Raw genomic sequence first — 57671 nt, 5'->3', positions numbered from 1 at the left:
CGGCCGACCCGGTCGCGAGGACACGGTACGGCCACGGGCGCGGTGAGGTGGCTGCTTCCTCGTCGCGTACGAGTACGAAGCCTCCCGTCTCCGGCCCGAAGGCCGCAGAGGCCGCGAAGGCGGGGCCGGTGCTCTCCGGGCCGTCCGGGTTCAGCGCCTCCCTGACCCTGCCGACGAGTGCATCGAAGGTCGGGGCGTCCGCGAAGCACGCGGTGACGGTCGTGGAGTCCGCGTCGGCAGACCGGCAGACCACCTCGATGGTCTCCTCTGCGGTGAACCGATGGAGCACGGCCATGAAGGCGGCGAGTGCCTGCGGATCGATGCCAGGGGTATCCCGGGCCGATGTGGCCGGACGTGTGTGGGGGGCGGTGGTGGCGGCGAGATCCGGCGCGGTCATCGGAGTCCTCTCACGAGCGTGTGCGAATCGACGCGCAGCGCGGCGGCGACCCCGTTCCCCACATCGAGCGGGTGTCCGAGATCCTGAAGAGCGAGCCCGAAGGCGCTCAGGACGGTGACCACGTCGAACGCGTCCACATGGCCGCAGTGCCCGATACGCACCACCCGACCGGCCAACGGACCCGCCGACTCGGCGATCTGTACGCCGTATGCCTCCAGCAGATGGCCGACGAGCGAGCGGGCGTCGATACCCTCCGGCAGCTGCACCGCGGTGACGGCACTGCCGTGGTCGTCGTCGGGGGAGAAGAGGTCCAGGCCCATGCCCAGCACGCCCGCTCTGGCCATACGCCCGAGGCGGACGTGCCGCGCGACGACCTCGTCGACACCCTCCTCGTGCAGTCCGCGGAGCGCGACGTCCAACTGGCTGATCAGTGAGATGGCCGGCGTCCAGGGCGTGCCCGGAATGTCGGAGCGCATGGCGTCACGGGCCTTGTCCCAGTCGAAGTAGTACCTGGGCAGGGCAGCGCGCCGGTGCAGGAGCCACGCGTCCGGGCTCAGGCTCACGAAGGCCAGCCCCGGCGGTGTCATCAGCGCCTTCTGGCAGCCGGCGACCACGACGTCCAGCCCCCACTCGTCGGTGCGCAGTTCGCAGGCGCCCACTCCGGAGGCCGAGTCGACGATGCTCACGATGCCGCGGGTCGCCTCGCCGAAGGCCCGCATGTCGTTCACCACGCCGGTGGAGGTCTCGCAGTGAACGGCGACGGCTGCCACCAGGTCCGGTGTGTCGGCGACGACTCGCGCGACGTGTGCCATGTCGACCGGGCGCCCCCACTCTCCCGCGACCTCCACGACGTCAAGGCCGAACGTCCGGACCAGCTCGACCCAACGACCCGCGAAGGCACCGTTGTTGACCACCAGTACCCGGTCGTTCGGCGAGAACAGGTTCTGCACCGTGCCCTCGAAGGCACCGGTCATGCTCGATGTGAACAGAAGGACCTCGTTGCGGGTGCGCAGCACCTCTCTCAGGCCGTCGATCACCCTCATGAAGACGGCGGAGTAGCGCTCCGTCCGCTCGTCCTCGATGGGGAGGGTCGCGACCGCGGCGACCTCGGGTGGCAGCGGCGTCGGACCAGGAACCGCGAGCCGGTACTTCCTCATGGGTTTCCTCTCGCTCAGAAAATGACCCGCGCAGCCGGGCCGTTGCGCGCGTCCCGTGACTTCCGCAGGTCACGAGCGATATTGATCCGCCGGAGCCACCTGTCGGCGCCGTCGTAGCGGGCCGTGTAGGGCTTACGCCCGTGCACCGCCTTGTAGTTGTCGACGAACAGCACGTCGCCCGGGCTCAGGACGACACCGATGAGCCGGTCGTCGATGTCCTTGACCAGTTCCTCGAAGGCCTGAACCGCGGCCGGGGCGATTCCGCCGAGGTCCATGAAGTACGGATCGAGGCGGCCGTACGGGGACCGTGGGTCGCCGAACAGCACCGCTGTCGGTTCCGGCGCCGTGGCCATCCGCTCGATCCGGGCGAGGCTGCGTTCGATCAGTTCGGCGGGCGCGTCCAGCCGGCCCCCGCCGTCCCGGTTCCTGGGCAGGTGGGACTCGTCGGGCCTTATCACATAGTGGGCTTCAGCCAGGGCGCCGGCCGAAGCCGGGTCCAGGGTGAGGTCGTCGAAGTGCGCGAGTGTCGTCTCGGCCCCGTCCGGGTTGCGCAGGCACATCAGGCCGACGTAGTCGGCGCGGTACGGGTGGAAGGCGTCCTCGGTGTGCCACCACAGCGCGGCCGCCGTGGAGGAGTTGATCTGCTCGTGCTCGTGGCCCTCGATCGGGATCACATCGTGCACCAGCCGTCCGTCCTGCTGGGTGGCCCAGGCGATGGGATCGCCGAGCAGGGAGCCGCACAGGAGCAGATGAAGGTCCTCCCGCAGGGCGGCGCCGGGGCCGGCGGCGTCCCAGGCGGACGGGGTCGGACCGATGCGGTCGTCCCGCACGCGGAAACCGGAGAAAAGCACACAGCCGGAGGGCTCGTGAAGCCTGAACCGGTTCACCTGCTCTCTGATGCTCCGTGGCAACTCCTGTGCGCAGAGGGTGAGTTCGTCGAGGAGGGCAGGGTCATCGACCGATGTGAACCTCCTCGTGAGCTCGTCCACCAGACTCTCCGTCCGACGACGGTCCTCGTCGGACACCTCGATGACGAACATCGCGGTACCTCCTTCCGGTATCTGCGGGGTGTCTTCAGGACCCCGGTGACGTGATCTTCCTGGCGAGTTCCGCGACCGTGGGGACCTCGAAGAAGTCGGCGAAGGAGATCTCGACGCCGAATTCCTCCTGGACGTGCGTGATCACCTCCACGGCGAGCATCGAATAGCCGCCGAGCTCGAAGAAGTCGTCGTCCGGGACGATGTCGTCGTTGTGGAAGATTTCCCGCCACTGGGCCAGGAGCCGCTCCTCCACGCGGAGGCCGTCGTCCTGCCCGCCGTCCGGTCGCGCGGGCAGGCGGAACGGTGCTCCGGGGTCCTGGAGGATTTCGCCCAGCCGCTCCTGGAACGCGTTCACCATCGACCGTGCCGTGTCCTCGTCGAACAGACCGGTCCGATAGGTCAGCGAGAGCGCGTAGTGATCACCGCGGTCCACCACGATCCAGTTGAGGTCGAGCTTGGCCATGCCGGTGGACAGGCCGGTGGACAGGTCCTCGAAGCCGTCGATCGACAGGCCGGGCGACTTCCGGGGCAGCAGCGTGTCGTCACCCATGGCGAACCAGACCTGGAAGTACGGGCTGCGCCCCGGAATGCGCTTGGGCCGCAGCTCCTCCACCAGCTTGTCGAACGGCAGCTCCTGGTGCGCGATCGCGTCGAGGCAGGTCGCGCGCACCCGCGCCAGGGCCTGACGGCGGGTCATGCCGTCATCGATCTTGACGCGTAGGGCGACCGAGTTGATGAAGCAACCGATCAGCGACTCGGTTCCCGGCAGTGTCCGGTTGGCCAGCGGTGTGCCGGCACAGAGGTCGTCCTGGCCGGTGCTGTGGTGCAGGTGGGCGATGAGAGCGGTGAACAGCAGCATGAACGGGGTCACGTTCTCGCACCGCGCGACCTCGATCACCCGATCGCGCAGGGCGGGGGCCAAGGGAAGGACGATCCTCGCGCCGGCGTAGTCCTGCACCGGCGGCGCGGGCCGGTCCGTGGGCAGGGGAAGCGGCTCCGGCGGGTCGGCCAGTTGGGTGCGCCAGTAGCCGAGCAGCCGGTCCAGGGTGGTACCGGTCAGATGGGAGCGTTGCCAGAGCGCGTACTCCCGGTAGGTGAGCGGGAGCGGCTGGGGCACGGGGTCCTCGCCGTGGCGGAACGCCTCGTACCCGGCCACCAGTTCATCGAGGAACACCTCCTTCGAGATTCCGTCCCAGACGATGTGATGCATGGTGAGCACCATCAGGTGCTCGTCCTCGGCGAGCGGGAACAGCCAGACCTTCGCCAAAGGAGCCTCGGACGGGTCGAGCGGCACCATGATGGCCTCGTCGCGCAGGGCGAGGGCCGCGTCGAGGCGCCGGGAGGGATCCACACCGGCGAGATCGCAGAACTCCATGCGTGGTTCGGCCGACTTGTCGACGATCTGGACGGGCTGCGGGCCGGCCATGGCGAAACGGGTACGCAACACCTCGTGGCGCTCCGCGATCCGCGACAGCGCGGAACCGAGCGCCGCCCTGTCGAGCGGGCCGTGCAGCCGGCACTGCCATGCCTCGTTGTAGAGCGGGATCCCGGGCTGGAATCTGCTCAGCATCCAAAGGCCCCGTTGCGACAGGCTCAGCGGCCCGGCGCCCCCCTGCCCGGTCTGCGCGACGGTCTGCAGTTCGAACGACCGCAGTTCCTCACGCCAGTGCTTCCACAGCGCTTCGTCGTCGGTGCCGTGCGGGGCGGTCTCCCGCAGCAGGCCGTCGATTCTCGCCGCGAACGCGGCCACTGTGGGCTCCGCCAGCAGATCGTTGGGGTGGAGTGCGACGCCGAATCTGCGGCGGGCCTTCGCCACGATACGTACCGCCTGGAGGGAGTTGCCCCCCAGTGCGAAGAAGTCGTCCCGGGCGCCGATGAGTTCGCGCTTGAGCACTTCTGCCCAGAGCCCGGTGAGTGCGGCCTCTGTGCCGGTCCGGGGCTCGGCGTAGGGCGTGGCCGGTCGCGGTCTGTGCGCGGTCACGGGAGGGAGCCCGGCACGGTCCACCTTCCCGTGCGCGGTCAGCGGCATCGCGTCGAGCACCACGTAGACGCTCGGGACCAGTTGTGAGGGAAGGACGGAGGAGAGATGTGCGCGCAGCTCTCCCTCGTCGGGCGGGCCGGTCTCTCCTGCGGTCAGATACGCGACCAGGTGCCGGTCCTCCGGTTCGTCGGCCGAGGCCGACACCAGTGCCTGGCGTATCCCGGGATATCGCTGCAGGGCGGCCTCGACCTCCGCGGGCTCGATCCGGACCCCGCGGATTTTGATCTGGTTGTCGCGGCGGCCGAGGAACTCGACCGTTCCGTCGGGCAGGACGCGGCCCAGGTCTCCGGTGCGGTACAGGCGCTCTCCCGCGGCACCGAACGGGTCCGGCACGAACGCCCGGGCCGTCTGGGCCGGATCACCGAGGTAGCCGCGCGCCAGGCAGGCGCCACCCACATGGATCTCGCCCTTCGCGCCGGGGGCCACGGGGTGCCCGCGCACGTCCAGCAGATGCATACGGGCACCGGTGATGGCCCGGCCGATCGGCAGCAGTCCGTCCGGGTCCGGGCGTTCCTTGCCGGTGTGGTGGTAACTCGCGGTGGCGGTCGCCTCAGTGGGACCGTAGACGTTGATGAGCGGTATGCCGGTCCTGCGCCAGGCGAGCACATGTTCCGCGCGGGCGCGGTCACCTCCGACGACCACGAAACGGATACGGGCCGGGAGGACGTCGCCGGTGGCGTTCAGCTCGTCCATGAGCTGGTGCCAGTACGCCGTGGTGATCTCGAATCCGGTGATCCGCCGCTCTTCCAGGACACCCAGGAAGTGCCTGACGTCCGGCAGTGCCCGCCGGTAGCCCGCGAGGACGAGAGTCGCCCCGCACAACAGCGACGGGAACATCTCCTCCAGTGCGGCGGAGAAGCCGATCGAGGCCAGTTGCAGGAAGCGGTCCCCGGGTGCGAGACCGAACTCCTGCGCGGCGGCCGAGGCCAGATTGAGCAGGCCCCGGTGTGTGACCAGCACGCCCTTGGGCGAACCCGTCGAGCCCGAGGTGTAGTAGACGCAGGCCACTCCGTCGGGCGGTACATCGGCCGAGAGCCGCCCCTCGGGTCCCTCTTCGGCACCCGGACCTTCCACGTCCAGAGGAACCAGGCGGGCCGCGGTCCCGGAGAGCAGGCCTGTCAGCTCGGTCTGCACCAGGGCGACGGCGGCGCCGGAATCCGTGAGCAGACCGGCCAGTCGTGCGGGCGGATAACCGGGGTCCAGCGGAACGAAGGCCGCCCCCGCCTTGAGCACTCCGAGGATCGCCACCACCAAGGAGACCGACGGCTCGGCGCAGATGGCGACCGGAGCCTCCGGTCCGACTCCCAGGCCGGCCAGGCGGCGGGCGAGGCCGTCTGCGCGCTCGTCCAGCTCCCGATAGGTCAGCCGCCCGTCCACCGATTCGACGGCGACGGAATCCGGGTATTCAAGAACCCGTTTCTCGAAGGCGCCGTGCACGCTTTGCACACTTTCCCGTGCATTCGGCATCCGGGATTCCGATTGGTTCTGCTGCACAGTCTGCATTCCCTCGTTCCATCCCCGCTCGATCGGATAGACCGGACACATGGCCGAGATAATTTGCTTCCCGAAGGCTACAGCAGGCGTTCTGGGCGGCCAATCGGCAAAACGACGGGATTTCCCTCAACATATCGATGACACGGCATCAACCTTCCGCCGAGCAGGCCTGCTCGGCACACTGTCGCCATGACTGCCGCCGGCCGCATAGGCTGCACCGCGAAACCCAGCAGTGGAGCGAGGAAGCCAGCACACAGAGCCAAGTCGAGGGAGAAAACGTGGAAGGCAATGACGGCGCCGAATATTTCCTTTCGTGTTACCTGACCCCGCCGGGTGAGATGTCGATTCTCTCCGCCCGCCACGACCACTGCGTCGCGCTATGGAAAAGCGGCGACCGCCGTGTCGAACTGGTCCGTATGTGGGAGGTGGAAAGAATCAGCGGCCAGAAACACCACTCCTGGCCGCTGTACACACCCGAAAGAGCCACGGATTTCCTCGATGCGCTGCTCGCCCCGGAAGGGCTGAGCCTGAGCGACGTAAAGGCGGTCTGGGGGACTCCGGGACTACCCCGGCATACGGAGATCAACCTGCCCCCAGGGGCCGGGGAGTTCCCGGTGCACAGCCTTGCGCACCTCTTCGGCGGGCTGCTGTCGGACACCGAGATCTTCCGGAACGAGACCGTTCTCGCCATGGCGGTGGACGGGGCACCCGACACCGTCCTCGACGACCGAAGCCCGGCCCACTGGTACGCCGGCTGCCTGTCCCGCCGCGGAGAGATGGCCTTCACCCCCGTCGAGTCCCCGGGCCCGCTCTACACCGCTGCTTCGACCAGGTTCGGGCTCGAACCCGGTTCTCTGATGGCGCTGGCCACCGCCTGCCGCACGACCATCACCTTCGACATCGAGGCGGCGACCGCCTCGACGCGCTTGCACGGCGGCCGGGTCACTCCGTGGAAGGCGGCGTTCGGCCTCGTGGACGCGCTGGTCCGAGAGGCCCGTGAACAGCTCGCCGGCCGCCCCTTGGACAGCGCCTTCACCCGCGAGGAGAACCTGCGCAGCGCGGTCATGAAGCAGGTGCAGAAGGCCTGCGACCTCGTCGCGATCCGCAATGTCGAACTCCTCTGCTCACTGGGCGAGATACGCACCGAGGACGCGTACCTGTCGCTGAGCGGCGGCTTCGCGCTCAACTGCCCCACCAACACGCTTCTGCTGGACCGTTTCGGCTTCCGCGGCCTGCTGACCCCGCCCTGCGCGAACGACTCCGGGCAGGCACTCGGCCTCGGTCTGCTCGGCCTCCATGGCTCCGGCGTCCTCGACGGCGCAGACCTCCTGATCGATTCCCCGTACCAGGGCATGCCGTTGCGTGATGTGGACGAGGCGCTGGAGGAGTTCGCACCCTGGGTCGCGGAGGTCACCGAATTCGCACCGGACACGTTCGTGGCAGACATCAGCGACGGCGTGCTGGCCTGGGTGGACGGCCCGGCCGAGATCGGCCCCCGCGCGCTCGGTAACCGAAGCCTGCTCGGCGACCCGCGTTCGGCGAAGGTCAAGGACCTGCTGAACCAGTACAAACAGCGCCAGTGGTGGCGTCCCGTCGCGCCGGTCGTCCTTGCCGAGCAGGCCGGCACCTTCTTCGCACAGGAACGGCTCTCGCCGTTCATGCTGGAGGCCGTCCGGGTGCGGCCGGAGGTGGCCGACCAGGTGCCCGCCATCGTCCACCTGGACGGCACCGCCCGGCACCAGACGGTCACCCGGGCAGTGAACCCCCTCCTGCACCGGGCCATCGGCGCGTTCCACGCGGCCACGGGCGTGCCGATCCTCTGCAACACCTCGCTCAACGACAAGGGCGAGCCGAACGTCAACACCGCGGCCGAAGCCCTGACCTTCTGTGTCAACAAGGGCATCACGCTCCTCTACCTGGCAGGCCGCCGGGTGTCGCTCCGCAGTGAACCCGTGCCCGCCGCCGAACCGCCCGGCCTGCCGCGCAGGCGAGCCGTGCACCACTTCGCCGGCCAGGAGGCCGACCGCGACGTGCTCTGGCGGACATGGCTGGAGCGCGGCTACACCGAGGCGGGGATCTTCCTGCTGTCGTGGTCGCCCGACCTCCGCGCGAGCATCGGTGTCTCGCCGCCGTCGACGGTCAACAAGCTGGCCGACTACTACATGGCGAACGACGAGAGTTTCGCCGCGCTCGCCGCCACGTTTCGGCGCGACAGCGGGCCGGGTGCCTTCTTCGTCAAGGACGCCGACGACCTGCCCGAGCCGGTCATCGTCGAGTGAGCCCGACGGCGCTCAGCCGCCGAACGCCGCCTCCCCCCATGCCCCCCTTGCCCGGCGAATACCCGCACAGAGAGGTCGCCCCATGAACGAGTCCCCGGAGCGGTACCAGGTCGTCGTCAACGACGAGGAGCAGTACTCCGTCTGGCCGGTGGCACGCCCTCTCCCGGCCGGCTGGACGGGCACCGGGTTCGAGGGCCCGCAGGGCGAATGCCTGGACCACATCACCGAGGTCTGGACAGACATGCGGCCGCGCAGTCTGCGCCAGTACGCGCAGGGCAACGGATGACGGCCGACGGACCGGCTCGTGTACGACTGTTCCCGGGTGACGCCGGACATCTCGTCGCGGAGGTCCGCCAAGCCTGGCCGGCCGCGGAGATCCAGGTGTCCGGATACGACGACGGCTTCGACGTGGCCCTGGTGTGGGACGCCGACGGGGCGGAGACGGCATGCTTCGCGGCCCGCCAGAACCGCCTCCGGTGGCTCCACACCAGGGCGTCGGGTGTACCCGCACAGCTCGCGTCCGCACTGCGCGACCGGGACACGCTGGTGACCAACGGCGCCGGAACACACGGCCTCGCCGTCGCCGAGCACGTGGCGAGCTTGATCCTCGCCCACTACAGGAGGCTGTCCGACCTGCTTGACGCGCAGCGTGAGAGCCGCTGGCAGCCACCGCCGGCGCAGGAGGTACGGGGGAAGACCGTCGGTGTCATCGGCCTCGGAGATCTCGGCCGGTCCACCGCCAGGCTGCTCACCGCGCTGGGAGCCGTCGTCGTAGGGCTGCGCCGTGGCCACGGTGATGTGCCCGAGGTGCACCGCACCTACCGGGCGGACGGGCTGGCCGAGTTCCTCGGACAGCTGGACGCCCTGGTGATCGCCGCACCCCTGACCGTACAGACCCGGTCAATGATCGGGGAGCGCGAACTCGCCCTGCTGCCACGTGGCGCCTATCTGGTCAACGTGGGCCGGGGCCCGATCGTGCGGGAGGAGGCGCTCGTCAGCGCACTGGAGTCGGGCCACCTCGCGGGAGCGGCACTGGACGTGTTCGCCGCGGAGCCCCTGCCCGCCTCGTCACTCCTGTGGTCGCTTCCTGGAGTCGTCGTCACCCCCCACTGCGCCGACAGTACGGAACAGACCGATCAGCGCTGTCTCGACCTGCTGCTGGAGCAGATCCGGCGGTACAGATCGGGCCGCCGCCCCCACAACGCCGTAGACCTCGCACGAGGCTACTGACCACCGGTAGAAGGAGATGCAGTCGCGATGACCCTGCCGACCATGGAAGCGGAGCCGGCGAAGCTGTCGCGGGCCCTCGCGGACGCGGCCAGGACCTTGGCGGCGTCGGGCGGAACGGCGGACTCCCTGCCGGTGCGCCCCGACGCCGCACTTCCCCTGGACACGTGCTCGCGACTCGCGCGGCTGACCCGGCCCCCCGCACCGGGCGCGGGTTACCGGATCGTCAAGGGCCTCTTCTCCGCATTCGGTGACCAGGGGCCGACCGCCACCCACTGGAAGGACACCGACCGCGAGCGAACGGCGGCCTTCGATCTCGCCATGGTGCTGGTGGCCGCCCTGCACGGAGAGGTGTTCGGCTGGGAGAACCAGCAGGACGGCCACCTCGTGCACAACATCCTGCCCAGCCCGCGGTACGAGCACATGCAGGTCGGCGGGAGCAGCACCGTGCCGCTCTCCTGGCACACCGAGGACGCCTTCCATCCGGACCGTGCCGACTTCCTGCTGCTGGCCTGCGTCCGTAACCAGGACGGTATCGGCAGCCGCATCGCCACGGTCGGTTCGCTCGACCTCGGGCCCGACCGGATCGCCCAGCTGTCCGGACCCCGTCTGGTCATTCACCCGGATGACAGCTATCAGGACGACAGCCACGTGGATGACAACCGCCGGACGTCGGGCGGGATGGCGACCCTCTGGTACAGGTCCGGCCGGATGTGCCTGCGCTACGACCCCACGTATACCCGTCTGCTCACCGACGACCCCGCCTTCCTGGACGCCTACGAAGAGTTGGGCCGCCAACTGGAGGAGAGAAGCCGCATGGTGGCCCTGGAGCCGGGAGACCTGCTGATCGTCGACAACGATGTTGCCGTCCACGGCCGGGGTGCGTTCCGGGCCCGGTACGACGGGTCCGACCGGTGGCTCAAGCGGGTGCTGATCCGCAGCGGCCGGGACCGGCCCCCGTCCGAACGCCACGAGCAGGGCTTCGGACAGCGGCAGACCGGATGGACGCTGCCCGCGTCCGGAGAGCGAGGGTGACCCGATGAGAACTCAACTGCCCGTCTCGGAACCGCTGGCAGGCGGGTACCACTTCTACGCGTTCCCGCTGGCGATCATGGGCACCGACGAACGTGCGAAGGACTGGATACTCAGCAACTACATTCACCTCGCCCACGATCCGGACCCCGAGACGTCGGTGCCGTTCTGCTTCTACCTGTACGACTACGCCATCAGCCCCTGGCTGGACGTGGTCCGCAACACCCGGGACTGGCTCCGCGCGATGGGGACCGACCCGGTGGAATTCTGCCGGGCGGCCGTCCACGCCGGCTACTACGTCTATCTGAACCTCGACGACTACTTCATTCCGAGCCGCCCCGGTCACCAGGTCCGCCACGGTTCGCACGACCTTCTCATCTGCGGTGCGGACGACGAGCGTTCCGTCTTCACCTCCTTCGGCTACACCAAGAACGACGTCATGCGTCGAGCCGAACTCACCTTCGATGAGCTCAGGCAGGGCTACCTGAGCCTGGACACCGTCCCGAACGACTGCCCGCAGGTCTACCTCTACCGCCCGGACAAGGACGCCGACTACACGTTCAATTTTTCGTTGGTGCGGCGCTCCTTCGAGGACTATCTCGACGCGGCGAACGTGTCCGAGCAGTTCGACATGTTCCGGGTCCCCTGGGAACGTTCCTACGGCATCGCCTGTTACCCGCCGTTGCAGCGCTATCTCACGGACTACACCGAGGGAAATACCGAGGGCGACATCCGATACCTCCACATCCTGTGGGAACACAAGCGGCTGATGACACTTCGTACGGAACGCATGGCGGAACTGCTCGGCGGCGACTTCGCCGCACTCGCCGACGAGGCCCGCGGCCTGGAGAAGCAGGCGTTCCGGCTCCGCAACAAGATGTTCTTCCGGGAGGCCGCGGGCAGAGCGTCCGAGTTCGGCGGTGCGGAGATCGAACAGCTCGATCACATGCGGAGCACGGAACAACGCCTGCTCGAACAGGCGGTGGCACGACTGAGGGCCGCCGTGCGGTGACCAGGGATCAGCCGACGTGCGGCGAGACCCGGTCGGCGTACTTGTAGGCGGCGAGGGCGGCTTCGGTACGTGTGCGCAGATTCAGTTTGGTGAGGATGCGGTAGACGTGGCTGCGTACGGTCGTCTCCTGTATCCCCAGCTGCCGGGCGATCACCGTGTTGGTGACGCCCTGGCCCATCGCCTCGAATATCTCCATCTCGCGTCCGGTCAGCACCGTCTCCACGAGGGTGAGGGAGGTCGGCTCGCGATCCATCCTGGTCGCCATCCACTCCACCACGGACTTCGCGACGGTCGACGACAGGAAGGTCCGGCCGGCCGCGGCCTCGAGCACGGCCGTCCGGAGGTCCTGTTGACTGGTGTTCCGGTCGACGAAGCCGCGTACCCGCTTCGTCGACACGGCACGGCTCAGCGTCGTCCAGTCCGAGACGTCCAGGACCACCACCGCCGGCAGCTGGTGCCAGAAGCCCCTGTCCGACGGGGTGTTCCCCGAGGCCGAGACGTCCTCGCGCAGCCACTCACCGCTCATCAGGAGCAGATCCGGTTCGGCCACGGGCAGCGAGGCCGTGATCTCCCACCTGGAGGCGAGATCGGCGACCACGTCGATCCGCGGGTCCGGCCGCAGCAGTGACCGGAGTCCGGCCCTCAGCAGCGGGTCCCGCTCCAGCACGACTACCCGGACCAGTTCGCCGCCGGCACCCGCCTCCACGGACGGCGGCTCCGCTCCTCGCGCGGACACCGTGGCCCGGGTCACGGTGTCGCACCCATCTTCTCAAGGGTCTTGGAGAGCCTGTTCAGACCGGCACGGAAGTCCCCGGTCGCACCGCCGAATCCGAGCCGCGCCCGGTCCGGGTGGTCGAAGCACGACCCGGGAACCAGGAGGACCGACGCGTCCCTGCCCAGCTCACGGCAGAGCTCGTCGGTGTCGGGTACGTGTGCGAACCGGGGGAACACCGTGCAGCCGCCGGCCGGCGGGGCCCAGTCGACCAGGTCCGCGTGCCCGGCCGTCCAATCCCCGAGGACGCCGAGGTTCACCCGGGCCTGCTGGAGCCGCGCCTCCACCAGGAAATCGGCCTGCTCGATCGCGTGTTGCGCGAAGAACTGGGTGAGAGGCGACAGGCAGATGGAAAGCACGTCGCGCAACGGCAGGAATTCAGCCAGTAGTTCGGGGGCGGCCAGGCACCACCCCACGCGGGTGCCGGGAAGGCCGTACGCCTTGGACATGGTTCCGGTCGAAAGGCAGCGTTCGTAGCGGAGCGAGGGTTCCGGCAGCGGCTTCGACCCGTAGGTCAGCTCGGTGAGCGCGCCGTCCCACAAGAGGTAAGCGCCGCTCTCCGCCACGATGTCGAGGAACTCGTCGTACTGAGGGAGCGTCAGGCTTGCACCGGTGGGGTTGTGCGGAAAGTTGACCGCGATCATCCGGGTGTTCCTGTTGACCAGTCGGCGCAGTGCGTCGAGATCGGGAACGAAGTGGTCCTCCTCCCTCAGTCGCCACGGCACGGTCCGGCACCCCATCGAGGCAGCGACCGAACTGAGCGAGTGGTAGCCGGGGCTGACCACCACGATCTCGTCCCCGGGTTCCAGGAGTGTGCTCACGGCCAGGAAGATCGCCTCGCTCGAACCATGCGTGGTGAACACCCGGTCGACGTCTCCGCCGGTGAATCTGCCGGCCAGCGCGGCGCGCAGCCCCGGACTTCCGTAGGTCTCGCTGTCGTCGAAGGCCAGCCGGTTCACGTTCTCCTGGGGGATGTCCAGCAGCCTCATGAACTCGCCGACCGACCAGCACTGCACGCCGCTGTTGCCGAGGTCGATCGTGGTCGCGAAGTAGAACTCGCGCATCCAGTCCTCGAGCGGTGCCCGTCCCACTCTCATGTGACACTCCTTCCGTAGGTGGACCTTGCGGAGATGCCTAGCTCCCGGTCGCCTCGTAGCGCCGCAGTCCCATCCGCCACACCGTCAGGGCCAGCGCGACCGACACCAGGGCGATGAGCGGAGTCAGCATCACCATGCCCGTGTCACCGAACAGCAGGTACGTGACAGGGAAGTAGGCGGTGAACGCGAATGGCACCATCCAGGTCAGCATGGCGCGCAGTGCCGGATGGTAGAGATCCAGCGGATAGCCGGAGAACATCGACAGTTCGGTCACGGCCCGCATCGTCGAGAAGCTCCTTGTCGTCCAGAAGGCCAGCGAGGCAAGCAGCAGCTTTACCGCGAAATGGATCAGTGCGCCGCACACCACCAGCACCGCCCCCACGGCGAGTGCTTCCCAGGTCGGAACGGCGAAGTCCAGCTGGCTGCTCGCGTATGCCACCAGCACCAGTCCGACGAGCAGTTCACCGAACGCGTCGGGCCACACCAGCCGTTCGGACAGGACCATCAGAAGCGGGCTCACCGGGCGGATCATGTACCGGTAGAACTCGCCGCCACGGATCTCGAACGCGCTGACGAGCCAGATGTTGTCCGAGAACATCTTGTCCAGCCCGCGCGGCAGCATCGCGAAGCCGAGCAGGAACAGCACCTGCGCGAAGCCCCAGCCGCCGATCGTGGGAACGAGCGAGAAGAGGGCGCCGACCAGCGCCGCCTGGACGCCGAACATCACCAGGAAGCCGAAAGCCCCCAGAACGAAGTCGCCGCGGTATTCCGCCAGCCGGTGCAGCGACACCCCGCACATGAACCAGGTCAGCCGCAGAATCTTCAACACCCTCATCCGCCCAGAACCTCGATCCTGCGCAGGGCCGTACGCCACACCAGGGCGCTCACCAGAACCATCACCACGGCCCACACTCCCTGTCGCAGCATGATCAGGGCTGCCTCCCCCAGTCCGTCGTAACGCTCCAGGAGCAACTGGACCGGTCCGTAGACCATGCTCTGGAAGGGCAGGAAGGAGGCGACCGCCTCGATCGGCCGGGGCAGCAGGTCCAGCGGGACGAGCGCGCCGGAGAGAAAGACGATGAGGCTGTTGACCACCATTCCGACCCCCCAGGTGTTGGTGGTGATCAGCGCGGACATGCCGACCAGGAGCTGTATGGAGAAGGCGATGACGACGGACGGAATCGCCGCCAGTACGAACAGGGCGAGACCCAGAGGCGACGGAGCGCTCATCGGGAACAGCAGCGCGAAGACCGCTGTCAGAGGAAGCCCGACCAGCACGAGGTTGGTGAGAGCCGTCGGCAGCGCCATGAAGACCCGGGAGACCGGATAGCTCACCGGCCGCACCAGCGACACGGCGATGTCGCCGCCCACGATCTCCTGCGAGGTGTCCTCGCCCGCCTTGCTGTTGTGCATCAGGGTGAGCAGTTGGGCGGCCAGCAGGTAGGTGGTGATGCCGGCGACGGTGAATCCGCCCAGTGCGTCATCGGGTTGCTGGGTGATCACCGCGCGCCACAGGAAGACCACCACCGCCGTACTCACGGAGGTCGTCAGCAGGGAGACGAGGAGATCGGCGCGGTACTGCATGGAGGCCTGGAGGCTGCTCGTGGCGAAGGGGATGTATCGGCGCAGCGTTCCACTCGTCATACCCGCCTCCGAAGGTAGATCTCCTGGATCACCGACTGCAGATCGGGCTCCGGCGCGTAGCAGTCGGTGACCTCGAACCGTTCCAGCAGGCAGGCCAGTACCTCGCGGGAGGTCAGCTCGTCGGCCGGGTAGTCGATACGGATACGGAGGTCCTCGGTCACGGTGGCCTTGGCCTTGGGCAGCATCGCGTCGACCTCGCGGGCGGTCTCCTGAAGCGTCTGCGCACCGTTGTGGCTGAAGAGCACGGAGCGCCGGTCGGCGGTGGCCAGCAGTCCGGAGATGGTGCCCTGGTGGATGACCCGGCCCTGGTCCACCACCAGGACCTGGTCGCAGATGGAGTTGATGTCTCCGATGTCGTGGCTGGTGAGCAGCACGGTGGTGCCCAGTTCGGTGTTGGCCCGGTTCACCAGGGCCCGCACCGCGTCCTTCACCACGATGTCGAGACCTATGGTCGGCTCGTCCCAGAAGATCACCTTCGGGTCGTGCAGAAGTGAGGCCGCGACCTCGGCGCGCATGCGCTGACCGAGGCTCAGCATGCGGACCGGTGTGCCGCCGAGAGCGTCGATGTCCAGCATCTCCCGGTAGATCTTCATGTTCCGTTCGAAGACCGGGTCCGGAATCTCGTAGATCCTCTGAAGAATCTTGAACGAATCCGCCACCGATAGGTCCCACCACAGCTGGGAACGCTGTCCGAATACAACGCCCATCGCCTGTGCGGCGGTACGCCGGTCGCGGTACGGCTCTATTCCGTTGACGAGGCATCGCCCGGAGGAGGGGGTCATGATCCCGGTGAGCAGTTTGATTGTGGTGGACTTTCCGGCGCCATTGGCGCCGATATACGCGGTCTTCGATCCCGCCGGAATCCGAAACGAAACGCCATCCACGGCGCGCAGTGTTTCGTATTCTCGGCTGAACAGATTGGACAGTGCTCCGCGCAGTCCCGACTTACGATGGTATTTGCGAAACTCCATGGACAAGTCGTCGGCTATGATCACGGGCTGAACCGTAGCAGAGGACACTGCCGCTGAAAACCTTTGCGGAACTGCTCGCAATCCCGTCCGGGAGTGGGTTCCAGGTGGTCGCCGGAGGTGCGGTGAAAGCCACCCCGCAGGGCTGTACCGCATCGGCCGAATCCTCTGGACGTCGAGGGGAATGAGCGTCCGGAGAGGTGGCGGGCGCTCGCAGATTTTCAATATCTCCGCAGGTGGGCAAGGGTGATTCGAGTCTTGCGGGACATGGCGGGGCAAGTCCGGAAGATATCATTCCGCCATTGCGTCAGGTCCGCACCGCCGTAAGTCATTGCTGTGCGGCCGCAGGCCGTGGCTGTGTCGGCGCCCGGCATTTCCGTGTGTGGCCGGGGGATCCGAGGAAAAGCTGCCAGGCAACTTCCTGCCAGGTGGCTTTAGAGGGTTTACTCCGGTCGTGGTCCGCATCGAAGGGCTCCAAGGGGGGTGGGGTACGGCTACCTGCAAGAACTTTCAGCGGGGTGTTGCAGTCGGAGATCTCTGCGACCTACGATCGCGGCGGTGAACGAGGTGTCAAGCCCAGAACCGGGCAATCCCGGCATCGGTGGCAAGCCAGGCTGGCTGGCGACGCCAAATAAATTCGGTGCCTTCGTAGAAATGTCGCGTGAGGATTCAGAGCCGGAGGGTAAAACAATGCTGCAGACCGCCGAAAGACCTATCCGCCTGGATGCACTGGCAATTGCCGCGTACGAGCATCTTCTGGAATATGGCAGGCGTGATGATCGTCATCTCTGCCGGCGATTCGGCGTCGAGCCCGAACGAGTGAACGCGATATACCGCTTGCTCACCGAACTGTGCGTCGTCGAGGAGGATCCGGGCCGGCCCGATTCCTGGCGTGCTGTGGAACCCCGGCTGGCCATGGCGAAACTAGTTGCCCCGCTGGAGGACGAAGCGCGCCGCAGCGCGATTGTGGCAGAGCAACTACGCACGCAGTTGCAGTCGTTGATACCGGTCCATCAGACCGTCACCGGGTCGCGTTCCCATCAGCACATCGACATCATCGACGATCCTGCGAAATTGGCGACCGTATTCTCCGAGAAACTCGCGACCTGCCGCGGAAGCGTGTACGTCCTGCACCCCGACGACCAACAGCCCTGGCCTTTCCGGGACACCGCCGCGACGCTGCTCACCGAGGCCATGGCGCGCGGGGTGCGACTGCGCGGCACTCTCCAGCACAACGCCCGCTCTTACGCGCCCACGCTGGTGGAGCACCTCAGCAGCGCGGGTGCCGATCTGCGTACCGGCGTCGACCTGCCGGCCCACGTGATCGTCTTCGATGACGACTGCTGCATGGTGTCGGTCCCGGGCCGGTCCCCGGACGGTTCCGCCCTCCCCGGCCGCACGACGACCCTGGTGATCCATCAGCCTCTGATCGTCGCCCTGCTCACCGGTGTGTGCCGTGCGGCCTGGGCGCAGGGCGCCCCGTTCCTGGCGCCCGGAACGGACCGTGCCCGGATCGCCGGCCATCTTCGGCAGGGAATCCTCCAGCTCCTGGCCGGCGGCGCCAAGGACGAAGCCGTCGCACGCCGGCTCGGCCTGTCCGTGCGGACCTGCCGGCGTCACATCTCGGAGATCATGCAGGCTCTGGGTGCCGACAGTCGCTTCCAGGCCGGTGTCGAGGCGTGCTCGCGGGGGCTGGTGCCTGCCATTGGGTCGTCGGGCCGTGTTCGAGGAGATCATGGCGAGTGGCTCGGATCAGAGAACGGTGCGGCGTGAGGGCCGGAATGCCGAGCAGGAGCTCCGCAGTATCCGGAAAGCGCCACAGCAGGTCCTCCACCAGGTAGCGCAGGTAGGCGGGACGCAACTCCGGGAACTGTCGCAGAAGATGCTTCTGGTGCCAGGTGTGATGGAAGTCTGCGGCGTACGAGGGGCCGTCCCAGAGACCCTCATCGGTCTTCCAGAGACGCCGGGTGACAGGCCGGAGTTCGATACCCCGAGCCTGGGCGACGGCCGGTGCGATGCGCTGCTCGGCGAACAGGGCGCGTACCATCGACAGGCCATCGAAAGGGGCTGAATTCCCTCTCATGAAATCGACTGCCACTCGCGCGTACTCCTCGCGATGAAGGTCGTCGAAGAAAAGGGATATGGCCATGTTCGCGGCCAGGGTGTCGAACTTCCAGTCGGAGAGATCGACACCTTCGGGCGAGGGAAGGGTCGCTGGGTCTGGATACACGGAGTTGTCCACTGTTTCCCAGTGGGCGAAGCCGAATCCATGACGCCCGCCCAGATCCAGCGGTTTACGGATGTACAGATCGGTGTCGATGACGGCGAAGGGAGCGGTGTGCAGCGTCGCCGCGAACATCTTGCCGGCCGTCGGGTAGAGAAGCGGGTCGATACCGCTGGAGTCCAGTGCGTTCAGAGAAGTGTCGACCTGGTCGTAGAGGCCGACGAGGTTCTGTTCCTCGGTATAGGAGCGACCGAGGTCATCCGTGACGAGGTGAATCGTGCCGTGGTGAGCCCGCCACGAAAGAATGCTGTGCACGGTGGTGACGATCTCCTCGGCCGGAAGCTCGTACGGGCGCTGGGCGTCTTCCCGAAACCCCAGGCCGACGCGTCGCCAGCCTTTACGGTGGGGTCCGGTCCAGTTGACGTGTGCGGCAGTGAGAGACGGGTCCTGGTGATGATCGGCATTCATTCGGTAATCCCCACGGGAGACGGTCCTTCAAAGGTTCCGAAACATATGCGCGGAAGGTAGGGAGCTGCAATATCGGACCAGTGGCAACTTGTTGCACATTTGTTTCCGGTGGCAACTTGTTGCATTCTGGTTGACCGGCAATCCTTTCCTGGAAAGGATGCGTTCTGTTGATTCTGTGAGGACGAGGGTCGGGCATCGAGGGGAGTCTTGGGTGCGTCCAACAGGACGAGCACTGGTGACGGGCGGGGCCGGATTCGTCGGCTCCCATCTCTGCGAACTGCTCCTGAGCGAGGGGATTGAGGTGGTCTGCGTCGACAATCTCAGCACGGGGCGGGTGGAGAATATCGCGGAGCTGACGGGCCGAGGGGGATTCTCCTTTGTCGAGGGCGATGTCGAACGGCCGATCAGGACGTCCGGGCCGGTCGACATGGTCTTCCATCTCGCTTCACCGGCGTCACCGGTGGACTATCTGAGGGCGCCCCTGGAGACGCTGCGAGCCGGTTCCGTGGGCACCGAGCACGCCCTGGAGGTGGCAGAGACCTGGAGGGCCCGGTTCGTCCTCGCGTCGACCTCGGAGGTGTACGGTGATCCGGCCGAGCATCCGCAGCGAGAGTCGTACTGGGGAAACGTCAACCCGGTCGGGGAGCGTTCCGTCTACGACGAGGCGAAGCGGTACGCCGAAGCGCTGACCATGGCCTACCGCCGGAGCCGCGGGCTGAACACCGGGATCGCCAGGATCTTCAACACGTACGGGCCCCGCATGCGCACCGACGACGGCCGGATCATCCCCAACTTCGTACAACAGGCCCTTGTCGGTGAGCCGTTGACGGTCTACGGCTCCGGTCTCCAGACCCGGACGCTGTGCTACGTGGACGACCTCGTACAAGGCTTGCTCGCCCTGGCCCGGAGTTCCGCCCCCGGCCCCGTCAACCTCGGAGGCACCGACGAGCGGACCGTTCTCCAGCTGGCGACGGAGATCGCGCGGGCTGCCGGCGGGAAGCCTCCGGTCATCGAACACCGACGCCTGCCTGAGGACGACCCGAGACGCCGCCGCCCCGATCTCACCCTCGCCGGCGAGCTCCTCGGCTGGCAGCCACGGACCGGGCTGGACGCCGGGCTGGCGCGCACCGTGGCCTGGTTCGGCCGACAGGCACGGGACGTCGCACCCGATCCGACCGTGGAACCAGCCGTCCCCGACCCCGCCTGACGGACCGGCGGCCGGCTTCCTCCGCCGCACGGCCGGGGAAGCTCGCATCGCCCAGGACGGCAGAGCCGGGATTCAGGTGCGGTTCGCCCCGGGCTCCCTGTTCGTCACCCGCTTTGCTCTGCCGTACCCCCCTGCGACTAGTTTGTGTGCAGGACAGGTACGCACGCCCGTGGCGGCACAGATGCACGGGGGACGGGAGGTCGGGGAGAGTGTCGCTGCGCGCAGGTGATCCAGCCGAGATCGGCGGCTATCCGCTCGAGGCCCGGCTCGGCTCGGGTGGCATGGGCACGGTCTTCCTGGCCCGTACGAGTTCGGGGCGGCCTGTCGCGATCAAGCTGATCCACCAGCAGTTCGCGGGGGACGAGGAATTCCGTATCCGTTTCCGGCAGGAGGTGGCTGCCGCGAGGCGGGTGAGTGGCGCGTTCACCGCCGCGGTGGTGGACGCCGCTCCTGAGGCCGATCAGCCGTGGATGGCGACGACCTACATCGAGGGGCACACGCTCGCCCAGCGCATCGCCGCGGAGGGTCCGCTGAACGGGGCGGAGCTGAGGAGGCTCGCCATCGGGCTGGCGGAGGCGCTGCGTGACATCCACCGGGTGGGGGTCGTCCACCGTGACCTGAAGCCCTCGAACGTCGTGCTCTCGCCCGAGGGCCCGCGCGTCATCGACTTCGGCATCTCGCGCGCCGTGGACCAGCAGACGCTGACGATGACCGGACGGGTCATCGGTACGCCGCCCTTCATGTCGCCGGAGCAGTTGCAGGCGCCGCGTGGTGTGGGGCCGCGGTCCGATGTCTTCTCGCTGGGGACGCTGCTGGTGTACTCGGCGACCGGCCGCGGGCCCTTCGACGCGGACAGCCCGTACCTGTCGGCCTATCAGGTGGTGCACGAGGAGCCGTCGCTGGGCGCCGTGCCGGCGGCTCTGCGCGCGGTCGTGGAGCCGTGTCTGGACAAGGAGCCCGACGGACGCCCCTCGGCGGACGAACTCCTCGTGCTGCTGCGGGACCTGCCGGCCGACCTCGGTGGGACCGACGCCAACGGGATCGGTGCGGGCCGCACCCGCGACATGGCCACCCAGCACCACCTCGCGACGCGGGACACCCCGGCGCCGGCCGCCACGGTCGGCCCCGGTACGGGGAGCACCGACGCGGGGAGCACCGACACCCCCGTCGGCCGTCGGCTGCGTCGCCGGTGGCGTCCTGTGCTCGCGGCCGCGGTCGCGGTGGCAGCGATCGGCGGGGGAGTCGCCGCGCTGCAGGCGGGCGGCTCCGAGGGGACCGGTGGTGGCGACAAGGGCGACAGCGTCGCGGCGCCGGCTGCCGTACTCCCGGAAGGCTTCGAGCCGTGGCGCAAGACCGTGCGGGGCGGTCGCGAGGACATCCCCGACGAGTTGCGTTGCGTCGCGCGCGGCGACGCCGTGTTCTGCGGGGGCGGCGGTGTCGTCGCGACCCGTGTCAGGGCCATGGACGGCTCGCGGGTGTGGACGGCGAAGAGCCCGGGCATCCCCGTCCAGGGCATGCATCTGGTGGGCGCCACCGACGACACGGTGCTCGGTTACCGCTTCGCCGCCCAGGACGCCCCCGAGGGCCCTCGCAGCGAGGTGGTGGCCATCGACGCGGACAGCGGCCGCGAGCTGTGGTCAGTGCCGTCGGGTGCCCAGTCGACGGCCGTCACCGGCCGGACCCAGGACGCCGTCGTGGCCGGCTCCGCCGTCGTGACGGTCGACGCGTCCAACTCCCGCTTCGAGGCCCGGGACGCACACAGCGGCGAGGTCACCTGGACGACGTCGTTCCCCGCGGACACGCAGTGCGCTCCTGTCCAGGTGGGCCCACAGGTCCTGGCGATGTGCGCCGCGGACGCGGAAGTGGACGCGCTGGAGGTGCGCCACCCCACCCTGTACACGGTCGACCTCGCCTCGGGGACACTGGGCAGGCCCATCGCGGTGGACGGACCCGTCGTGCCGGTGGGTGACGCCGAGGACAGGCTCGTACTCCTTCAGGAGCACTGGGAGGGACCGGCGCTGGCCGGCTACGACGGGGTGGTGCGGGTCGACCCGGCCTCCCGGAAGGTCACGTACTCCCGTCTGGCCGAGACGTACGAGGGTACGCCCGGGATGGCGGACGGCACCGTCTACGTGAGCGGGCAGACGGGTCTCGTCACGGCGCTCGACCCTGGGACCGGCCGGACGAAGTGGTCGCGGCAGATGGGCGTGGAGGGTGCGTCGGGTCCCGTCGCGGGAACGGACGCGTTGTACTTCAGCTCGGCCACCGGCCGGGTGGTCGCGCTGTCGCCGCAGGACGGCAAACCTCTGTGGTCGACGGACCCGCAGGCCGACGGTCTGTCGGGCGAGCAGGGCGCGAGCCCGCGCGTGACCCTTGCGGGGCATGCCGTGATCGTGGCCGCGACCGAGAACACCCTCTTCGCCTTCGACGCGCAGAATCCGCCGAAGGCGGGCTGACCCGAGCGGCGTGCGAGCTTCCCGCAGGAAAGGCCCGTTCCTTCGGGACGGGCCCTTCCGCCCGACATCAGGTCAGACGCGGTCCGCTGCGATGAGCAGGTACTGGAAGGACCCGTCCCTGTAGGAATTGATGAACGCGTCCTCGATTCCGGTGACCAGCGACGACGTGGCCCGCAGTTCCCAGTAGGGCAGGGTGTCGGGCGTGAGGTCGACGACGGCCGTCGGCACGAGGCGATTGTCGGCCATGGCGCGCAGGTACTCCCGGCGCGAGTGGATGTTGCACTCGAAGTGCGCGTTGATCTGCGAGACCCACTTCGAGGGCTGGCCGTACCGCGGGTTCCAGCAACCGGTGACGGTCACGTAGCGACCGCCGGCATCGAGGACGCGGGAATGTTCGGCGAAGAGGTCGTGCAGGTCGACGTACATGCTGGACTCGTTGTTCCACGAGGCCGCCGCCGATCCGGTCTCGAAAGGCGTGTCGAGCATGTTGCAGACGCGCGCGCGGACGTGGTCCTGGACGCGGAGTTCGCGGGCACGACGGTTGGCGAAGTCGGCCTGCTTGGCCGACAGGGTGACCCCTTCGACCTTGCATCCGAAGCGCTGGTGCGCCATCACCATCGAGCCGCCGCGGCCACAGCCGGCGTCCACCAGGGTGTCGTCACTCCCGATGTCGCCGAGGTGCCCCAGGAGGTAGTCGGCCTGCGCCGACTCCAGCCGGTGGAGCTCGGCGATCAGCTTCTTCTCGCTCGTGCTGTCCTCGGCGTCGCCGAGGGCGTCATGGTCGACCTCGCCGATGCCGTAGTGGTGGTGGTAGAGGCCGTCCACATCGCCGAGACGCAGGTTCACGGGCCTGGCCTCGCCGTCCCAGTAGCGGGCGATGTCCCCCTGATAGGGCGTCGCCGGGCCGGGGATGCGCAGAGCGGTGGCGGTCGCGGTGAGTTCGGTGTCGGTCACAGGTGAATCCATTCTCTTACCAGAAATCGGGCAGGCTGTAGCGGTAGACGTTGGACCGGTGCCAGTAGTGGTTGCCGTCGACCCAGGTGGCCACGCCCCGCAGGAAGCGCCGCACATCGGGGACGGGGCAGGCGGCGGCCAGAGCCGAGGCCTCGGTCTCGAAGTCGTGCATGAGGTCGTTGTGGACCTCGACCGACTTCAGATAGGCATCCCGGTCGGAGAGGCCCTCACGCGCGGCGATCACGACGGGCAGATTCAGGTGCAGGCCCGGGGTGTCGAGTTCCTTGGTGTACGAGTACAGGTCGTTCACGATGGTCGTCGCGTTCCCCGCGAGGGCGATGACCCTCTGCACGGCGGCCTGCGCGTGCAGGTCCGCCGGGAGTTCGTAGCCGCCGATGGTGTCGGTGATGGTCGGGCAGGGGCGGAAGTTGTTGAACTGGCGCATCGCCAGGTACTCCCACACCTCCGGGACGTGGTCCAGCTGCGCCCAGGCCGCTTCGGCCAGGTACCCCATGTGCAGCCGGGCCATGTCGTGCCGGAGACGGTCCGCCTGGGAAGGGCTGGCGGCTCGGACGAAGTAGTCCATGGCGGAGTGGTACGCGCGCCGGGGCGCGTCCGCGTGGAGCGACTGCGCCCACTGCGGCTCGTACTCCTTCGTGGTGTGCAGGGGATCGAGGGCGGTGTGCGCCAGCAGAAGACGCTCGCCGAGGCCGACGGGTGAGCCCCCGTGGTCCTCGCAGTAGCAGTCGTCCACGGCGTTCTCTGCCACCATCAGACGTGTGGCGAGCATCAGGTGGTCGACGGTGGGCGCGTCCGGATGGCAGGCGACCATGTAGCGGCCCACGGAGAACCCGTCGAACTCCTCCTCCCAGTCGTCGGGATACAGGGAGACCTCGTCCAGTGCCCAGGACTTGATCCTCCGGCTGACCTCCTCGACCCGCACGGGGTCGGGCTCGGGGACCGGGTGGTAGTAGAGCCCCGGGACCGGTGTGCCCTCCGCCGTGTCCGCCGACGAGACCGCGGGCACCGGTGGCTGCTCCCGCAGGAACAGGCGCAGGCCCGCGGTACCCAGGCCGCTGGGGCCCCGCAGGACCCGTTCCACGTCGGCGTCCGGTGCCGGCACCCCGGCCGCCGGGGTGCCATTCGCGGGTGGGGCGGGATGAGGTGGGGCGGGCGTGGAGATCGCGGGCGGGGCCGGCAGGGAAGGCGCGCCGGGTGGGCCGCCGGTGGCGGCGCCGACATCACAGGCGCGGGCCGCGGCGGAATCGAGTACGTGTACCCCGAGGTGGGCAGCGGCCCCTGACAGGCGGGACTGTGGCGGTGGCAGCTCAGGCGCGGGCATCCAAGGCTCCTTGGTGGGGTGGTCGGCCGTCCCGAAGCCCTCCGGGCACGCACGACTCCCCCGAGGGCTTCGGGGTGCCGCACCAAGCCCTCCGGGCCGGGGCCGCTACTGGGGTCGCCGGGCGATCTGCACGTTCTCCAGTACGCCGACCGCGTCCGGCACGAGGATGGCGGCGGAGTAGTAGGTACTGACGAGGTAGGACGTGATCGCCTTCTCGTCAAGGCTCATGAAGCGGACCGACAGACCCGGTTCGTACTCGTCCGGCAGTCCGGTCTGGTGCAGGCCGATGACGCCCTGGTTCTCCAGGCCGGTACGCATGGCGAGGATCGAGCTGGTCCTCTCCTTCGTGACGGGGATCTTGTTGCACGGGAGGATCGGGACCCCGCGCCAGGCCGGGACCTGCTGGCCGCCGAGGTCGACGTGGTCCGGATAGATCCCGTTCGCGTTGAACCCTCGCCCGATCGCCGCGATCGTCCGGGGATGCGCGAGGAAGAACCTGGTTCCCCGGCGACGGCAGAGCAGTTCGTCCATGTCGTCCGGGGTCGGCGGGCCGGAGTGCGTCTGGATGCGCTGCTTGAAGTCGGCGTTGTGGAGCAGACCGAACTCCCGGTTGTTGATCAGCTCGTGCTCCTGGCGCTCGCGCAGCGCCTCGATGGTGAGCCTGAGCTGCTCCTTGGTCTGGTTCATCGGCCCGTTGTAGAGGTCGGCGACCCTCGTGTGGATCCGCAGAACGGTCTGGGCGACCGAGAGTTCGTACTCACGCGGCTTCAGTTCGTAGTCCACGAACGCGCCGGGCAGCTCGTGCTCACCGACGTGGCCGGCCGACATCGCGATCTCCGCCTCGCCGCGATGGTTCTGCCGTCGGCCGGAGAGCGACGAGAACCCCTCGACGTGGGCCCGGAGGCTCGGCGCGGTGGACAGCACGGCCGCGAAGTCGGGGCGTGAGAGGGTGAGCAGCGTGCCCGAGGTCTCGGCGGTCGCGGTGTGCTCCCACCGGGCGTTCTCGTCCAACAGGACGTTCTCCCCGAACCGGTCGCCATCGGCGAGCACGTCCAGAGTCACCTCGTCGCCGTAGTTGCCGACGGACGTCTGGCTGATGCGGCCGTGGGCGATCAGATGGAGCTTGTCCGCGGGTGTTCCGCGCTCGACCAGTGTCTCGCCGGCGCGGAAGTCGCGCTGGACGCACCGATCGGCGATGGCGGTCAGCACCTCCTCGTCGTCGAAGCCGCGCAGCAGGGCCAGTTCACCGAGCTCACGGGGGATCACCCGGACGTCGGCGCCGTCCTGGACGAACTCCACACTTCCGTCGCCGACGGTGTAGGTCAGGCGACGGTTCACCCGGTACGCCCCGCCCTGGGTCTCCACCCAGGGGAGCATGCGCAGCAGCCAGCGGGAAGTGATCTCCTGCATCTGCGGGGCGGACTTGGTCGTGGTGGCGAGGTTACGGGCAGCCGCCGTACCCAGGCTTGACTGCCGGGGCAGCTCCGTCTGCACTTCCGGGCTCGATTCAACAGTCATCGGACAAGCTCTCCTTGGGCAGGGCGATGGAACGCGTATGCGGACGCAACGGGGCAACAGGAGGGGAAGGGGGGTGTATGAACGGGAACCCGTCCAGATCGAGAAGAACACTAATGGCCACTTCGCCCTCAGGACCAAGGGAAGTCGCCGACATTAACTCGATACGATGATCGCGGTCGCACGAGGTTTCTGCGGGTACCGTCTTGATTCAGCCGTGATCGCCAACGCGTCCCGGTGAGTGCCGGGTTCGGCGCCGGCGGCCTCGTGCCGACGGGTCCGGGGGTGGCGGAATCGCCGTACACCAAGGGCGCCGGGTCCTGTCGGGCCGGACGGAGGACTGTCGGCCGACGCCGAACGTCCGCGTGTGCCACGGTCGGCCGCGCCGTACGACGACGGAATCGCGACAAGATCCGTTCGGGGAAACGCGCGGCTCGGGCGATGCTCCGCCGATCACCTCCGCGGTGTCCCGGGTCGAATCGGGTTGCCGGCCCGGGCAAGGGCCGTCCGTACCGCGGGCTACCAGCCCGTCCAGAGCAGATGGTTGACCGCCAGGGCCACAGCGGCCTGCGCGGTCAGCCAGCCCCGTGGCCGCGGTGCGGGGAGGAGCGCGGCGGCGGGGAGCAGCCAGAGGAGGAAGGGCTGCCAGATCCGTTCCGTCTCCGCCTTGCTCATGCCGGACAGGTCCGCGGCCGACAGGGCCAGGAACGCCGCGAGTACGAGCAGGGTCAGGCGCAGCGGCGCGGTCGTCGTCCCGGTCCGCAGAGTGCGTACGGCCCGGGGCGCGGCAGCCGCGGTCCGGCGCAGTCCGGCGAGCGTCGCAGGGCCGACGGCGATCGCCGCGCAGGCGAGGTTGGCCCAGACCCAGTAGGAATAGGGCCGCAGCCCTCCCGCCCCCTGGTAGTAGCGCTCGACGAGCAGGTGGTACGCCTCCCACCAGTTGAAGCCCGCGAGCGTGAAGGCCACCGGCACCACCAGAGCTCCCAGCACGAAGAGGGGGAGCGGCCGGGCCGTGCGACTGAGCACGAGTACGGCGAGGAGCGGGAGCGCGATGAGCGTCAGACCGTAACTCAGGTAGCAGGTCAGCCCGAACAGGAGGCCCGCGCCCAGTGCGGCGGCCCCGGGGCTGCGGACCGTCCGGGTCGCGGCCAGGGCCAGCAGGGTGACGGACCACGCCGCCACCGCGGTGAAGTAGCCGTCGGCCGAGGTGCCCGCCCAGACCGCGACAGGTGCGAGGACGACGAACGGCGCGGCGCGCCGCGCGGTGTGCTCGTCCGTCAGGGCGCGGACGGCGATCAGGACGGCCACCGCCGCGGACGCACCGGTCACGATGCACCAGACCCCCGCCCACGCACCGCCCCCGAGCCCGATGCGGTCGAGCAGGACGAAGGTGAGGGTGGCGCCCGGCGGGTGCCCGGCCACATGGGCGGGCCAGTTGCCCGGCGGGCCGACCAGGATGTGGTCGTTGAAGCCGTGGAGAGCGGCGCCGATGTCGTCGAAGCGGCCGATGACTCTCAGGTACTCGTGCTTGGTGGTGAGGCGCAGCGCGATGCCCCGGTCCCAGCCGTCGATCATCGCGAGGGAGAACACCCAGGCGAGGGAGGCGGCGTAGCAGCTGAGGAGCAGCGCCCGACGCCGCAGCCGGTCGGCGAGGACGGGACCGTGGGCGATGACGGCCACGGCGACGGTGGGCGCCGCCCATGTGCCGGGTCCCAGGTGCGGGTACCAGGTCGCGAGCAGCGGCGGCCAGCGTACGTAGAGGGTGTGGTCGGCGTTCTCGACGGCCCGGCCGATGAGCACGGCGGCCGCGACCAGCACGACGCCCACGCCGGCGGCGGCCAGGTCGCGGCGGTGCCCGGAGCGCTGTGCGGGGAGCGGTCCGGTGACGTGTTCGGTGCGGTCCACGGTCTTCACGCAGGCACCGTACGCACGACGGGCCCCCGAGGACGGAAGTCGGCGGGGCGCGTCACCGAACCGTCAGATTCCGGTCTCCGCCGAACGGCCGGACCGGGCGCCGGACGAGTACGCCGCGAGGGATGACGTCACCGTTTCGTCAGGAGTCGCAACCGTCCCACCCTCGTATCACGGGCATAGCGTCGGGACATGGGCGACAGCCATCGGGAAAGTCCGAATCCTCCAGCCACCGGCCTCCGTGCCTTCTCCGGACGTGCCACGACAGTCCTCGAACGGCTTCCGTCGGCGCCGGGGTTCTGGCGCAGCCCGGTGCGCGGGGTGCGGTTCACCGCGGTGCTCGGCCTGGTCCTGCTCGTCGGGATCACGCTGCTCTTCGTGACGGGCCTGTTGTCGTACGCGGCCTACAACCCCGACCTGAACCCGGTCAACGACAAGACGCCGGACAAAGGCCTGCTGGGCTTCTACCTCTTCGACTGGCCGACCCGGCCGCACTGGCTGTACCGGCTGACGCAGGGGCTGCACGTCACCGTCGGGATCGTGCTCGTCCCGGTCCTGCTGGCCAAGCTCTGGTCGGTGGTGCCCGGACTCTTCGCGCTGCCGCCCGCCAGGTCCGTCGGACACGCACTGGAGCGGCTGTCCCTGCTGCTCCTGGTGGGCGGGGCACTGTTCCAGTTCGTCACCGGGCTCCTCAACATCCAGCTGGAGTATCTGTTCCCGGGCTCGTTCTACCCACTGCACTTCTACGGGGCATGGGTGTTCTTCGCCGCGTTCCTCGCCCATGCGGTGCTCCGGGCGCCGCAGGCCGTACGGGTGTTGCGGTCGGGCGGGCTGAGCGGGGCGGTCCAGGGCGACACGCTGGAGTCTCCCGCCCCTGCCGCGCCGACGCTGTCCCGCCGGGGAGCGCTTGCCATGGTGGGCACCGGATCCCTGGTGCTGCTGATCACCTCGGCCGGGCGGAGCTTCGACGGGCCGTTGCGGCGACTCGCCGTGCTCACCCCGCACGGCGCCGCCGAGCCGGGCTCCGGCCCCAACGGCTTCCAGATCAACAAGACCGCCGCCTCGGTCGGCGTCACGGCGGCCGATACGGGAGAGGACTGGCTGCTCACGGTCAGCGGGCCGGCCGGGGACCTCCGGTTCACCCGCGTTCAACTGCTGGCCATGGAGCAGCACAGCGCGGCGCTCCCGATCGCGTGCGTGGAGGGCTGGTCCACCTCGGACCAGTGGTGGCGCGGCGTACGGCTGAAGGACCTGGCGGCGCTCGCCGGGTATCCGGACGGCGCGCCGGGGCTGCTGGTGGAGTCCGTACAGCGACGGGGATCGTTCCGCCGGGCCGCGCTGCGCGACAACCAGGTCGCCGACCCGCGCTCCTTGCTGGCGTTGGGCGTCAACGGCGAGGCCCTGTCACCCGATCACGGATACCCGGCACGGATCATCGTCCCGGCAGCCCCCGGCGTACTCAACACCAAATGGGTGTCCCGGCTGACCTTCGGAGAGTTGTGAAGAGGACGGCAGCACGCACCATCGTCCGGCGCCGGTACGGCGAAGGCCCTCTGCACCTGCTCCTGATGGGCGCCTCCTTCGCCCTGGCCGGCTACGCGGGTGTGCGGCTGCTGGCGGGTGACACCTTCGGCGTGATCGTGTGGTTCGTCGGCGCCGCGCTCGTGCACGACCTGGTGCTGGTCCCCGTGTACGCGTCGGCCGACCGGCTGCTGTGCCGACGGTCCGGCCGGCGCCCCGGTGCGGTGAACTTCGTCCGGGTGCCGGCCTTCCTCTCCGGGCTCCTGCTGCTCGTGTGGTTTCCGCTGATCACCCGGCGGGCCGAGCGCTACGAGCCGGCGAGCGGGCTGTCCCCGGACGTGTTCCTCAGGAACTGGCTGCTGGTCACGGCCGTGCTGTTCACGGTGTCGGGAATCGCGCTGGTGGTCGGGGAGACCCGGCCGCGTCGCAGGGACACGAACGGACGCCCGCCGGCCTCCCACTGATCGGCCTGCTGCCAGCCCAGCGGCTGCGCGTATCGCAGCAGTGCCGGGGTTCCGAGCCGTGCCCACGGGAAATGAGGGGCGGGCGCGGCCCGGGAGTCGGCGGCCCTCCCGTCGTCAAGCCGTACCTCCGCGCGTTCGTCGATGTCCTGGGACGCGGTCTCGGCGATGAGCAGCCCACCGGGGGCGACCAGGGCGGCTGTGCGGCGAAGGAGCCGGCCCGGGTCGCCGCCGATGCCGATGTTGCCGTCGACGAGCAGGACGGTGCCCCAGCGCCCCTCGCCCGGGAGCGGCTCGAAGACCGAACGGTGCAGCGCCGAAGCCCCGAGGCGCAGCGTGCGGGCGACCGCCGCCCGGCTGACGTCGATGCCGAGCGCGCGGTGACCGCGGGCCGCGAGTGCGGCGACCAGCCGGCCCGGCCCGCATCCGACGTCCAGGACGGATCCCTTGCAACGGCGCAGCGCCGACAGGTCCGTGGCGTCCGCGCCGGCGCACCAGCGCTCGACGTCCAGCGGCAGCAGCCAGCCGTCCGTACGGCGAAGGAAGAGCGGACCGTGCCCGTTGCGCAGGGCGTCGGCGTACGGGTCGGTGCCCCAGGAAGAGGCGTCGCCCTGCACGGAGCCTGTCATTCCGGGCTCCGGAACCGTTCGGCTCACCGGGCAGCCGCCCGGGTCAGCCCGGCGAGAACGGCGGCGAACAGCCCGTGCGGAGCGAGAGCGGCGACGTGCGCCGCGTCCGCCGCCGTGTCCACGTCCCGCAGCCGTGGCAGATCGCGCACGGTCAGTCCCGCGTCGACCAGCCGTCGTCGCTGCACCGCGCCGGTCTCCGGCACGGACATCGGTACGCCGCGCAGGAGTTCCGGGTCGGGGTCGGCCAGCCCCAGCGCCCAGAAGCCGCCGTCCTCGGCGGGGCCGAACCAGGCGTCGCAGCCGTCCCAGGCGCCCGGGGAGAGAGCGGGTGCCAGATCGGCCGCGGTGACCTGCGGGGTGTCCATCCCGATCAGGAGCGTCGGCCCCGAACAGGCGCCGAACGCGGCGGCGAGCCGCTCGTCGAGACCTCCCGTGCCCTGCTCCACCACCTCGATGCCCGGCGGCAGCCACGGCCCGGGCGCCCCCTCCAGGACGACCGTGCGCCGGGCGGCCGGCAGCGAGCGGACGGTGCGCAAGGTGTCGCCGAGTGCCGCTTCCGCCAGTCGTGCGGCCTCGCCGGGGGAGAAGGGCGGAGTGAGCCGGGTCTTGACGCGGCCGGGCAGCGGCTCCTTGGCGATCACCAGCAACGCCGTCGCGCCGGTCGGGGCCGACCGGTCGGAGCCGGATCCGGGCGAACTCACAGCGAGGCCCCCGCCCGGACAGGCGGCTCACCCAGCACGGCACGCATGTCGCGCACCGCGTGCCAGGTTCCCAGCCATGTGCCCGTGACCTTCGACCTTCCGGTCCGTGCGAGGTACGGGACGTCCGTCTCCGTGACCCGCAGCCCCGCGTCGGCCGCGCGCACCACCATCTGCAACGGGTACCCGCTGCGCCGGTCGGTGAGATCGAGCGCCATCAGGTCGGCCCGCCGAGCGGCCCGCATGGGACCGAGGTCGTGCAGTCGCAGTCCCGTACGGCGGCGCAGCATGCGGGCCAGTGCCGCATTGCCCGCCCGCGCGTGGAGCGGCCAGGCACCACGCCCCTCTGGACGACGGCGGCCGAGCAGCAGATCGGTCTCGCCGTCGGCGACCTGGCGGACGAAGCCGGGCAGCAGCCCGGGATCAAGGGAGCCGTCACAGTCGCAGAAGCACACGAAATCCGCCTCGCAGGCGAGCAGCCCGGCCTGACAGGCCGCCCCGAAGCCGCGTCGTGGTTCCTGGACCACGGTCGCGCCGAGGGAACGCGCCAGTTCCGCCGAGCCGTCGGTCGAGCCGTTGTCCACGACGATCGCTCGCCAGCCGCGGGGGACCGAGGCCAGCACACCGGGCAGGGCGGCGGCCTCGTCCAGACACGGAAGGACGACGTCGGCACGGGGGCCGGAAGTATCGGAATGAGAGATCACCCGGCTCACCCTACGGAGCGAAAACCGACAATTCGGGTACCCGATTCTTACGGAACACGGACGTCGCCGGGTGGCGGCGCAGGTGCGTCCGCCGTGCTCCGCCGCAGGTGCCAAAGTGATGACATGCAGATGACCCCGGACCCCTCGCCCCCCGCCGACGGGGCGCCTCCGGCCGGACCCGACGGTCCGGCCCTCCCGGCACGTGGAGTCGACCGCTCGGGAACCGGGACCCCGGCCTCGGGGGAGTCGCCGGCACACGGCACCGATGCGGCCTCCGGGAAGTCCACGGCTCACGGGGAGTCCCGGGCACACGGCACAAATCCGGGCGGCCCCGCCCGGGGCCATGTCCTCGTCGTGGACGACGACCCGACCGTCGCGGAGGTGGTCACCAAATACCTGACCAGCGCCGGATACGACGTGGCGCGGGCGGCGAACGGCCCCGACGCGCTGGAGCGGTACGCCGCCCGCCGCCCGGACCTGGCGGTCCTGGACCTGATGCTCCCCGGCATGGACGGCTTCGAGGTGTGCCGCCGCATGCGGGCACACGGACCGGTGGCGGTCATCATGCTGACCGCGCGCGGCGACGAGGACGACCGCATCCTCGGTCTGGAGACGGGGGCGGACGACTACGTCACCAAGCCGTTCAGCCCGCGCGAACTCGTCCTGCGCGTCGGCTCCGTACTGCGCCGTGCCAGGTCCGCCGCCGTACCCGCCGGCCGTCCGGCCCCGTCGGAAGGCGGCGGCATCACCCTCGACCTCGCGGCCAGACGCGCGACGTGCCAGGGCCGTGTGCTGGCCCTCACCCTCAGGGAGTTCGACCTGCTCGCCTTCCTCCTGGGCCGTCCGGGCCGGGTCTTCACCCGGGAGGAGCTGATGCGCGAGGTCTGGGGCTGGGACTTCGGGGACCTGTCGACGGTGACCGTCCACATCCGTCGGCTGCGCGGGAAGGTGGAGGCCGACCCGGCCCACCCGGAGCTGATCCGTACGGTGTGGGGCGTCGGCTACCGACTGGACCTTCCCCCGGAACGCGCCACGGGCACGACGGCGCCCCACGATGCCGGATCCGGAACGCCGTCATGACCGACACCCTCCTCATCGCGCTCCTCGCATTCCTGGGCGCCGCCGCGGCCGGACTGCTCGGCGCACTGGTGCTCCGGCTCTCCAGGCACCGCTCGCTCGTCGTCTCACTGACCGTCGTGGCCGCCGTGGCCGTCACCGCGATGCTCGCCGGGACACTGGCCGTGGCCTGGGCGATGTTCCTGTCGCCGCACGACCTGACGGTGGTCACGACCGTGGTCGCCATGGCCGCCGTCGTCTCGCTCGCCACCGCGATGCTGCTCGGTCGCTGGGTGGCGGCACGGAACCGCGATCTGACGCTCGCCGCCCGGTCCTTCGGTGACGGCGGCAGCTTCGCGGCCCCCGAGACCCCGGCCAACGCCGAACTCGCCGCGCTCACCCGTGAACTGGCCGTCACCAGCGCCAAGCTCGACGGTTCACGCGAGCGGGAGCGCGCCCTGGAGACCTCGCGGCGTGAGCTCGTCGCCTGGATCTCGCACGACCTGCGGACCCCGCTCGCCGGCCTGCGGGCCATGTCCGAGGCCCTGGAGGACGGCATGGCCGTCGACTCGCGGCGCTACCTGCGGCAGATACGTACCGAGGTGGAGCGGATGAACGCCATGGTCGGCGATCTCTTCGAGCTCTCCCGCATCCACGCGGGTTCGCTCCCCCTCACCCCCACCCGGATCTCCGTGTACGACCTGGTGGGGGACGCGCTCGCGGTCGCCGACCCGCTGGCCCGCGAGCACGGCGTGCGGCTGGTCGGCGACCGGATCGAGGCCGTGCCCGTGGAGGTCGACGGCAAGGAGATGAGCCGGGTCCTGGGCAACCTCCTGATCAACGCGATCCGCCGCACCCCTGCCGACGGCACGGTCGCGGTGGCCGCACACCGTGCGGACGGCGGGGTGGTGCTCTCGGTGACCGACGGCTGCGGCGGCATCCCCGAGGAGGACCTGCCCAGGGTGTTCGACACGGGCTGGCGAGGCAGCCACGCGCGTACGCCCCCGGCGGGCGCCGGTCTCGGACTCGCCATCGTGCGCGGGATCGTCGAGGCGCACTCCGGCCGGGCGGAGGTCCGCAACGTCACCGGCGGTTGCTGCTTCGAGGTGACCCTTCCGGCGGTCTGAGCCTCAGACGGGCAGGCGGGCGGGTGTCTCCCGCAGCGGGGCCCGGGCGAACTCCGCCATCCCCTGGGCGAAGCCCACCCCGGGCCTCCAGCCCAGGTCCTCGCGCAGCCGCCGCGAGTCCGCCGTGACATGGCGCACGTCCCCGAGCCGGTACTCGCCGGTGACCACCGGCGCCTTCCCTCCGTGCGCCGCGGCCAGGGCGGTGGCCATCTCCCCGATGGTGTGCGGCTGTCCGCTCCCGGTGTTGTACGCGGTGAAGGTGCCCGGACCACGCCCGGCCACCGCCTCCAGCGCCATCACGTTCGCGGCGGCCACGTCCTGTACGTGGACGAAGTCGCGCCGCTGGCCCCCGTCCTCGAACACCCGCGGCGACTCGCCCCTGGCCAGGGCCGAACGGAAGAACGAGGCCACTCCGGCGTACGGCGTGTCGCGGGGCATCCCGGGCCCGTACACGTTGTGGTAGCGCAGCGATACGGCGCGGCCCCCCGTCGCGCGCGCCCAGGAGGAGGCGAGGTGCTCCTGCGCGAGTTTCGTCGTCGCGTAGACGTTGCGCGGGTCCACCGGGGCGTCCTCACCGACGAGTCCGGGGGTCAACTCCGTGCCGCAGGAGGGGCAGCGGGGCTCGAACCTGCCCGCTGCGAGATCGGACTCCGCGCGCGGACCCGGCCGGACCCGGCCGTGGTCCCGGCAGTCGTACCGGCCCTCCCCGTAGACCACCATCGATCCGGCGAGGACCAGACTCCGCACCCCCGCCGAGGCCATCGCGGCGAGCAGCACCGCCGTCCCGACGTCGTTGCACCCCACGTAGTCCGGGGCGTCCGCGAAGTCCTTGCCGAGGCCGACCATCGCCGCCTGATGGCACACCGCGTCGATGCCGGTCAGTGCACCGTCCACGGCCTCCCGGTCGCGTACGTCCGCCACGATCAGTCCGTCGCCGCGGTGCGGGACCGTGCCGCGGCCGTGTGCCGAGGGGAGCAGGGCGTCGAGCACCACCGCCTCGTGGCCGGCCGACACGAGGGCCCGTACGATTTCCGAACCGATGAATCCGGCGCCGCCGGTGACCAGTACACGCATGCGGCACACGGTAGGCCGCTCGGAGGTGCCCCGCGCGCTCCCGAGGCGGCACGTCACGGGAACGTAAGCGATCGGCCCTTCCCGCACCGCGCGGCACCGGCGTCGCGGGAGCCGGGAGCACGGTGCGGCACACCCTCACACGCTGAGCGCCTCCCGGACCGTGTGCTCCGCTCCCGTCCCGCCCTCGCCGGACGACGTCACACGGCCTGCCTCCAGCACGTAGTAGTGCTGTGCGGCGCGCATGGCGAAGCCGATGTGCTGCTCGACCAGGAGCACGGACAGTCCGCCGCGCCGGGCGAGGGACAGGACCGTCTCCTCGGTCTCGGCGACGACGGACGGCTGGATGCCGTCGGTCGGCCCGTCGAGCAGCAGGCGCGGACGCGTGAACAGGGCGCGCGCGACGGCGAGTTGCTGGCGCTGGCCGCCGGCGAGCAGTCCCGCACGGCGGCCGGACAGCTCGCGCAGTACGGGGAAGAGGCCGAGCGCCCCCGCGACGGCCGCCTTGCCGTAGGGGCGGCCGTCGGCGACGAGTCGCAGGTTCTCGGCGGTCGTGAGGTGCGGGAAGGGCTGCCGGCCCTGCGGTACGTACGCCATCCCACGAGCCACCCGCCGGTGCGGGGCGAGGCGGGTGATGTCCTCGCCGTCCAGCAGGACGCTCCCGCTCCTGGGCTTGATCAGGCCCATCACGGTGCGCAGGAGCGTGCTCCTGCCGGTATCGAGACCAATTCGTAGAGGATGCGGAGCCCGTGGCCCCCGGACGCGGGGCCATCGTGTCCCGCGATCCGGTCCTGCGATCCGGTCGGTGCCACTGAGCTGCGCGGACATCGGACGCACAGGCGGTGCCCTTGTGAGGACCGTTGACAAAAGCGTCACCTGCTAGAAACCTGTCACCTCGGAATCGCAAAATATTGACTGGATCACTCAAAATCCTAAGCAATGCGCGTGACTTTCCGGCAGGTGAACTGCTCTCCCTCCTGTCGGTGTCCCTGATCGCCTCCGTCGGCGTACCGGCAGCCCGCACCCGCCGTCGTCGGCCGCACGGCACCGTAAGCGCCGTTCGGCCGGCGACGCGTCGCCGTGCCCTCCCGGTCCCGAGGCCCCACGGAACTGAGGACAGCATGAGATGGAAGCAACTCGGACGGCGGTTCGCCGTCGGTGCGGTGACCGCCGCACTGATGACCGTCGGGCTCCTGCCGGCCCCCGCCTCGGCGGCGGCCCCGAGCCCCGACCTGGCCCTCGGTAAGCAGGTGACGACCAGCGGGTCGCACGGTGCCTACCCGGCGTCGAACGTCACCGACGGCAGCCGGCAGACGTACTGGGAGAGCCCCGGAGCCTTCCCGCAGTGGGTCCGGATCGACCTGGGCAACCAGTTCGACGTCGACCGGGTGGTGCTGAGCCTGCCCACCACGTGGGAGGCGCGGACCCAGACACTCGCCGTCCAGGGCAGCACGGACGGGAGCAGCTTCAGCGCCCTGTCTGCCTCGGCCGCACGGGAGTTCGACCCGGAGGCGGGCAACACGGTCACCGTCGACTTCACCGCGAAGCAGGCGCGGTACATCCGTGTGCAGGTGACCGCCAACACCGGCTGGAACGCCGCACAGCTCTCCCAGGTCGAGGTCTACGGCGAGGACGGCGACGACCCCGGCCCGCCCGCCTCGGACGGCTCCAACCTGGCGCTGAACAAGCCCGTCGAGGCGTCCTCGTTCACCCAGACGTACGTGGCCGCGAACGCCAACGACGACAAGCTCGGCACGTACTGGGAGTCGAACGGCCACCCCTCGACGCTGACGGTGAAGCTCGGTGCCGACGCGGACATCGAGGCCGTCGTCGTCAAGCTCTCCCCGGACCCGGCATGGGCGGCCCGCACCCAGAGCGTCCAGGTGCTCGGCCGGGCCCGGTCGGCCACGGGATTCATCTCGCTGAAGGACCGGGCCGACTACGCGTTCAGCCCTTCGGGCAACCAGAACACCGTGACGATCCCGGTCAGCGGGCGGTACGCGGACGTGCAGCTCAAGTTCTTCGCCAACACCGGCGCTCCAGGAGCACAGGTCGCCGAGATCCAGGTCGTCGGCACCGCCGCGCCCAACCCCGACCTGACCGTCTCCGAGCTGACCTGGTCGCCCGCCACGCCGTCCGAGAAGGACGACGTCACCGTGAACGCCACCGTACGCAACACCGGTACGGCGGCAGCCGCCGCGACGACGGTCGACGTCAGCCTGGAGGGCCAGGTCGCCGGCAGCGCGGCCGTGAGCGGTCTCGCCGCCGGAGCCTCGGCCACCGTGCAGGTCGACGTCGGTAAGCGGCCGATGGGCACGTACAGCGTCTCGGCGGCGGTCGACCCGACCGACACGATCGTCGAGCAGGACAACACCAACAACAGCCGCACCGCCGCGTCGAAGCTCGTCGTCGGCCAGAGCCCCGGCCCCGACCTCGAGGTGCTCGGCATCACCTCCAGCCCGTCGAACCCCGCAGTGGGAGCTGCCGTCACCTTCACCGTGTCCGTGCACAACCGCGGTACCACGGCCGTGAGTTCCTCCACAGTGACCCGACTGCTCGCGGAGACCGACACGCTGAACGGCACGACCGGGGCCGTTCCCGCCGGTGGCACGGTCTCCGTGCCCATCAGCGGGACCTGGACCGCGAAGAGCGGCGGGGCCAACCTGACCGCCACCGCCGACGCGACGGGTGTCGTCGCCGAGACCGACGAGAACAACAACGTCTTCTCGCGCGCCATCGTGGTCGGCCGCGGGGCCGCCGTCCCGTACACCGAGTACGAGGCGGAACAGGCCGACTACCAGGGCACGTTGCTGGAGTCCGACCAGGAGCGCACCTTCGGCCACACCAACTTCGCCACCGAGTCGTCGGGCCGCGAGTCCGTGCGGCTGAACTCCACCGGCCAGTACGTCGAGGTCACCTCGACCGTACCGTCGAACTCGATCGTGGTCCGCAACTCGATCCCCGACGCCCCCGGTGGCGGCGGCACGGAGGCCACGATCAGCCTGTACATCGACGGCACCTTCGCCCGGAAGCTCACCCTCTCCTCCAGGCACAGCTGGCTCTACGGCGACACGGACAGCCCGGAGGGCCTGACCAACCAGCCGCAGGCGGACGCCCGCAGGCTGTTCGACGAGTCCAACGCGCTGCTCGGCCAGACCTACCCGGCCGGTACGAAGTTCCGCCTCCAGCGAGACGCGGGGGACTCGGCGTCCTTCTACGTCATCGACCTCGTCGACCTGGAGCAGGTCGCGCCCCCGGCCGCCCAGCCGGCCGGATGTACCCCGATCACCACCTACGGAGCCGTCCCGAACGACGGGATCGACGACACGGACGCCATCCAGCGCGCGGTGACGGCCGACCAGAACGGTGACATCGGCTGTGTGTGGATCCCGCCGGGGCAGTGGCGGCAGGAACAGAAGATCCTGACCGACGACCCGCTGAACCGCGGGCAGTTCAACCAGGTCGGCATCCGGGACGTCACGATCCGCGGTGCCGGCATGTGGCACTCCCAGCTGTACACCCTCACCCAGCCCCAGAACGCGGGCGGCATCAACCACCCGCACGAGGGGAACTTCGGCTTCGACATCGACGACAACACCAGGATCTCGGACCTGGCGATCTTCGGATCGGGCACCATCCGGGGCGGCGACGGCAACGCCGAGGGCGGAGTGGGCCTGAACGGACGCTTCGGAGACGACACCGAGATCACCAATGTGTGGATGGAGCACATGAACGTCGGTGCGTGGGTCGGCCGCGACTACGACAACATCCCCGAGCTCTGGGGACCCGGCGACGGTGTCGAGTTCACCGGCATGCGGATTCGCAACACGTACGCGGACGGCATCAACTTCGCGAACGGCACCCGCAATTCGACGGTGTTCAACTCCTCCTTCAGGAACACCGGCGACGACTCGCTGGCCGTGTGGTCGAGCAAGTACGTGAAGAACCCGTCGGTGGACATCGGTCACGACAACCACTTCCGCAACAACACGATCCAGTTGCCCTGGCGGGCCAACGGAATCGCGATCTACGGTGGTTACGGCAACACGATCGAGAACAACATCATCTCCGACACGATGAACTACCCCGGCATCATGCTGGCGACCGACCACGACCCGCTGCCCTTCTCCGGGGAGACACTGATCGCCAACAACGCCCTCCACCGCACGGGCGGGGCCTTCTGGGGCGAGGCCCAGGAGTTCGGAGCCATCACACTGTTCGCGGCGGGCCCGGACATCCCCGGCGTCACGATCCGCGACACCGACATCCATGACTCGACCTACGACGGGATCCAGTTCAAGTCGGGCGGCGGGTCCGTCCCCGGGGTGAGGATCTCGAACGTCCGCATCGACAACTCCGTCAACGGGTCAGGGATCCTGGCCCATGGGGGCGCACGGGGCAGCGCGACCCTGACCGACGTGACCATCACCGGTTCGGCCGACGGCGACATCGAGGTCGAACCCGGATCGCAGTTCGTCATCAACGGCGGCGCCGGTCCGGCGTCCGCCCGGAGGTAGATCGGGGCGAGCAGGTCCCCGGTGCCCCGCGGGGCACCGGGGACCACGCGGCATGGTCAGCGCCGACGGGCCCGGGTCGGCAGGCCGCCGCCGACGCCCGCCACGTGCAGGGCCAGCAGAGTCAGGCCGATCAGCATGACGTTCACCGAGGTGAACACCTCGTTGGTGGCGATGTCGGCGGCGTTGACCAGGAAAGCGATGAAGAAGAGTACTGCCGCGGTGATACCCAGCATGACGCAGCTCCTTTCGGTTGTCGCAGGACGTGTGCCCCCGAAGGCGGGAAGCAGACCGGATCCCCGGAGGTTCGCTCGGCACGTCCGGCGCCGACGCGCTCTTCGGCGCGGCGATCGACGAGTGAGCCGGCGCCCCCGCTGCGCACGACCGGCCGGACCCCGGGGCGGGCCCGCGGCACCCGATGCCGTCAGCGCAGTGACGCGGGCAGCGCCTCCCGGTGGACGATGCCCAGACACTGCGTGGCCCGGGTCAGCGCCACGTACAGGTCGCTGGTCCCGAACCCGGCCGGCTCCACCACCAGCACATGGTCGAATTCGAGCCCCTTCGCCTGGCGTGGCGCGAGCAGCACCACCGGCCGGGTCAGGTCGGGCTCGGCACCGGCCGTGACCCCGTCCAGCGGGGCGGCGATCTCCTCATGGAGCGCGATCGGTGCGATCACCGCGAGACGTCCCTCCACGGGCGTCAGCTCCGCCACCGCCCGCGCGACCGCGCCCGCCAGATCCGCACCGGCGTCGCGTGTCCACGGCACCTCGCCGGTGGACCGCACCGAGCCGGGCGGCTCGAAGGACGGGTCGTCGGCCCGGACGACCTTGGCGGCGAGGTCCATGATCTCGGCGGGCGTACGGTAGTTGACGCCGAGCCGGACGTGCTCGTAGCGGTCGCCGACGTACGGCTCCAGGATCCTCTCCCACGAGCCGATCCCGGCCTCCTCGGAGGTCTGCGCCGGGTCACCGACGAGCGTCAGCGAACGGGTCGGTGAACGGCGCATCAGCAGCCGCCAGGCCATCGGCGAGAGTTCCTGCGCCTCGTCGACGATGATGTGCCCGAACGCCCAGGTCCGGTCGGCGGCGGCACGCTCCGCCGCGCTGCGGTGGTCGGCCTCCTCCTGCCGGTCGGCCATCCGCTCGGCGTCGATGATGTCGTGGGCGGAGAGGACCTCGGACTCCTCGTCCTCGAACTCGAAGGTCTCCGAGCCCCGCGACAGCTCCAGGACGCCCTGCGCGTACGCGATGCGCTCCTGGCGCCCGGCCTCGGCGGCGGCCCGCTCGGCGCTGTCGTCCGTCCCGAGCAGTTCGGCCGCCTCGTCGAGCAGCGGGACGTCCGCCGGGGTCCACCCCCCGTCGCCGGGCGCACGCCGGAGTACGTCGGCGTCCTCGTCCGGTACGTACACGGGCTCCGCCAGAAAGTCCGTGAGGAACCCCTCCGGAGTGAGTACCGGCCACAACTCGTCTACGGAGGCGTGCAGTTCCTCGCTGATGGCGACGCTCTTGCCCAACTGCGCGATGTCGTCCGGGCCGAGGAAGTTGGGGCCGCCGTACGGGTCCGCGCCGATGCGCTCGGCGAGCTGCGACGTGAGGGCGTCGATGATCCGGAACGTGAAGTACGGGCGGGCGAGGTTGTGCGGCAGCCGGGTGTCTCGGGCCGCCTGCCGGGCCTCGTACGCGATCTCCCAGTCGAGGACGAGGTCCCCGTCGTCGACCGTGACGACCATCGGGGCGCCGGGCTCGGGCAGCCGCTGCCGGTCACGGACGGCGAGGGCGAGTGCCTCGGCCATCCGCTCGCCGCCCTTGACCGCGGCGGCCCGGGGCGTGTCGGTCCCGCGCGCGTGCACGCCGGGGTAGAGCTCCGCCTGGGTGGCGAGCAGGACACCGGTCTCGCCGAGGGAGGGCAGAACCTCGCCGATGTAGCGCAGGAAGGCGGGGTTGGGGCCCACGATCAGGACGGCGCGCTTGGCGAGCAGCTCACGGTGCTCGTACAGCAGGAAGGCCGCCCGGTGCAGCGCGACCGCGGTCTTGCCCGTGCCAGGGCCGCCCTCGACGACGAGTACGCCCCGGTGCGGGGCGCGGATGATCCGGTCCTGCTCCGCCTGGATGGTCCGCACGATGTCGCCCATGCGGCCGGTGCGGGCGGACCCCACGGCGGCGAGCAGCACGGCGTCACCGCTCGGGTCCTCGAAGCCGGTGCGTTCCCGGTCCCCGAGGTCGAGGATCTCGTCGTGCAGCTCGGTGACGACACGGCCCTCGGTGGTGAGGTGCCGGCGACGGCGCAACCCCATCGGGGTGTGCCCGGTGGCGAGGTAGAAGGGGCGGGCGACCGGGGCTCGCCAGTCGATCAGCAGGGGGGTGTGCGCGGTGTCGTCCTCACGGATCCCGATCCGGCCGATGTGGTGCGTGGCGCCGTCGGAGAGGTCGATGCGGCCGAAACACAGCGAACCGTCCACCGCGTCGAGGGCGGCCAGCAGGCCTGAGCGTTCGGCGACGAGCACATCGCGTTCCAGACGCGCCTGCAGGCCGGTCCCGACCGGCGTCAACGCGTCCTCGACGGCGTGCGAGGCGACCCCGCGCAGCACGTCGACACGGTCATGGACCCGGTCGACGAACTCCTGCTCCTTCTGCAACTCGTCGCTTTCCCTGTTTGACAAAATGGCTCCCAGCCGGTTAACGTGTTTCTTGCAGGCCCCCGGTGTGGGGCCTTTTTATTTGGGCACACAGAAGAATCCAATATACGCGAGAGAATCCCCGGTCCGTGGTTACGGACCGGGGATTCTCTCTGTGTCGTCGGTGGTCGCGGGTTCGTGCGGCCGGAGGTGGTTCAGTCCCAGCGGTCCTGGTTGATGAAACGGGCGTAGCCCCGCCAGGAGTTGGGTCCCATCACTCCGTCGATCGGGCCGGTGTAGCCGTGCGCGGCGGCCAGGCGTTGCACCGCGGACCAGGAATTGACACCCATGACCCCGTCGATCGGGCCGGTGTATCCCCAGTTACGCATGTTCCGCTGGAGCGCCGCATAGGTGTTCACGCCCGGGACCCCGTCGATCGGACCGGTGTAACCCGACTCGATCCGCAACCAGTTCTGCGTCCGCTTCCACATGATCACACCCGGAACACCGTCCTGCTCCGTCGTCGACTTCGGCAGCGGATCCTCTCCGGGCGGCGGATCGGTCGGCTCGGTGAGATCGAAGGCGCCCGGGCGGGCGAGGTTGAGGTCCACCGGCGTGACCCCGCCGACCGAGCCGACGGAGGTGTACTGGTGGACGGCCCAGTCGGGGTAGCTGCCGCCGAGGTCGGGCGGGCCGGGCCAGGTGCCGTTGTTGGCACCCCAGGAGGCCGCCCACAGGTGGGCACCGGCGGCGACGGTACGGCTCCAGGTGCCGGCACGCAGCGCACCCGCGCTGATGTAGAACCAGGGCACGTAGGCACCGACCCGCTCCCGCACCCGGTTGAACCAGGTGGACACCTCTGTGTCGTTCCACAGGCGAGTGGAGTCGTCGAGCACCTCGACGTCCAGCGCGAGCACGTCGCCGATGTGGTAGTCGTGCAGGTGGTCCACGAAGTAGTCGGCGGCCTCGGCCGGGGTGAGGAAGTCTCCGGACAGCCAGTAGTGCCCCACCCGCAGGCCTGCGGCGCGGGCGCCGTCGACATGGCCGGCGTAGGAGGAGGTGACGTAGGGCCCCTCGGCCAGTTGGCATCCCCCGGCCTTGGCCACGGCGAAGCTCCGGCCCTGCGCGGCGACGCGGCCGTAGTCGATGCCGAGCTGGTAGTTGGAGACGTCGATGCCCTGCAGGTCGGCCGCCTGGGCGGGGGCGGCCTCGGCGCCTGCGGCGGTGATGATTCCGGCCGGTGCCAGGGCTGTCGCCACGGCGCCGCGGATCAGGGTTCTCCTGCGCATACGTCCTCCGGTCGAGGCGGTGCCTCTGTCAGCAACATGACATGTTCTTATCAATATCTATGCGCGTAGGCTAGCGTGGCTCCGCATCCCTCCGCCAGCTCAAGTCGCCTTACGAACAAGGGAGTTGCTGTGTGTGAGAACCATGGATCCGCTGACGGCCGGCCGGACCGGTCCCGGACCGGAATGAGCCGGCGCGCACTGCTGCGCGGCTCGGTCACGACGCTCGGCCTGGCGGCCGGCGGAGTGCTGTTCTCCGGAAACCCCGCCCAGGCGCTGGACATCTACAACCCGTTCAGCGGCTACGGGATGACCGGCACCTGGCAGGATCACCTCAACAGCGGTTCGCTGGGCGGGCTCGACTACGGGATGGCCGTCGGCACCGCGCTTCCGGCCGCCGGTGCCGGCATCGTCACCAACATCCCGGACAACGGCACGGGCGGGCACACGGTGACCATCACCCACAGTGATGGGTACCGGACGCAGTACATGCATCTGTCGCAGTTCCTGCTGGCCAACGGCACCTCCGTCGGAAAGGGGGCAACCGTCGGACGGTCCGGGGGTGCCGTCGGAGCCCCCGGCTCCGGGAGCTCCACCGGACCGCACGTGCACTGGCACCTGATCACCCCGGGCGGCACCCGGGTCAACCCGCTGGACTACCTGGGCGGGGGCGGCGGCGGTCTGCCGAAGTCGACGACGGAGCAGGACGGTGTTCCGGGTGTGATCATGTGGAAGCGGACGCAGAACTGGTTGCGGATCGAGTCGGGTTACACCGGTCCGATCGACGGGGTCCCGGGCGTGAACACCTATGCGGCGCTCCAGCGGAACATGCGTAACTGGGGATACACCGGCCCGATCGACGGGGTCATGGGTGTCAATTCCTGGTCCGCGGTGCAACGCCTGGCCGCCGCGCACGGCTACACCGGCCCGATCGACGGAGTGATGGGACCCAACTCCTGGCGGGGCTACGCCCGTTTCATCAACCAGGACCGCTGGGACTGAACCACCTCCGGCCGCACGAACCCGCGACCACCCCGCCGCGAGGCTCCGCGGTGGGGTGGTGCGCATCCCTGCCCCGACGGGGTGAGGCGCGGACCGGGGGCGCTGCGCATACTCGGTCACATGGACACGCGCGGGCGACTCGCGGACTTCCTCCAGGCGCGCAGGGGCCGGCTACGGCCCGAGGAAGTCGGGTTATCGACCTGCGGTGAACGGCGCAGGGTGCCGGCGTGGCCTGGAACAGCCAGGGCCACGCGCTGTTCGCCGGTCGCCTCGACCCGGACGCCCTCGACGACCCGGGACGACGGCCGAACACGGCCAGCCTCGTGTTCCTCGACGCGCACATCCGCGACCTGTACGCCGACCGGCCCCGCCAGGGCCGTGGTGGGCAGCCTCCGCCTGGCGGCCGGCCGCCACCCGGACGATCCGCCGCTGACCGCACTGATCGGCGAACTCGCCATGCGCAGTCAGGAGTTCGCCACGATGTGGGTAGATCACCGGGTCGTGGCCTGAGACGTCGCCGACCACGAGATGCGCCACCCCCCGGTCGGGACAGTGACCGTCACCCAGCAGACGCTCCAGAACCCGCAAGCGCTCCAGAACCGCAAGAAGGCGCCCGGCCCTGGTCGTGGCAACGGCCTCCCCCGGATCCCCCTCCGCGACCGCCCTGGCCCTGCTCACCCAGGCCACCGCACCGCGCGAAGCGCCCGGACCGCGCCACGACAGCGAGCCCCGCACCGTCCGGCCCGATCCCGACCTGCCGCGCGCACCCCTGCGCGACGACCGATGAGCGGGCAGCCTTTCACCGGATTCCCCACAACTGCGGCCCCACGCACACCGGGCCGGCCGACCCTCGGTCACGAGGGCGGCCGGGTCCGCACGAGGCCGCTCTGGTAGGCGATCACGACGAGTTGCGCCCGGTCATGGGCGTGGAGCTTGGCCATCGCACGCTGGACGTGGCTGCGCACGGTCAGTGGGCTGACGACGAGTTCCTCGGCGATCTCGGTGTTGGACCTTCCGTGCGCGGCCAGCGCCATCACCTCCCGCTCGCGGGCAGTGAGCGCGTTCACCCGCTCCGGGGGCACCAGCAGGGCGTCGGGCTCCGGCGTGGCCAGGAAGCGTGCGATGAGGGCGCGGGTGGCCGTGGGGGAGAGGAGGGACTCGCCCGCGGCCACCGTACGGATGCCGTCGAGGAGCACCTCGGCGCTGACGTCCTTGCCCAGGAAGCCGCTCGCCCCGGCGCGCAGGGCCCGGGCGACGTACTCGTCGTTCTCGAAGGTGGTGAGGATCAGGACGCGGGTCGTGGACAGGCCGGGGTCACCGCAGATGACGGTCGTCGCGGCCAGGCCGTCCGTACCGGGCATACGGATGTCCATCAGGACCACGTCGGGGTGGTGGGTGCGGGCGAGGTCGACCGCCTCACTGCCGTCGGCGGCCTCGGCGACGACGGTCATGCCCGGAGTGGAGTCGATGAGGATGCGGAAGGTGGCTCTGAGGAGGGCCTGGTCGTCGACGAGCAGGACGCGGGTGGTCACGTGGATCGGCTCCTTTCGGCCGAGGGGGGCAACAGCGGCAGCGAGCAGCTGACTTCGAACCCGCCTTCCGGACGGGGACCGGCGCGCAACACCCCTCCGGCGGACTGCGCGCGTTCTCGCATGCCTATCAGGCCGAAGCCGTGACCCGGCGCGGGTGGCGTCCGTGTGGCGGTCCCCTCGTCCGTGACCGTGAGGGACAGCCGGTCGGCGGAGTAGTCGAGCCGGACCCACGCAGCCCCGGTCCCGGCGTGCTTGGTGACGTTGGTGAGGGCTTCCTGCACGATCCGGAACGCCGTCAGATCGGCCCCCGGCGCGAGCGGTCGCGGCTCGCCCTCGGTGGTGACGGTGACGGCCAGCCCGGCGCCGGTGAACGCCGTGATCAGATCGTCCACCTGCGCGAGCCCTGGGGCCGGGCCCAGCGCGGCGTCGGGGTCGCTGTCCTGGCGCAGGAGCCCGACCGTGGCCTTGAGCTCGCGGAGTGCCGAAGCGGTGGTCCCGGCCAGGCTGTCGAGCATGTCCTGGGCCCGTTCCGGGTGGGTGCGGGCCAGGTGCGCGGCGGTACCGGCCTGGGCGTTGGCCAGGGCCAGGTGATGGGCCACGACGTCGTGCAGTTCGCGGGCGATGCGCATGCGCTCCTGGGCCACCCGGTGGCGGGCCTCCTCCTCGCGGGTGCGCTCGGCGTGTTCGGCGCGGGCGTGCACCGCCGCGAGATAGTCCCGGCGGAGCCGGACGGAGCTGCCGAGCACGGCCGGCAGCAGCACCCAGGCGACGGGGTTGACCGTCGTGAGCAGCAGACCGTAGTGCCCGACCGGCTCGGCGAAGAGGCCCGTGACCACCAGCAGCACGGCGGTGGCGAGTGCGCCTGTACGGGTGGTGCTGCGGCAGGTGCGCAGTCCGAGCGAGTAGAGCGCCACCATGAGCGGACCCTGCAGCAGAGGGGTGAGGAGGTATCCCAGCGAGCCTTCACCCAGGATGCACAGGGCGGTGACGGCCGCCACGGCGCGGGGGTGGGTGCGGCGCCAGAACAGTGCCGTACTGGCGATCGCGGAGAGCAGGACCGAGGGCCACACCGCGTCCGGGCTGCCGGGTGCCAGGACGCTGACCAGGCTGCCGCCCGCGGAGAACGCGAACAGCGTGGCGACCGTCGCGATGTCCCGGACGTGGGAACGCGATGCCGTGGGGCGCGGCCCGTGGAGGCGCATCCCTCTCCTTCCTCTCGCCGGCTCGTCCGGCGCCATCGTGCCCGAACGCCGGCGGGGCCGCCCGTTCGTCCATCCGTACCCCCGCGGCCCGGTCGGCCGTGGGGCGGGGCGACCACGCCCGGCCGTCGGTGTGCCGTACGGGCGGGACACACCGACGGCCGGGCAAGACCGCCGTTGTGGGGGTCGTCAGGTGCGGACCGGTTCCCTGGGGGCGTCGTGCCGCTCGTCACCGACGGGCCGCGGGTGCAGGGCCGTGCCCTCCACGTCGACGTCGGGAAGCGCCCTGTCGAGCCACCGGGGCAGCCACCAGGCCCGGTCACCGAGCAGGGCGAGCACCGCGGGTACGAGCGCCATCCGTACGACGAAGGCGTCGAACAGGACGGCGATCGCGAGGCCGAAACCAATGGTCTTGACCATGGACTCGGTGGAGGCGATGAACCCGGAGAACACAGCGATCATGATGAGCGCCGCCGCGACGACGACGCGGGCGCTGTGGCCGAATCCTGTCACGACCGCCTGCGCGGGCCGGTCGCCGTGGACGTACGCCTCCCGGATACGGGCCACCAGGAACACCTCGTAGTCCATCGCGAGACCGAAGACGATGCCCACCAGGAAGATCGGCATGAGGCTCATGATCGGGCCCGCCTGCTCGACGCCGAGCAGTTCGGCCCCCCATCCCCACTGGAAGACCGCCACCACGGAACCGAGGGCGGCGAGCACCGACAACAGGAACCCGAGGGCCGCCTTGACCGGCACGAGCACGGACCTGAACACGACCAGCAGCAGCACGAAGGCCAGGCCCACGATGACCGCCAGGTAGGGCAGCAGGGCGCCCTGGAGCGCCTGGGCGATGTCGATGTTCATCGCCGTGCTGCCGGTCACCTCGAACGTCGTACCCGTGGACGACTCGGTCGCGGACCGTTCGCCCCGGATGGTGTGGACGATGTCCTTGGTGGTTTCGTCGTTGGGTCCGGTGGCCGGTACGGCGGAGAAGACCGCCGTGTCGCCCGCGGCGTTGAAGCGCGCCGGGGAGACGGAGACGACACCCTCGGTGGCGCCGACCTCCTGGGTGACCTTGGCGACCGCGGACTTCGCGTCGGCCGCGCCCCTGGCGTCCACCACGACGGTCAGCGGACCGTTGAATCCGGCACCGAAGCCGTCCGCGAGCGCGTCGTAGGCGCGGCGCTCGGTGGTCGAGGTGGGCTTGGCCTCCTCGCCGGGCATTCCCATCTGCAGGTCCGCCACCGGCAGTGCGAGGACGCCCAGGCCGGCGATGCCCGCCAGCAGGACCGGGACGGGGCGGCGCAGGACGAAACCGGCCCAGCGGGTGCCGCCGTTACCCCGGTCGCTCTTCCTACCGGTCCCGGCGTGTGCACGAGCGCCGTTCCCGGCGCGCGCACGGCTCCTGCGGGCGGAGCGTGCCAGGACGGCGTCCGGCCACATCCCCAGCAGCGCGGGGACCAGGGTGAGCGCGATGAGCACCGCGATGACGACCGCTCCCGCCGCGGACATTCCCATCTTGGTCAGCATCGGGACGCCGACCACGGAGAGTCCCGCCAGCGCGATGACGACGGTGAGCCCGGCGAAGACGACGGCCGACCCGGCGGTCCCGGCGGCAAGGCCCGCCGCCTCCTCCGGTGTGCGGCCCTTGTCGCGCTCCTCTCGGTAGCGGGAGATGACGAACAGCGCGTAGTCGATGCCGACCGCGAGACCGAGCATGGACGCCAGGGTGCCGGTCGTCATGGACAGCCCGAACGTGCTGCCCAGGGCCAGGATCGCGGCCATGCTGATGCCCACACCTATGAGCGCGGTCAGCAACGGCAGCCCGGCTGCGGCCATGGAACCGAAGGTGATCAGCAGGACGACGGCGGCGATGAGCACGCCGATGCCCTCGGCCACACCGCCCGCGGCGGGCTGGGTGGCGAGCGCGGTGCCGCCCACGTCGACCGTGAGGCCGGCGTCCCGGGCCTCTTCGACGGCGCTCTCCAGCGCCTCTTTGCTGGCGTCCGTGAGATCGGCCGCCTTCACCTCGTAGCTGACGGTAGCGTAAGCGGTCGAGGCATCCTCACTGACCGCGTCCGCGCGGAAGGGACTCACGGCACCGGCGACCTGGGCCCCGGCTCCGACCTCGTCCACGAGCGTGCCGATGGCCGCCCGGCTGCCGGCCCCGGTGACCTTCCGGCCGTCCGGGGCGACGAAGACGATCCGGGCGTCGGCTCCGGCGGAGTCCGATCCGGGGAAGCGCTGTTCCATCAGGTCGAAGGCCTTCTGCGCCTCGATCCCCGGCATGAACGAACCGTCGTCGGAAGCGGCGGGCGCGGTGACGGCGGCCGCCCCGACGGCGGCGAGGACGGCCAGCCACAACAGCACGACGGTCCGGCGCCGCCGGAACGCCAGCCGTCCCAGGCGGTAGAGGAAAGTAGCCACGAGTCAGGGGTCTCCACATCTGATCTTGGGTAGACACCCAGACTGACCGTCCGGCCCCCCTCCCGGCATCGTGCGCCTGCGGACACTTGCCGCTGCTGAAACCGCACGAGAGACACCGGACATCTCCTCCTCAGGTATGACAGGACAAGGAGCACACATGACCACGGACCACAGCGGCCGATTCCTCGGCCTGACCCTCGTTGTGACAGGCGCGGGCTCGGGAATCGGCCGGGCCACGGCCCTCCGGATCGCCCAGGAGGGCGGCCGGGTCGTCGCCACCGACCTGGACGCGGGAAGCCTGGACCGGCTCGTCTCCGAAACCGGCGGCTCCACCGTCCGCACCGTGGCCGGGGACATCACCGACGGTGCTGTCATCGACGCCGTGCTCGCGGCAGCCGACGGACCGGTGGCCGGGCTGGCCAACGTCGCCGACGTCATGGACGGCTTCCTGCCCCCTTCCGAGGTCGACGACGCGACGTGGGACCGGGTCATGGCGGTCAACCTCACCGCACCCATGCGGCTGGCCAGGGCGGTGCTCCCGGGCATGATCGCCGCCGGGGGAGGAGCCGTGGTCAACGTCGCCTCCGAAGCCGCGCTGCGCGGCTCCGCGGCCGGAGCCGCCTACACGGCGTCGAAGCACGCGCTGGTCGGCTACACGAAGAACGTGGCGTTCTTCCACGGCCCCCAGGGGATCCGCGCGAACGTCGTGGCCCCCGGCCCCGTGATCACGAACATCGAGGCGAGGATGAAGTCGGACTTCGCCGCCGCCCGGGTGGGCCCGGTCATGAAGGCCACCCTGCCGGCCCCCGTACTGCCGGACCGTCTCGCGGCGGCCATCACCTGGCTCCTCAGCGAGGACTCCGCCAATGTCAACGGAGCCGTCCTGCCCAGTGACGGGGGCTGGTCCGCAGTCTGACGCGGCTCGATATCGTTGCTTGAGTCAGGCAAGTACTGACTAGGGTGAAGGCATGTCACAGCCTGCGCCCGCTCTCACGGCCCATGTCGGTGAGATCGCCAGAGCGCTCGACCGCATCGCCTACCTGACGGGCCGGGCCCGTCAGCACGACCGCCTGATGGCCCTGGCCGGCGTACCGCTGGACCGCGCCGCAGCCGCCCTGCTGCGGCAGATCGCGGAGGGGGAGCCGTTGCGGCCGGGGGAACTGGCGTCCCGGATGTCGGTGGAGGCCTCGCACATCACCCGGCAGGTGCAGCAGATGCGGAGAGCCGGATACGTCACGGCGGTCCCGGATCCGGGCGACCGCCGGGCCCGGCTCGTCGAGCTCACGGAGACGGGACGGGAGGCCGTCGACCGTATCCGGGAAGCAAGCTGCCGGGGGATGAGCATGGCGCTGGAGGACTGGGCGCCGGAGGACCTGGAGCGGCTCGCCACACTCTTCCACCGCATGGTCGACGACTTCGTCGCGCGCGCCGACGACGACGTGAAGCTCCAACCCCCCACCTGACCGCGCCCCCACCTCACCCCGGCCGGCTCCCTCCGCGGCGCCGGCGGGGACCGGTCCCGGCCCGACACGAATGGCTTCCCGCATGCAGATGAGCACCCCTCAGCCGTCACCGGCGCGTGGGGACGGCCAGCATGTCCTGGTCGTCGCCGACGACCCCGCGATCGTCGAACTCCTCACGACGACACTCGTGCTGGCGGGGTATCAGGTGCAGTCGGCGTCGAGCGGCGCCGAAGGGCTGAAGCGGGTCGCGGAACATCCGTACGACCTTGTGGTCTTCGACGCCACGATGCCCGGCCTGGACGAACTCCAGCGGGGCCGCCGTCTTCCGCCCGCCGACCGGCCGCCCGTACTCTTCCTCACCGCCTACGAGTCCCTGCACACCCTGGTCCCCGAACTGGGCCTGGGCGAGGAGGACTACGTCACCAAACCCTTCGGGATCTCCGAAGTGCTGGCCAGGACGCATGTGCTCTTACGCGGCAGGAACGCACCCCGGCAGGCCGACACCCCGCACTACCGGGACCTCCTCCTCGACCACGCCACGTGCGAGGCCAGACGCGGAGCGAGGCCTCTGGACCTGACGCCCGCCGAGTACCGGCTCCTGTGCCTGCTGCTGGCCCACGCGGAGCGGGTGCTGTCCAAGGGACAGATCAGCCGGCACGTCTGGGGCGACGTCCGCGCCGACAACGCGATCGAGAAGCTCGTCTCCAGGCTCCGGCGGAAGGTCGACGTCGAGGAGCCCGCGCTGATCCACACCCGCCGGGGCTTCGGATACTGGCTCGGCTGCTCGCATCACTGAGGCCGCCGTAGTGATCTGCGTCACGTCAGGCTTCTGTCAGGAAACCGGCCGGGCGGTGTCAGCCCGTTCCGCTGGGATGGGCCCCGTCCGACGCCGCACCGCACGCGTCGGGCGCCCCCACCGCCGAGGAGAAGCATGTCCGACACCCTGGCCCGTCCCGCGAACGAAGCGACCCCGCCCGACCCCGAGTACCCGATGACCAGGGACCTGAGCTGCCCGCTGGCCCCGCCCCCCGGACTGCACACCGCCCGCGCCGAGAGCCCGGTCGGCCGGGTCCGGATCTGGAACGGCACGACCCCCTGGCTCATCACCCGGCACGCCGACCAGCGCGCCCTGCTCGTCGACCCCAGGGTCAGCAACGACGACCACGAGCCCGGCTTCCCCTACGTCAACGCCCATCGCGCGGCCATCGCGCACTCCACCCCGCCGCTCATCACCAACACCGACGCACCCGAGCACACCCGGCTGCGCCGGATGGTCAACGCGCCGTTCCTCGTCAAGCGGATCGAAGCCATGCGGCCCGCCATCCAGAAGATCGTCGACGACCTGATCGACACCATGCTCGACGGCCCGAAGCCGGCCGACCTCCTCACCGCCCTGGCCCTGCCCGTCCCCTCGCTCGTCATCGCCGAACTGCTCGGAGTGCCGTACGCGGACCACGACTTCTTCCAGAGCAACAGCAACCTCGTACTGGACAGCGACGCCTCAGCCGACGAGGCCCGCCGTGCGAGCGGCGCCCTCGCCGGATATCTCGACACCCTCCTCGGCGAGAAGCTCGTCACCCCCGGCGACGACGTGCTGTCCGGAATGGGGCGCCGGGTCGCGGCGGGTGAGATGACCCGTCAGGAAGCCGTCCACATGGGCGTCGCGATGCTCATCGCCGGCCACGAGACCACCGCCACCATGATCAGCCTCGGCACCCTCGCACTGCTCCAGCACCCCGAGCAGCTCGCCCTGCTCCGCGACAGCGACGATCCGAGGACCGTCGCGGGATCGGTCGACGAGCTGCTGCGCTACCTGACCATCGTCCAGACCGGTGTGCGCCGCGTCGCCAAGGAGGACATCGCCGTCGGCGACCAGGTCATCCGCGCCGGGGACGGCATCATCTTCGACCTCGCCGCCGCCAACTGGGACCCCGAGGCCTTCCCCGAGGCCGACCGCCTGGACCTGGCCCGCCCGGCCCGCACGCACCAGGCGTTCGGCTACGGACCCCACCAGTGCCTGGGCCAGTCCCTGGCCCGCCTGGAGCTCCAGGTCGTCTACGGAACCCTCTACCGGCGCATCCCCACCCTGGCCCTGGCCGCCCCGCTCGACCGGCTCGCCTTCGACCACACCGGCACCACCTACGGCGTCCGCTGCCTGCCCGTCACCTGGTAGTCCCGCAGCCGGCGAAACGTAACGTACCGAGGAGTAACAGCATGAGCATGCGTGTGGAACTGGACGAGCCGAAGTGCGTCGCCTCCGGGCAGTGCGTCATGGCGGCCCCCGAGGTGTTCGACCAGCGGGACGAGGACGGTGTCGCGATCCTGCTGGACGACGACCCCGCGCCCGAACTCCACGACGGGGTGCGGGAAGCCGCCGCGATCTGCCCGGCGGCGGCGATCCACCTGGTGGAACAGTGAGGCGGATCGTCGTCGTCGGAGCCTCCGCCGCCGGGCTGGCAGCCGCCGAGACCCTGCGCAGGGAGGGGTACGAAGGCACGGTCACCCTCATCGGTGACGAGCCGCACACCCCCTACGACCGCCCGCCGCTGTCCAAACAGATCCTCTCCGGCACCTGGAGCACCGAACAGCTGACCCTGCGCCCGGGGACCGCCCTCGACGCGCTGGACCTCGACCTGCGCCTCGGCACCGCCGCCACCGGACTCGACCTCGGTTCCCGCGAGGTCCTCCTCGCCGACGGCACCGGGGCGAGGTACGACGGACTGGTCGTCGCCACCGGCGTACGGCCGCGCCGGCTGCCCGGTGAGGGGGCGCACGTGCTGCGCACCCTGGCCGACGCCGTGGCGCTGCGGGACCGGCTGCTGCCGGGGCGCAGGCTGGTCGTGGTCGGGGCCGGTTTCCTGGGGGCCGAGGCGGCTGCGGTGGCCCGGAGCCTCGGGGCGGAGGTCACCCTCCTCGAACCGGCGCCGGTACCGCTCGCCCACGCGGTCGGCGAGAAGGTGGGACAGGTCCTCGCGGAGGCCCACCGCGACCACGGCGTGGACCTCCGCACCGGGGTGACCGTGGTCCGCGCCGACGGGAGCGGGGTGCGTCTGGCCGACGGCGAGGTGGTAGAGGCCGACGACGTGCTGGTCGCCGTCGGTTCCGTACCGAACACCGAGTGGCTCACCGGCAGCGGTCTGACCGTCGACGACGGGCTGGTCTGCGACGAGTTCAGCGCCGCCGCACCGGACGTGTACGGCGCGGGCGACGTCGCCCGCTGGCACAACCCGCTGTTCGGCGTCCCGATGCGCGTCGAGCACCGGACCAACGCCGCGGAGCAGGGCATGGCCGCGGCCCGCAACCTGCTGAAGCCCCTGGCCCGCAGGCCGTTCGCGCCGGTGCCCTACTTCTGGTCCGACCAGTACGGGCTGAAGGTCCAGGCGTACGGCCGGCTGCGCGGCCACGACGAGGTCGCGGTCGTCGAGGGGGACCTCGCCGGACGGCGCTTCCTCGCCGCCTACCGCACGGGTGACCGCCTGGCCGGTGTGCTCGCCGTCGGCATGCCCCCCAAGGCGATCCGCGCCTGGCGGCAGTGCGTGGCCACCCGCACCACATGGAGCGACGCCCTGGGGAGCACCGCCTCCCCGGCCGGGGTCTGACCACACCGAACGGCTCGGCCGTCTCTCCGGAGCGGCCGGGCCCCGTCATACAGGAGGTCGCTCATGCACGAGGGCACACACCGGGAGCGCGACGTGGTGGTGGTGACCGGAGCGGGCGGGATGGGAGCCGCGATCGCCCGCAGGCTGGGCAGCGGACGCACTCTGATCCTCGCCGACGCGTCGGATCCGCCACTGGACCGGCTCGTCGGGGCGCTCCGCGCGGAAGGGCACGTCGTACGGGGGGTGATCACCGACGTGTCCGACCGCTCCGCCGTCGACGACCTCGCCCGGACCGCCGCGGGAGAGGGCCGGATCGCGGCGGTCGTGCACACGGCGGGCGTCTCCCCGGCAACCGCGTCCGCCCGGACGATCATGGCCGTGAACCTGCTGGGCACCGCCCATGTGATCGAGGCCTTCGAGCCGGTGGCGAGCCCCGGGACCTCACTCGTGTGCGTCTCCAGCATGGCCGGTCACTACGCCTCGCTGAGCCGGGAGGACGAGGCACTGCTGGCGTCAGCACCGGCCGAGGACCTGCTCGGGCTCGCCTCCGTCACCGCCGTCGGCGATGAGGCGACGGCCGCGTACATCCTGTCCAAGCGCGGCAACCACCTGCGGGTGCAGGCCGCCGCGCTGGCCTGGAACCTGCGCGGTGCCAGGATCAACAGCATCAGCCCGGGGGTCATCTCCACGGCCATGTCGAAGGCCGAGGCGGAATCACCCTCCGGCGCCCGTATGCTCCGGATGCTCCAGGACTGCGGTGCCGGCCGCACCGGGACACCGGCGGAGATCGCCGACGCCGTCGCCTTCCTCGGCGGGCCCGGGGCCGGCTACATCACCGGCACCGATCTGCTCGTCGACGGCGGCCAGGCGGCCTGGATCCGCTGCCACCGCGTGTGACAGCACGGCTCCGGTGCCGGCCGTGGACCCGGCCGGCCCGGAGTCGTGTGCGTTCACCGGTGCCGGCCTCAGTGCCCGTGGCCGCCGTCCTCGTGCCCGGACGTCGACGCGTCCGGCTCCGGAGCGGTCGCCGACGCCCCGGTCCGGACGGTGAAGGCCGCGGTGCGGACGGTGCCGTCGTGCTCGAAGTCCAGGAAGAGTCGGTACGTCGCCGAGCTGGGCGCGGTCGCGGTGAAGGTGACGGCCGGACCCGGCTCGGTGCGGCCGTCACCGGGCGCCCCGTCGGGGTGGACATGCAGATAGGCGAGGTCACCGGCGCGCAGTGCGACGAGGTGTCCGTAGGCGCCGAGGTAGGGGTCGAGGTCGGTGACGGGCTTGCCGCCCTTGCGCACGTCGAAGGTGAGGTCCTCCGCGACGCCGGGACGGAGGTCCCCGTTCAGGGTCACGGTGTATCCGTCGACCGTGGCGGTACGGGACGGCTTGGGGAGTTCGGCCGGTTTGTAGGTGCCCGCCACGGCGAGGCCGGCGCCCAGGGTGAGGTCGGGGGCGTTCTTCGCGCCCGGTGTGAAGTCCGCGAAGACCCGGTAGTCACCGGCGGCGGGCAGGGTGACGGGGGTGCTCCAGGTGCCGTCGGTGGCCCGGGTGGGGTGCAGGTGACGGTAGGTGGCCAGGTCGCGTGAGGCCAGGATCAGATGCAGCTCCTTGTCGTGCTCACGCTCGTACGAGGTGACGGGCCGGCCGGACCGGTCGCGTACGGCGAAGCGCAGTTCGCCCTCCTGTGCCGCCTTCAGGCGCGGGGTCATGAGGTCGAGGGTGTAGCCGGCCTCGGACACCTGGAGTCCTCCGGCCGCTGATTCCGCGTGGTCGCCGCCGTCCCCCGCCCCTTCCTGTTCCGTGCTGTCCGTGTGGTCGGCGTGAGGCGCGGGCCCGGTGCCGCCCAGAGGGCCCACCGTGTTGCCGAGGCCGTACGCGGCGCCGAAGGACACCGCGATTGCTGCGGTGAAGGACGTGATCTTCCCGGCGGTGTTCATGGCTGTTCCTCCTGGTCCGAGCGGAGTCCCGCGGCGGACCCCACACTCACGAGAATATACCCCTGTGGGGTATCTGCAGACTTCCTGGACTCCCTTGCGAAAAATACGGGTGGGGGGTATACCTGATCGAAGATACCCCACGGGGGTATAAAGATCCGAAGGGGGATCCCATGTCCTGGTCCACGTCCGAAGGCATCCGCACGAACGGCACCGATACCGGCACGGGCACCGGCGGCACCGCGACTGCCGGCGGGGGCTCCACCACCGTCACCGTCACCGTCTACCGGGTGTCCGGCATGACCTGCGGGCACTGCAGGACCGCCGTCACGCGGTCCGTCGGAGCGCTGGACGCGGTCGTGTCCGTCGACGTCGACGTGGCCGGCGGCCTGGTCACCGTCACCACCGCCGGAACACCGGACGACGCCGTGGTCGCTGCGGCGGTCGACGACGCCGGCTACGAGCTGACCGCCCGCGCCTGAGCGGCGCGCACGCTCACGGCAGCCGCCGGGGCCCGAATCCACGGCCCCGGCCCCACCCGTCCCGACGAGGAGCAGGAAATGACCACCAGGACTCAGGGCGCCGCCCAGGTCGAGCTAGCCA

At 70.2% G+C, this 57671-nt stretch carries 48 protein-coding genes and 1 pseudogene (2 of these 49 running past the window's edge); 24 read left to right on the top strand and 25 right to left on the bottom strand.

Translation table 11 applies throughout. From position 1 onward, the window contains the following. The 4 genes in view from OG524_RS04150 to OG524_RS04135 are tightly spaced (at most 34 nt apart) and all read right to left on the bottom strand, a layout consistent with a single transcriptional unit that may run on beyond the window. Nucleotides 1–397, bottom strand: the start of a protein-coding gene (locus OG524_RS04150) for an amino acid adenylation domain-containing protein (protein WP_405392300.1). 1934 nt of this gene lie to the left of the window's left edge; only the first 397 of its 2331 coding nucleotides appear in the window; its start codon is at nucleotides 395–397; its stop codon lies off the left edge, out of view. Further along, nucleotides 394–1554 carry a pyridoxal-phosphate-dependent aminotransferase family protein gene (locus tag OG524_RS04145; protein ID WP_405392301.1) on the bottom strand — a complete coding sequence of 387 codons (1161 nt, stop codon included), beginning with the start codon at nucleotides 1552–1554 and terminating at the stop codon, nucleotides 394–396. Before OG524_RS04145 ends, OG524_RS04150 begins: the two co-directional genes overlap by 4 nt. A 14-nt stretch (nucleotides 1555–1568) precedes the next feature. Continuing rightward, nucleotides 1569–2594 carry a guanitoxin biosynthesis L-enduracididine beta-hydroxylase GntD gene (gene gntD, locus OG524_RS04140; RefSeq protein ID WP_405392302.1) on the bottom strand — a complete coding sequence of 342 codons (1026 nt, stop codon included), beginning with the start codon at nucleotides 2592–2594 and terminating at the stop codon, nucleotides 1569–1571. Between the two features lie 34 nt (nucleotides 2595–2628). After that, entirely contained in the window at nucleotides 2629–6072 is a 3444-nt protein-coding gene (locus tag OG524_RS04135) for an amino acid adenylation domain-containing protein (RefSeq protein WP_405809107.1), read from the bottom strand. 395 nt (nucleotides 6073–6467) lie between these two features. On the opposite strand from OG524_RS04135, the gene OG524_RS04130 reads away from it, so the two are divergent. The 5 genes from OG524_RS04130 (at nucleotide 6468) to OG524_RS04110 (ending at nucleotide 11679) form a co-directional block, all read left to right on the top strand. Then, the gene (locus OG524_RS04130; RefSeq protein ID WP_405392305.1) at nucleotides 6468–8408 is read left to right on the top strand and encodes a carbamoyltransferase C-terminal domain-containing protein; all 1941 of its coding nucleotides are present in this window, start codon (nucleotides 6468–6470) and stop codon (nucleotides 8406–8408) included. 82 nt (nucleotides 8409–8490) lie between these two features. After that, the gene (locus OG524_RS04125; RefSeq protein ID WP_405392306.1) at nucleotides 8491–8694 is read left to right on the top strand and encodes an MbtH family protein; all 204 of its coding nucleotides are present in this window, start codon (nucleotides 8491–8493) and stop codon (nucleotides 8692–8694) included. Next, nucleotides 8691–9638, top strand: coding sequence for a D-2-hydroxyacid dehydrogenase (locus OG524_RS04120; protein ID WP_405392307.1), 948 nt, complete (start codon nucleotides 8691–8693; stop codon nucleotides 9636–9638). Before OG524_RS04125 ends, OG524_RS04120 begins: the two co-directional genes overlap by 4 nt. A 27-nt stretch (nucleotides 9639–9665) precedes the next feature. Further along, complete coding sequence (locus OG524_RS04115) at nucleotides 9666–10670, top strand: TauD/TfdA family dioxygenase (RefSeq protein WP_405392308.1); 1005 nt, start codon at nucleotides 9666–9668, stop codon at nucleotides 10668–10670. 4 nt (nucleotides 10671–10674) lie between these two features. Continuing rightward, complete coding sequence (locus OG524_RS04110) at nucleotides 10675–11679, top strand: hypothetical protein (RefSeq protein WP_405809103.1); 1005 nt, start codon at nucleotides 10675–10677, stop codon at nucleotides 11677–11679. Between the two features lie 7 nt (nucleotides 11680–11686). Here the strand turns inward: OG524_RS04110 and OG524_RS04105 are convergent, their stop codons facing one another. The 5 genes from OG524_RS04105 to OG524_RS04085 are packed head-to-tail and all read right to left on the bottom strand — an operon-like array spanning nucleotide 11687 to nucleotide 16163. Then, nucleotides 11687–12430, bottom strand: coding sequence for a LuxR C-terminal-related transcriptional regulator (locus OG524_RS04105; protein WP_405392310.1), 744 nt, complete (start codon nucleotides 12428–12430; stop codon nucleotides 11687–11689). Then, complete coding sequence (gene vioD / locus OG524_RS04100; protein WP_405392311.1) at nucleotides 12427–13548, bottom strand: capreomycidine synthase; 1122 nt, start codon at nucleotides 13546–13548, stop codon at nucleotides 12427–12429. Before vioD ends, OG524_RS04105 begins: the two co-directional genes overlap by 4 nt. A gap of 37 nt (nucleotides 13549–13585) precedes the next feature. After that, complete coding sequence (locus OG524_RS04095) at nucleotides 13586–14383, bottom strand: ABC transporter permease (RefSeq protein WP_405392312.1); 798 nt, start codon at nucleotides 14381–14383, stop codon at nucleotides 13586–13588. Then, on the bottom strand, nucleotides 14380–15192 hold the full coding sequence (locus tag OG524_RS04090; RefSeq protein WP_405392313.1) for an ABC transporter permease: 813 nt from the start codon (nucleotides 15190–15192) through the stop codon (nucleotides 14380–14382). The genes OG524_RS04095 and OG524_RS04090 overlap by 4 nt, the downstream gene beginning before the upstream one ends. Next, nucleotides 15189–16163, bottom strand: a complete 975-nt coding sequence (locus OG524_RS04085; protein ID WP_405809100.1) for an ATP-binding cassette domain-containing protein — start codon at nucleotides 16161–16163, stop codon at nucleotides 15189–15191. Before OG524_RS04085 ends, OG524_RS04090 begins: the two co-directional genes overlap by 4 nt. Nucleotides 16164–16718: 555 nt before the next feature. Here OG524_RS04085 and OG524_RS04080 point away from each other — a divergent pair. From OG524_RS04080 to OG524_RS04070, 3 genes are all read left to right on the top strand, one after another. Further along, on the top strand, nucleotides 16719–17933 hold the full coding sequence (locus OG524_RS04080) for a LuxR C-terminal-related transcriptional regulator (protein WP_405392315.1): 1215 nt from the start codon (nucleotides 16719–16721) through the stop codon (nucleotides 17931–17933). 1130 nt (nucleotides 17934–19063) lie between these two features. Continuing rightward, nucleotides 19064–20059, top strand: coding sequence for an NAD-dependent epimerase/dehydratase family protein (locus OG524_RS04075; protein ID WP_405392316.1), 996 nt, complete (start codon nucleotides 19064–19066; stop codon nucleotides 20057–20059). A 209-nt stretch (nucleotides 20060–20268) separates the two neighbouring features. Continuing rightward, nucleotides 20269–22515 carry a protein kinase domain-containing protein gene (locus OG524_RS04070; protein ID WP_405809098.1) on the top strand — a complete coding sequence of 749 codons (2247 nt, stop codon included), beginning with the start codon at nucleotides 20269–20271 and terminating at the stop codon, nucleotides 22513–22515. Nucleotides 22516–22587: 72 nt separating this feature from the next. Here the strand turns inward: OG524_RS04070 and OG524_RS04065 are convergent, their stop codons facing one another. The 4 genes from OG524_RS04065 to OG524_RS04050 all read right to left on the bottom strand — a co-directional run bounded on the left by OG524_RS04065 (nucleotide 22588) and on the right by OG524_RS04050 (nucleotide 28240). Then, nucleotides 22588–23469 carry a geranyl diphosphate 2-C-methyltransferase gene (locus OG524_RS04065; RefSeq protein ID WP_405392318.1) on the bottom strand — a complete coding sequence of 294 codons (882 nt, stop codon included), beginning with the start codon at nucleotides 23467–23469 and terminating at the stop codon, nucleotides 22588–22590. 16 nt (nucleotides 23470–23485) lie between these two features. Continuing rightward, nucleotides 23486–24811, bottom strand: coding sequence for a family 2 encapsulin nanocompartment cargo protein terpene cyclase (locus OG524_RS04060; RefSeq protein WP_405392319.1), 1326 nt, complete (start codon nucleotides 24809–24811; stop codon nucleotides 23486–23488). Between the two features lie 105 nt (nucleotides 24812–24916). After that, nucleotides 24917–26329 carry a family 2B encapsulin nanocompartment shell protein gene (locus tag OG524_RS04055; RefSeq protein ID WP_405392320.1) on the bottom strand — a complete coding sequence of 471 codons (1413 nt, stop codon included), beginning with the start codon at nucleotides 26327–26329 and terminating at the stop codon, nucleotides 24917–24919. A 516-nt stretch (nucleotides 26330–26845) separates the two neighbouring features. Further along, nucleotides 26846–28240, bottom strand: a complete 1395-nt coding sequence (locus OG524_RS04050) for a hypothetical protein (RefSeq protein WP_405809095.1) — start codon at nucleotides 28238–28240, stop codon at nucleotides 26846–26848. 189 nt (nucleotides 28241–28429) lie between these two features. Between OG524_RS04050 and OG524_RS04045 the strand changes: the two genes are divergently transcribed. Next, nucleotides 28430–29740: a molybdopterin-dependent oxidoreductase gene (locus OG524_RS04045; RefSeq protein ID WP_405809093.1), complete on the top strand. Its 1311-nt coding sequence runs from the start codon at nucleotides 28430–28432 to the stop codon at nucleotides 29738–29740. Between the two features lie 325 nt (nucleotides 29741–30065). Here OG524_RS04045 and OG524_RS04040 read toward each other — a convergent pair whose 3' ends face one another. The 3 genes from OG524_RS04040 to OG524_RS04030 are packed head-to-tail and all read right to left on the bottom strand — an operon-like array spanning nucleotide 30066 to nucleotide 32250. Then, nucleotides 30066–30848: a class I SAM-dependent methyltransferase gene (locus OG524_RS04040; protein ID WP_405392323.1), complete on the bottom strand. Its 783-nt coding sequence runs from the start codon at nucleotides 30846–30848 to the stop codon at nucleotides 30066–30068. Between the two features lie 23 nt (nucleotides 30849–30871). Continuing rightward, nucleotides 30872–31549: a DUF2064 domain-containing protein gene (locus tag OG524_RS04035; protein WP_405392324.1), complete on the bottom strand. Its 678-nt coding sequence runs from the start codon at nucleotides 31547–31549 to the stop codon at nucleotides 30872–30874. Then, nucleotides 31546–32250: a glycosyltransferase family 2 protein gene (locus OG524_RS04030; protein WP_405809091.1), complete on the bottom strand. Its 705-nt coding sequence runs from the start codon at nucleotides 32248–32250 to the stop codon at nucleotides 31546–31548. Before OG524_RS04030 ends, OG524_RS04035 begins: the two co-directional genes overlap by 4 nt. Before the next feature lie 129 nt (nucleotides 32251–32379). Between OG524_RS04030 and OG524_RS04025 the strand changes: the two genes are divergently transcribed. Both OG524_RS04025 and OG524_RS04020 read left to right on the top strand, forming a co-directional pair. Then, on the top strand, nucleotides 32380–33330 hold the full coding sequence (locus tag OG524_RS04025) for a response regulator (RefSeq protein ID WP_405812426.1): 951 nt from the start codon (nucleotides 32380–32382) through the stop codon (nucleotides 33328–33330). Further along, nucleotides 33327–34433, top strand: a complete 1107-nt coding sequence (locus tag OG524_RS04020; RefSeq protein WP_405392326.1) for a sensor histidine kinase — start codon at nucleotides 33327–33329, stop codon at nucleotides 34431–34433. Before OG524_RS04025 ends, OG524_RS04020 begins: the two co-directional genes overlap by 4 nt. A gap of 3 nt (nucleotides 34434–34436) precedes the next feature. Here the strand turns inward: OG524_RS04020 and OG524_RS04015 are convergent, their stop codons facing one another. Continuing rightward, nucleotides 34437–35507, bottom strand: coding sequence for an NAD-dependent epimerase/dehydratase family protein (locus OG524_RS04015; protein WP_405392327.1), 1071 nt, complete (start codon nucleotides 35505–35507; stop codon nucleotides 34437–34439). Nucleotides 35508–35642: 135 nt separating this feature from the next. Further along, nucleotides 35643–36218, bottom strand: a pseudogene (locus tag OG524_RS04010) (ATP-binding cassette domain-containing protein); the annotation flags it as partial. Between the two features lie 407 nt (nucleotides 36219–36625). On the opposite strand from OG524_RS04010, the gene OG524_RS04005 reads away from it, so the two are divergent. Then, complete coding sequence (locus OG524_RS04005; protein WP_405809088.1) at nucleotides 36626–40021, top strand: CARDB domain-containing protein; 3396 nt, start codon at nucleotides 36626–36628, stop codon at nucleotides 40019–40021. Nucleotides 40022–40077: 56 nt separating this feature from the next. On the opposite strand, the gene OG524_RS04000 is transcribed toward OG524_RS04005, so the two are convergent. From OG524_RS04000 to OG524_RS03990, 3 genes are all read right to left on the bottom strand, one after another. After that, the gene (locus tag OG524_RS04000; protein ID WP_405392329.1) at nucleotides 40078–40254 is read right to left on the bottom strand and encodes a hypothetical protein; all 177 of its coding nucleotides are present in this window, start codon (nucleotides 40252–40254) and stop codon (nucleotides 40078–40080) included. A 188-nt stretch (nucleotides 40255–40442) separates the two neighbouring features. After that, nucleotides 40443–42653, bottom strand: a complete 2211-nt coding sequence (locus tag OG524_RS03995) for a HelD family protein (RefSeq protein ID WP_405812425.1) — start codon at nucleotides 42651–42653, stop codon at nucleotides 40443–40445. Between the two features lie 194 nt (nucleotides 42654–42847). Continuing rightward, on the bottom strand, nucleotides 42848–43921 hold the full coding sequence (locus OG524_RS03990; RefSeq protein WP_405809086.1) for a glycoside hydrolase family 25 protein: 1074 nt from the start codon (nucleotides 43919–43921) through the stop codon (nucleotides 42848–42850). A gap of 183 nt (nucleotides 43922–44104) precedes the next feature. Between OG524_RS03990 and OG524_RS03985 the strand changes: the two genes are divergently transcribed. The 3 genes from OG524_RS03985 (at nucleotide 44105) to OG524_RS03975 (ending at nucleotide 45707) form a co-directional block, all read left to right on the top strand. Then, the gene (locus OG524_RS03985; RefSeq protein ID WP_405392331.1) at nucleotides 44105–44920 is read left to right on the top strand and encodes a M23 family metallopeptidase; all 816 of its coding nucleotides are present in this window, start codon (nucleotides 44105–44107) and stop codon (nucleotides 44918–44920) included. Between the two features lie 378 nt (nucleotides 44921–45298). Then, complete coding sequence (locus OG524_RS03980; protein ID WP_405809084.1) at nucleotides 45299–45430, top strand: hypothetical protein; 132 nt, start codon at nucleotides 45299–45301, stop codon at nucleotides 45428–45430. Between the two features lie 115 nt (nucleotides 45431–45545). Beyond that, complete coding sequence (locus OG524_RS03975; protein ID WP_405809082.1) at nucleotides 45546–45707, top strand: hypothetical protein; 162 nt, start codon at nucleotides 45546–45548, stop codon at nucleotides 45705–45707. Between the two features lie 67 nt (nucleotides 45708–45774). Here the strand turns inward: OG524_RS03975 and OG524_RS03970 are convergent, their stop codons facing one another. The 3 genes from OG524_RS03970 to OG524_RS03960 form a co-directional block, all read right to left on the bottom strand. Further along, the gene (locus tag OG524_RS03970) at nucleotides 45775–46452 is read right to left on the bottom strand and encodes a response regulator (protein ID WP_405392334.1); all 678 of its coding nucleotides are present in this window, start codon (nucleotides 46450–46452) and stop codon (nucleotides 45775–45777) included. Then, the gene (locus OG524_RS03965; protein ID WP_405392335.1) at nucleotides 46449–47654 is read right to left on the bottom strand and encodes a sensor histidine kinase; all 1206 of its coding nucleotides are present in this window, start codon (nucleotides 47652–47654) and stop codon (nucleotides 46449–46451) included. The genes OG524_RS03970 and OG524_RS03965 overlap by 4 nt, the downstream gene beginning before the upstream one ends. Nucleotides 47655–47840: 186 nt before the next feature. Next, nucleotides 47841–50081: an MMPL family transporter gene (locus tag OG524_RS03960; protein ID WP_405809080.1), complete on the bottom strand. Its 2241-nt coding sequence runs from the start codon at nucleotides 50079–50081 to the stop codon at nucleotides 47841–47843. 157 nt (nucleotides 50082–50238) lie between these two features. On the opposite strand from OG524_RS03960, the gene OG524_RS03955 reads away from it, so the two are divergent. The 7 genes from OG524_RS03955 (at nucleotide 50239) to OG524_RS03925 (ending at nucleotide 56040) form a co-directional block, all read left to right on the top strand. Then, nucleotides 50239–50997, top strand: a complete 759-nt coding sequence (locus tag OG524_RS03955; protein WP_405809078.1) for an SDR family NAD(P)-dependent oxidoreductase — start codon at nucleotides 50239–50241, stop codon at nucleotides 50995–50997. Nucleotides 50998–51049: 52 nt separating this feature from the next. Further along, entirely contained in the window at nucleotides 51050–51544 is a 495-nt protein-coding gene (locus OG524_RS03950; RefSeq protein ID WP_405392338.1) for a MarR family winged helix-turn-helix transcriptional regulator, read from the top strand. A gap of 88 nt (nucleotides 51545–51632) precedes the next feature. Next, a complete protein-coding gene (locus tag OG524_RS03945; RefSeq protein ID WP_405392339.1) occupies nucleotides 51633–52340 on the top strand; it encodes a response regulator transcription factor in 708 nt (235 codons plus the stop codon). A gap of 135 nt (nucleotides 52341–52475) precedes the next feature. Beyond that, complete coding sequence (locus OG524_RS03940; protein ID WP_405392340.1) at nucleotides 52476–53717, top strand: cytochrome P450; 1242 nt, start codon at nucleotides 52476–52478, stop codon at nucleotides 53715–53717. Nucleotides 53718–53764: 47 nt separating this feature from the next. Further along, on the top strand, nucleotides 53765–53962 hold the full coding sequence (locus tag OG524_RS03935; protein ID WP_405393329.1) for a ferredoxin: 198 nt from the start codon (nucleotides 53765–53767) through the stop codon (nucleotides 53960–53962). Then, nucleotides 53959–55143: an NAD(P)/FAD-dependent oxidoreductase gene (locus OG524_RS03930; protein WP_405392341.1), complete on the top strand. Its 1185-nt coding sequence runs from the start codon at nucleotides 53959–53961 to the stop codon at nucleotides 55141–55143. Before OG524_RS03935 ends, OG524_RS03930 begins: the two co-directional genes overlap by 4 nt. A 63-nt stretch (nucleotides 55144–55206) precedes the next feature. Continuing rightward, nucleotides 55207–56040, top strand: a complete 834-nt coding sequence (locus OG524_RS03925; protein ID WP_405392342.1) for an SDR family oxidoreductase — start codon at nucleotides 55207–55209, stop codon at nucleotides 56038–56040. 68 nt (nucleotides 56041–56108) lie between these two features. Here OG524_RS03925 and OG524_RS03920 read toward each other — a convergent pair whose 3' ends face one another. Beyond that, the gene (locus tag OG524_RS03920; RefSeq protein WP_405809074.1) at nucleotides 56109–57071 is read right to left on the bottom strand and encodes a hypothetical protein; all 963 of its coding nucleotides are present in this window, start codon (nucleotides 57069–57071) and stop codon (nucleotides 56109–56111) included. Between the two features lie 170 nt (nucleotides 57072–57241). Between OG524_RS03920 and OG524_RS03915 the strand changes: the two genes are divergently transcribed. Continuing rightward, nucleotides 57242–57550: a cation transporter gene (locus tag OG524_RS03915; protein ID WP_405392344.1), complete on the top strand. Its 309-nt coding sequence runs from the start codon at nucleotides 57242–57244 to the stop codon at nucleotides 57548–57550. A gap of 78 nt (nucleotides 57551–57628) precedes the next feature. Further along, nucleotides 57629–57671, top strand: the beginning of a protein-coding gene (locus tag OG524_RS03910; RefSeq protein ID WP_405809072.1) for a heavy metal translocating P-type ATPase. 2222 nt of this gene lie beyond the right edge of the window; the window shows 43 of its 2265 coding nt (coding positions 1–43); its start codon is at nucleotides 57629–57631; the stop codon falls past the right edge of the window.

This window comes from Streptomyces sp. NBC_01520 (assembly GCF_045040375.1).
Classification (GTDB): Bacteria; Actinomycetota; Actinomycetes; order Streptomycetales; family Streptomycetaceae; genus Streptomyces.
Note: the sequence above shows the minus strand (reverse complement) of the source record. Positions and strands in the feature narration are given on the sequence as shown.

What these genes read in the sequence shown, in the direction of transcription:
- OG524_RS04145 (WP_405392301.1), bottom strand. Translation starts at nt 1,554, where the DNA reads ATGAGGAAGTACCGGCTCGCGGTTCCTGGTCCGACGCCGCTGCCACCC.
- gntD (WP_405392302.1), bottom strand. Translation starts at nt 2,594, where the DNA reads ATGTTCGTCATCGAGGTGTCCGACGAGGACCGTCGTCGGACGGAGAGT.
- OG524_RS04130 (WP_405392305.1), top strand. Translation starts at nt 6,468, where the DNA reads ATGTCGATTCTCTCCGCCCGCCACGACCACTGCGTCGCGCTATGGAAA.
- OG524_RS04125 (WP_405392306.1), top strand. Translation starts at nt 8,491, where the DNA reads ATGAACGAGTCCCCGGAGCGGTACCAGGTCGTCGTCAACGACGAGGAG.
- OG524_RS04120 (WP_405392307.1), top strand. Translation starts at nt 8,691, where the DNA reads ATGACGGCCGACGGACCGGCTCGTGTACGACTGTTCCCGGGTGACGCC.
- OG524_RS04115 (WP_405392308.1), top strand. Translation starts at nt 9,666, where the DNA reads ATGACCCTGCCGACCATGGAAGCGGAGCCGGCGAAGCTGTCGCGGGCC.
- OG524_RS04110 (WP_405809103.1), top strand. Translation starts at nt 10,675, where the DNA reads ATGAGAACTCAACTGCCCGTCTCGGAACCGCTGGCAGGCGGGTACCAC.
- vioD (WP_405392311.1), bottom strand. Translation starts at nt 13,548, where the DNA reads ATGAGAGTGGGACGGGCACCGCTCGAGGACTGGATGCGCGAGTTCTAC.
- OG524_RS04095 (WP_405392312.1), bottom strand. Translation starts at nt 14,383, where the DNA reads ATGAGGGTGTTGAAGATTCTGCGGCTGACCTGGTTCATGTGCGGGGTG.
- OG524_RS04090 (WP_405392313.1), bottom strand. Translation starts at nt 15,192, where the DNA reads ATGACGAGTGGAACGCTGCGCCGATACATCCCCTTCGCCACGAGCAGC.
- OG524_RS04085 (WP_405809100.1), bottom strand. Translation starts at nt 16,163, where the DNA reads ATGGAGTTTCGCAAATACCATCGTAAGTCGGGACTGCGCGGAGCACTG.
- OG524_RS04060 (WP_405392319.1), bottom strand. Translation starts at nt 24,811, where the DNA reads ATGCCCGCGCCTGAGCTGCCACCGCCACAGTCCCGCCTGTCAGGGGCC.
- OG524_RS04055 (WP_405392320.1), bottom strand. Translation starts at nt 26,329, where the DNA reads ATGACTGTTGAATCGAGCCCGGAAGTGCAGACGGAGCTGCCCCGGCAG.
- OG524_RS04045 (WP_405809093.1), top strand. Translation starts at nt 28,430, where the DNA reads ATGGGCGACAGCCATCGGGAAAGTCCGAATCCTCCAGCCACCGGCCTC.
- OG524_RS04040 (WP_405392323.1), bottom strand. Translation starts at nt 30,848, where the DNA reads ATGACAGGCTCCGTGCAGGGCGACGCCTCTTCCTGGGGCACCGACCCG.
- OG524_RS04025 (WP_405812426.1), top strand. Translation starts at nt 32,380, where the DNA reads ATGACCCCGGACCCCTCGCCCCCCGCCGACGGGGCGCCTCCGGCCGGA.
- OG524_RS04020 (WP_405392326.1), top strand. Translation starts at nt 33,327, where the DNA reads ATGACCGACACCCTCCTCATCGCGCTCCTCGCATTCCTGGGCGCCGCC.
- OG524_RS04015 (WP_405392327.1), bottom strand. Translation starts at nt 35,507, where the DNA reads ATGCGTGTACTGGTCACCGGCGGCGCCGGATTCATCGGTTCGGAAATC.
- OG524_RS04005 (WP_405809088.1), top strand. Translation starts at nt 36,626, where the DNA reads ATGAGATGGAAGCAACTCGGACGGCGGTTCGCCGTCGGTGCGGTGACC.
- OG524_RS04000 (WP_405392329.1), bottom strand. Translation starts at nt 40,254, where the DNA reads ATGCTGGGTATCACCGCGGCAGTACTCTTCTTCATCGCTTTCCTGGTC.
- OG524_RS03990 (WP_405809086.1), bottom strand. Translation starts at nt 43,921, where the DNA reads ATGCGCAGGAGAACCCTGATCCGCGGCGCCGTGGCGACAGCCCTGGCA.
- OG524_RS03985 (WP_405392331.1), top strand. Translation starts at nt 44,105, where the DNA reads ATGAGCCGGCGCGCACTGCTGCGCGGCTCGGTCACGACGCTCGGCCTG.
- OG524_RS03965 (WP_405392335.1), bottom strand. Translation starts at nt 47,654, where the DNA reads ATGCGCCTCCACGGGCCGCGCCCCACGGCATCGCGTTCCCACGTCCGG.
- OG524_RS03955 (WP_405809078.1), top strand. Translation starts at nt 50,239, where the DNA reads ATGACCACGGACCACAGCGGCCGATTCCTCGGCCTGACCCTCGTTGTG.
- OG524_RS03950 (WP_405392338.1), top strand. Translation starts at nt 51,050, where the DNA reads ATGTCACAGCCTGCGCCCGCTCTCACGGCCCATGTCGGTGAGATCGCC.
- OG524_RS03945 (WP_405392339.1), top strand. Translation starts at nt 51,633, where the DNA reads ATGAGCACCCCTCAGCCGTCACCGGCGCGTGGGGACGGCCAGCATGTC.
- OG524_RS03940 (WP_405392340.1), top strand. Translation starts at nt 52,476, where the DNA reads ATGTCCGACACCCTGGCCCGTCCCGCGAACGAAGCGACCCCGCCCGAC.
- OG524_RS03935 (WP_405393329.1), top strand. Translation starts at nt 53,765, where the DNA reads ATGCGTGTGGAACTGGACGAGCCGAAGTGCGTCGCCTCCGGGCAGTGC.
- OG524_RS03925 (WP_405392342.1), top strand. Translation starts at nt 55,207, where the DNA reads ATGCACGAGGGCACACACCGGGAGCGCGACGTGGTGGTGGTGACCGGA.
- OG524_RS03920 (WP_405809074.1), bottom strand. Translation starts at nt 57,071, where the DNA reads ATGAACACCGCCGGGAAGATCACGTCCTTCACCGCAGCAATCGCGGTG.
- OG524_RS03915 (WP_405392344.1), top strand. Translation starts at nt 57,242, where the DNA reads ATGTCCTGGTCCACGTCCGAAGGCATCCGCACGAACGGCACCGATACC.